Here is a 57671-nt window from a genome sequence, read left to right as displayed (position 1 = left end):
TCAGCAGGTTGTGTCCGACGCTGTGGCCCGTGCCATGGTCGTAGTCGAGCCCGATGTCCCACAGGGCACGCCGGGCGAAGGCATCGAGCTGATGTCCTTGCGTACCGGTCGGGAAGCGCGCCATGGACAGCGACAGGAAGCCCTTGAGCACGGCGGTGTAGGCGTCACGCATCTCCGCACTGGCCTCGCCGAATATCAGCGTACGCGTCGCGTCCGTGGTGCCATTGGCGTATTGCCCTCCTGAATCGATGAGATAGGGGCTATCTGCGCTGAGCGCGGTATTGGTCTCGGGCTGCGCATTGTAGTGGCACATGGCGGCATTGGCGCCGGCCGCGGAAATCGCGCGGAAGCTGGGCTCCAGATAACCCGGCCGCTCGGCACGGAACGCAATCAGCTTCTCTTCCGCTTCCAGTTCAGTCAGAGGCAGGTCTTGCGCACGCCGCGCGCGCCACTCGCTGTCGAGCCACGCCAGGAAGTTGGTAAGCGCAATGCCGTCCTCGACGTGGCAGTCGCGATAGCCGGTGAGCTCGGTGGCATTCTTGGCCGCTTTGGCAAGCGTGATAGGGCTGGTTCGCGCTGCAGGCTTGCCGCCCGACGCCTCGATACGGTCGCGCACCGCAAACGGGGTGAAATCGGGATCGATCTGGACGGTACGGTTCGTCGAAGCCTGAGCCACACGGTCCAGGAAATGCTCCGGCTCGGCCATCATGACATCGGCAAGCTCGAATGGGGCAAGATCGTTCCCCAGCTTGCGTCGGTCCACGAACCATTCAACCTGCCCGTCTTGCCCGACGATCAGGAAGGAGTGGGGTACCGGATTCATTGCGACATCCGAGCCGCGCACATTGAGCAGCCACGCAATATTGTCCGGCAGCGTTTCCACCAGCATGTCCGCGCCGGCGGCCTGCAACCTTTCGGAAATACGAGCCCGCTTGCTTGCCGAGGTCTCGCCGGCCACGGAAACGGGCATGGCGCGGATCCGGCCGACAGGCTTTTCGGGGCGGTCGTTCCAGAGGGCATCGAACGGATCGTCTGTGATGGCAACGAGTTCGCCGCCTGCGGCCGTGCAAGCTAGCGCCAGCGCGTCAAAGGTACCGCCCGCCACCCGCATGGCATCGACGCCGACACGCCAGTCCGGCTTGGCGTTGTCCCTCAGCCAGAGATCCAGCGGATCGTCGTAAAGATGATGCACTGCGAACAGTGCAGGATCGACCTCCTGCCGAACCTGCACCTGATAACGGCCGTCCACAAAGATCAGCGCTCTGTCGGGCAGAACCAGAGCCATGCCGGCCGAGCCGGTAAAGCCGCTGATATATTCCAGGCAATTGTCATGCGGGGCGGTCACTTCGCTCTGATGCGCATCGGTGCGCGGAACGATCAGCCCGTCCAGCCCCTGTTCACCCAGCCAGCTACGCACCCGGGCAAGATTGCCCGCGCAATCATCTCTCGTCACTGCTCGCCTCCGGTGTCTAGCGGGTGGCGGCCAGCGGGCCGCCTTTCTCCATCACCATGGCGGCAAGGCGCTCGAAGACCGCGCCGGACTGGCGAATGCCGTCATGCTCGAATTCGTTGGTGATCCAGAAATCCAGGTTGCCAATCGCGCGCGCCGTCTCAAGCGACAGTTCGGCATCGACATACATGTCGTCATGATAGATCGCCGCCGCGACCGGGATTTCGTTGGCCGCAAGGCGGCCGGGTTCGTAGAGGCGGCTATGGCGCGGACGTTCGGCCAGGGCTTCAGCGGCGGCCTTGAAGGGGCGCAGCGAGGAGATTTCATCGAACATCCACGGATAGATCATCTCGCCGGTGAACAGCAGCGGCCGTGCATCGGATGCGAATTCGGGGAACTGCGCGCGCAGCCGCTCAGCAGACCACGCGGTCGCGCCTTCGCCTTGGCCGTAGATGGCTTCGTGAATGGCCGCGAAGAGCGGATTGCCATGATACGAGGTGAGAGCCATGACGCTTGAAAGGAAGTGATCCGACAGGCGGTCATGAAGCGATCCGGCGAAAGCCTCGTCGAGCAGCCAGTGGATGTTCTCGAAGCCAGGCGCCATGCCGAGATCGAGGCCGACCGTCTGCAGGCGCCGAACCGTCAGGCGGTCGCCATCAGGCAAGCGCACATCGTTCGCTGAGATGAAATCGGCCACAGCACCGACCCGTGCGACATCGTCCGGATAGCGCTTGAAGTAGCCGGCGTTCTTTGCCCGCACGCGAGGATAGGTGCGGCGATAGACTTCGTCCGCCGAGGGGGCGAGGCTCGGAATGCCCCCGGCGATGTAGCAGGCCGAAAGTCCCTCAGGCGCCTGGCTGAGATAAGTCAGGGTCAGGAAGCCGCCATAGCTTTGGCCAAGGGTCTGCCAGCGCGCGCCGCCGAAGGCCGTTTTGCGCAAATGCTCCAGATCCGCGACGATCGAGTCGGCGCGGAAGCAGGCCAGGTAATCCGCGCCCGCCTCGGCATCGGCAAAACCGGCCATGGTCGCGGCATCGACCGGGGTCGAGCGGCCGGTGCCGCGCTGGTCCGGCAGAATGACGCGATGGGTCTTTAGGGCTCCATGCAGCCACGCCGGTCCGCCGCGCGTGGGCCGGGGAGATTTGCCGCCCGGGCCGCCCTGCAGGAAGCACAGCAACGGCAGGTTTTCGTCCTTGCGCGCAGGATCGACCACCTCTCGGGCAAAGACCTCTATGGTTGGCCCTAACGGATTCGACCAGTCGAGGGGCACGGTCACCACGTGGTCGCGCATGTGCATTCCGGGGATCGTGTTTTGCGAGATGATCATGGGGCTTCCTTCAGCGAACGCGCGGATCGAGCAGCACATAGAATAGGTCGACGACGATGTTGGCGGCGACAATGAAGACACCGCCTAACAGCACCACGCCAATGATGATAGGGCGGTCCTGATTGGTCACTGCCTGGACAGCTAGCGCGCCAACACCCTGCAGGCCATAGACCTGCTCGATTACGATCACGCCGCCGAGCATGAGCGCGATATCGGCGCCGAGTTGTGTGACGAGCGGGGTCAGCGCCGCGCGCATTCCGTGCTTCCATACCACGCGCCGCTCGGTCAGGCCTTTGGCGCGCGCTGTGCGGATATAGTCCTCGCCCATCACGTCGAGCATCTGGCCGCGGGTCAGCCGTGCATAGACGGCCGCCATGGTGAGAGCAAGCGTGCTCCAGGGCAGGATGAGATGCCAGGCCCACAGCACTGGGTTGCCGGTCAGCGCCTTGTATCCGCCCGGCGGAAACAGGGTCAGGCCCGCCTGCTTTGGCAGGAAATAGAGAAGATAGAGCGACATCATGCCAAGCACGAAGGTCGGAAAACTGAGGCCTACCAGGATGAATGCCTGCCCTATGCGATCGCGGAGGCTGCCGGGATAACGCGCCGACATGATGCCGATCGGCACGCCGATCGCCAACCATAGAAGGGCTGCTCCCGCAACCAACGAGAGCGTTGCAGGAATGCGGCGCACGATGATCTGCGCCACCGGCTGCTGATTGCGGTAGGAGAAGCCGAGATCACCGGTCAGCGCGCGGCTGAGGAACGTGCCGTACTGGACGACGATGGGGCGGTCCACGCCCAGATTCTTGCGGATCATCTCAAGCTGGGTCTCGGTCGCCTTATCGCCCGCGATCATGCGCGCAGGATCGCCCGGCGCGACGAAGAACAGGAAGAACACGAAGGCCGATAGCACCAGCAGGACGCCGGCCCCGAAGGCGATGCGGCGCGCAAGGAAGCGGATCATGATTTTGCTGCTCCCTTCTGCTTGCGCTTGAGATGACGTGCGGTGCGCGCGCTCTTGGGATCGAGTGCATCGCGCAGCCCGTCGCCAAGGATGTTGAAGGCAAGCGTCGTCAGGAGCAGTGCGGTACCCGGCACAAACACCATCCACCAGGCGACGAGGTAGAGTGAGTTGGAGGACGCATCGGCCAGCATGCCGCCCCAGCTTGGCGTCGGCGGCACGATGCCCATGCCGAGGAAGGACAGGGTTGCCTCGAAGACGATGGAATTCGGTATCTGCATGGTCGTGTAGACGATGATCGGCACGGTCAGGTTGGGCAGGATGTCGACCACCATGATCGACAGCGGCCCTGCGCCCAGTGAGCGGCTGGCATGAACGAAATCCTGCCGGCTCAGCGAGATCACCTGGCCGCGAATGACGCGCGCCATGGGCGCCCAACTGAAGAAGACGATCACCGCCACGCTCAGCATCATGCTCGGGCCGAAGGCCGACACCAGCGCGAGTGCGCAGAGCAGGAAGGGCACGCTCATGACAAGATCCGTCAGTCGGCTGAGGGCAAGGTCGACCATGCCGCCGAAATAACCGGCCGTGACGCCTACGACGACCGCGATCGTCGAGGCCAGGACAGATGCGAATACGCCCACAAGCAGCGACACCCGCGCTCCGTAGGCGAGGCGTACCAGAACGTCGCGGCCGAGCTGGTCCGTGCCAAGCCAGAAATCCGCACCCGGCCCAACGGGTATGCCGGCAGGCGAGAGACCAGTGTCGCGGAACTGCTCGATTGGCGAATGGCCGGTGACGGCGGCTATCCAAGGAGCGACGATGGCAAGCAGGATGACGCCAAGAATGACGCCAAGCGCCGCCATGCTGGCAGGGTCGCGCCGGAGCCGGCGGAGCGTCAGTTCCAGCGAACCGCGCTGGACAATTTCGGTAGCCGACAAGACCTGGTTTTCCGCAATGTCGCTCATGACGCCACCTGCCGCGTTTCCGCCAGGACCCGTTGCTCGCCGCCACCCGGGGCAGGCGGCGACTTGGAAGCTGCCAGCAGCGTGCGCGTATAGGGGTGCTGCGGATCGGCAAACAGGCGCTCGGCGCTGGCCAGTTCGACAATCTTGCCGCCTTGCATCACGGCGATGCGGTCGCAGACATGGCGCACCACGGAAAGGTCATGGGAGATAAAGAGGTAGGTCAGCCCGAGTTCGCGCTGGAGGCGGCGCAGCAGGTTGAGCACCTGCGCCTGGATCGACACGTCGAGCGCCGAAACCGGCTCGTCGCAGATGATCAGCGCCGGATTGAGGGCCAGGGCGCGGGCAATGCCGATGCGCTGCCGCTGGCCGCCGGAAAACTCCGACGGAAAACGATTGTAGTGTTCGGGATTGAGCCCGACGATTTCCATCAGGTGCCGCACTTTCGCCTTGCGTTCTTCTCCTGAGGCTATGCCGTGCAAGCGGAATGGATCGCCAATGATCGAGCCAACGCGGCGGCGTGGATTGAGCGACCCGAACGGGTCCTGAAACACGACCTGGATCTGCCGCCGCATCTCCCGCCATTGCGAAGCGCCGAGCGTTCCCATATCGCGGCCCAGCACCTTGACGGTGCCGGAGGTTGCCGGCGTCAGCCCCGCGATGACGCGCGCCAGCGTGGACTTACCGCAGCCGCTCTCTCCCACCAGCCCAACGGTTTCGCCCTTGCCAATGGTAAGGTCGACGCCCTTGAGCACATCCAGCGTGCGCTTCTGCCCGAAGAAGCTCCCGACATGGTAGGTAAGGTGCACGTCCTGGACCGTCGCGACCGGCTCGATGTCACTGGGGCGCGGCGCAGCTTCGGGAGAGGCAACGGCGGCCGGTGCGTCGCCTGCGCCCTGTTCCAGCCAGCACAGCGATTCAACGCCGTCAGAATAGACGCGGAGCGGGGGGCGCTGGGTAGCGCACTGCGAAAGCGCCTCGCTGCAACGTGGCGCAAACACGCAGCCCTTCGGGGTCGCAAGCAGGCTGGGCGGCCGTCCCTTGATCGGCGCGAGCTCGGAGCCGGGCCTGTAGCTCGCCGGCGTCGAGCGCAGCAGGCCGGCCGTGTAGGGATGGGCTGGCGAGCGAAATACATTCGCCCCTTTTCCGCATTCCAGCCGATGCCCTGCATACATGACCATGACATCGTCGGCGACGCTCGACAGCAGGCCCAGATCGTGCGTGATCAGGATGACGGTGGTTCCGAAATCGCGGCGCATGGTGTCGAGCAAGGCCACGATCTGAGCCTGCACGGTCACATCCAGCGCCGTCGTCGGCTCATCCGCTATGATGAGCGCCGGCTTCAGGATCAGCGCCATGGCGATCATCACGCGCTGGCGCATGCCGCCGGAGAACTGATGCGGATAGTCGTCGTAACGGTCGGCCGGGGAGGGAATGCCGACCCTGCCCAACATATCGACCACCCTTGCACGCGCGTCTTCTCCGGAGATCTTCTCATGCGCGTGAAGAACCTCGGCGATCTGCGAGCCGATGGTATAGTAGGGATGGAGGCTGGACAGCGGATCCTGGAAAATCATGCCGATGCGGCCGCCGCGCAGCTTGCGCATTTCGGACGCGGGCAACCCGATCAGGTTGTGCCGATCGAACCGGACCTCGCCGCTGATGTCGGCATTGGGCAGCAAGCCCATCATCGCCTGGGTCATGACGCTCTTGCCCGATCCGGATTCGCCGGCGATGCCGAACAGCGAACCGGGCCGGATCGAAAACGAGACGTTGCGGACGGCGTGGACGACGCCATCCTCGGTCGGGATATCGACCGTGAGATTCCTGGCTTCCAGCACTACCAAGACAAACCTCGCTGCCCGCAACTCTTTATGGTTCAGGCGTCGCGGATTCCCGCGACGCGCAAATGGTCCGGGCGCCGGACATCACGTCACGGCGCCCGTGTTGTTCGGCGCTTCTCAGCGCTCGAGCCACATGTTGGTCCAGTCGCCCTCGACGCCCAGTGCGTAAGGCAGGAAGTTTTTCACCGCCTCTCCACGATAGCGCGGGTTCTTGTTGGCAATCAGCGGAACCACCGGCGCATCCGCCATCACCATCTCGTCGACCTGCGCCCACAGCTTCCCGGTTTCCTCAGGCGTGGTGGCATTGATCGCCTGCGCGGCAATCTCGTTGGCCTTGGAGTTATTGTAGTCGGTATAGTTGTAGGTCTGGTGGGTGCCGTCGAAGGTGAACTGCGGCTGGAACACCGAGCGCGCAGCACCGCCAACCCAGTCAGGGGTCCAGCCCACGGGCGCGATATCCCAGGTGCCTTCCTTGGTGTTGACCGGGTTCGTCATGAACTTGGAATAGTAGTCGGCGGCGGTCACCGGAGTGAGTTCCAGCGTGATGCCGGCGCGCGCCATGCTTGCCTGGATGGTGGCGGCGGTTGCGACTTCCAGGTCCTTGTTGCGATAAGGCATCTTCAGCGTGATGCCGTTCGGGAACCCGGCCTCAGTGAGCAGCGCCTTGGCCTTTTCGGGATCGCCCTTCGAATCCGGCGACGGATAGAGATCGAACTTGTGGTAGCCCAGCACGCCGATACCGAAGATGCCGTTGGCGGGTTCCGCAACAGTCGAGCCACCCCACTGCTGCACGATCGCGGCCTTGTCGATGGCATACTCCAGCGCCTGCCGAACCCGCAGGTCCTTGAGCGCGCCGTTGTTATTGCCGGACACGGTGTTGATGAACAGGAAATTGGTGTTGCCCGCCGACATGGCGGTCAGCTTGTCGTCGCCGGCCGCGGCAAGCGTCGCCAGGATCGCGGTCGGGACGTTGATGTCATAAGCGAGGTCGGCGTCGCCCGACTGAAGCTGCTGCATGATGGCATCCGCCTGGAGGCCCATGGTGATCTCGATTTCGTCCACATGAGCCTTGCGCAGCGGATCGCTCTCGGCCTTCCAGGCAGGATTGCGCACCAGCTTGAGGCTGGTGTCCGGCGTATAGTCGCCGATCGTGTAGGGACCGCTGCCGATGTAGTGGGTACGGTATTCGGGGCTATCCGGAATATAGTCGAGGACCTCAACCGGCGCCGGCGCGGGCATGGGCAGCGACAGCATGTAGATGAAGTCGCCCGCCCGCTCTTTGAGCTTGATGACCACGGTCTGGTCGTCCGGGGTTTCTATGCCGGTAACATCGTTTTCCTCGATGTACTTCTTCATGGCCTCGGCGGTCGGTTCAACCTTCGCAAAGCCGTCGCAGAATTCGCCCAGGCCCGAAATGAGGGCCGTGAAGTAGGTGAGGGTGGATGCCTGCATGTGCGGGTTGCACAACCGCTTGAAGCCACGCTCGACGTCCGCCGAGGTAATCTGGCGGGGGCCGGACGGCGCGTCCCACATCGCGCCCTGGCGCAGCTTGAACGTATAGGTCAGGCCGTTATCGGTGGGCTGGGGCACCTCGGTTGCCAGATCTCCGACTGGCTTGATTGCGACGTCGGGATCGTTCGAGGCCTCGTAGCTGATCAGTTGCCGGGAAATGGCACGCATCAGATTGTTCGTCGGAACCATGCCTGCGAGTGCCGGATCCATATGATCCGGTTCACCGGTCGCGAGAATGCGCAGCGTGCCGCCCGTCTGCGGCTCCTGCGCTTGTACTTCTCCGATCTGAAGGACACCGATCAGGGCAGCCGTCGTCAGAAGAGACATTAGACCTTTATGAATGCGCATACGCTCCCTCCCATTGAGCACCAGCATCAAGTGCGAGATACATTGCGCAAAAATTGAACCGTTGCAAAAGAAATTGAAGTGAAATAGTGAAATTTTTGCAGGCGTCGAAATGTGGCAACCCGAAGCCCCTTGCGATACAGGGTGTTGCGTCGCCACTCATCGAAGTCTTGGGTTACAGATCCCAAGTTTGGGTCGAAGGGCCGAGCGCAACGGATTTCAAAGTGTCTTCAAGGTCGAAGGCGGTAAATAGGATCATGGCAGACAGCGTCGCAGGAGAGTCTCTCGGCAAGAAGATCCGGCAACGGCGGCGTGCCATCGACATGACATTGCAGCAGCTGTCGGAGCATGTGGGGCTGTCGATCAGCTTCCTGTCCCAGATCGAACGCGGGATATCGACGCCGTCACTGGCGTCTTTGTGCAATATCGCCGAGGCGCTCGACACCAGTGTTGACGTTTTTGTCGAGCCGCCGCTTCAGTCCGGTCCGGTTTCGCGCCAGGGCGAGCGACAGGCATTCAGCCTGGGTGATGCCAGGCGAACCTACGAACTGCTAGGACAGAGCTTCCCTGGAGCCAAGCTGCACCCCACGCTGGTGCGACGCCCTCCCGGTCACGTGTCGGAGCTGATGCACAATGAGGGCGAGGACTTCGTCTATATTCTCGAAGGAAGCATGCTGCTTGAGGTGGATGGCGAGCGTCACATCCTGAACAAGGGCGACTCGATGCATTTCCAATCGCACCTTCCTCATCGCTCCACGACATTGGGCAACGAGCCAACGCTGGAGCTCTGGGTGCGAACCCAGCCACTCTTCCCATGAGGAGATAGCGCTACTCTGGTGGCGCCGTGTTTGCCCAGCACATTTAGCTGGTCGGGATCAAACGTTTATTGCAGGCAATATCGAACCCTTACATTCGCCAAAGCCAATCCGAGCAAAGCCAGGCCGCTCGCAATACCCCCGGATGGTCAGCGTGTCTCCGTCTTCCAGGAAGCTGCGCGTATTGCCGTTGGGGAGCGGAAGTGGTGTCTTTCCGCCTTCGCTCGTTTCCAGCATTGAGCCCTTCTCGCCGTCGCGGTCCCCTGATTGGGTACCTGTATGGCCGTTTGAACAGCGCGCAAGAGGATGGATTTTACGCTCCCCTCCGCACACGTTATCCGTCACACCCGAAGGCGACTTATCTCGTGCACACTGCGAATGGCAGCTTCGCGCGAGATCGCATCGCTACGCCGCCGAGCAAGCCATGAGCCACCCCAACACCACGCCCACCACGTTCTTCTCTGGGTTGAATTCGATGCCAGCTGCTTCGAAGTTTCGTCCAATCGCCGATGAAGCATACGATATTTCGGTGAGCACCACTCGCGGACCTAACCGCGTCACTTCGGCGATTGCTTTGCCGTGCCCAATCCAATTTCGACCAAGCGGCGCATTGCCTCTGAACGGCTAGGTAGATCTGGCTGGTCGCGCCGCCAGTCATCGATGCGGGTCAGCAATTCGCCTGTGAGACGCAGCTCGAACCGTTCTGATTTTAACTCCGGGGAATTGGGCGCGTTTGACAATTGCGATGTCCGTAATGTACGGTAGTTACGTAAGATTGCAGTTTGCGGTCATCCGACGTGCGGCAACACGCCAGACGACCTGACCACAACCCCAGCTTTCGAGGAGCTCGGATCATGGCTGATTCCGACCATAGCACGAGTTTGTTCTGCGTCACGCGGCGGATGGCGCTTGCGGGCTGGGTTGTTAGCGCGGGTGGGTGGGCGTTTGGCGGCGCGGCGTCGGCACGCGCCGGTGCGTCGGATGCGACCCCCGACCCGGCGCTGAGGCTGTGGCACGACTGGGCAGCGGCGCATACGCGGGCGCAGCAGCTTTGTCGGCGGCAGCAACGGCTGGAGAATGAGCTTGCCGAGCGCGTCGACTTTGTCGGCACGATGGTGAAGGTGCCCGGCGGCCCAGAGACGGTGATCTGCTCGGTCGAAGCGCTCGACCGGCTTGTCGGCGCGCGGACGGACATGGCGGCGATTCGCGCGCGGGCGGCGGCCGAGCTTGCGGCGCGGCAGGCGTCTTTCGACGCCGCCGCGACCGAAATCGGTTACTTCGAAGGGCTGCGGGCGGAGCGTGTGGCGTTCACTCGGGTCGAGGCGTTGCTTGAGGCGCTGGCGATGACGCCGGCCGTCTCGCTCGCCGGTGTCGCTGGTAAACTCGATGCCGTCCTGCGCGAGGGCGAGGCGTGGGAAGACTGCGCGGCCTTTCCCTGGCCGCAGATTCGCGCGGCGCGCGACGACCTTTTTCGGATCGGACGCCGAGTGACGCCGGGTGCGGTTTTCCCGGGCGATTAGGCGGCGTGGCCACGCTGCCCTGCGACGACAGACAGTCGGCAGGATCGAGCAGTTTTGTCGGCGGCTTCATTGCAGGGGAGCCGCCCGGCGCGGGCCGATCGAGGTCAAGGCGGGGTGGCGCCGTGACCTTGATCGGCTTGCCAGGGGTCCGGCCTGAACCTCGGACCGGCGAGCCGGCCAGGGCAAGAGCTTGCGTGGATGCGGCCTCGCTAGCGCCGCGCCCTTTGCGAGCGGCCGCTTCACCATGATCGACGACGGGCTCGGCTTTCAGCTTGTGCCCTGGTACCCGGTTCTCGACAAGCGCCTCGGTCAGCCCCTCAACGGCGTCATGCACGACAACGGTGGCATTGAATGGAGCCTAGGCAGACAGCGGGGCTCGGTTTGTGAACCTGTGGATACTGCAGGTAGGAGATGGGCCGGAACCCACCTTGGCGTTGAAGCCAGAAAGCGGACGTTCCGCTTTGCGCCCATCTCGGCCAATCAGGTCACCGCAGCCGTTCACCAAAAGCTGACGTTGCCGGAGGACACCCGGCACGTCGCGTTTGCGCCGCCAGAAGCGATCACGACGAAAAGTTAAAGGTTGGTCGACAAGATGAGGTCGTACGACTGCCGAATTGGATTGACGCACATGGAAGTTGCCGCAATAGCGTTGCAGCCTGCTAGAACATTAGCTGTGATTGCCTTGTTCTCCGCCATGGTCATCGCGCTCCTTGTCGTTCCATCCTCACCGGTCCTGGCAGGTCTCGTTCTACTATGGGGTCTGTCGCACCTTTCGTTTTGCTTCCAGGGAAATCAAAAGATCGAGCGCATTGGTAACAGGACGTCGTTTTCGTCTCGATCCGCAACTGTAGGTATCGTTGATAGTGAGATCGATTGGGTCTACGAGGATAACAACCTAATCATAATCCGATCCAAGGAGCCGATAGATACCAGGGCCTATCTCGGTGCCATGATATTTCGTCAGCACGAAGTAATACTCAGAGTATCTTATATTAAGAGATCCCCAGAGTTAGCGTCGTTATTTCACGCTATCCCCGGCCCGCGGCGACGATTCCTTCTCAGGCAAATATTTTACTATCTATCGCCGTTCTAGGATTGTCTTAGCGAAGCTAATCGTTAACTCATGATTGGCCACTTCGGGCCGGAAGCGAGCGCAGCCCTGTTTGTTTGTTAAGTAGTTTTAGAGATCACGTAGAGCCCGTTTTCAGTTTCTTTAGATCTCCCGAGCGACAAGTCACAGACGTTTCGAGTATGTATGGGGGGGTATCAATGAAGCAGATCGTGGGCGGCATTCTGATTTTATTGGCTCTGATTGGAACCGCATCGATATACCGTACGGCATCATCTTCCAGCCAGCCTGACGTGCACCAGCGTTTCGTGCAACTCGTGAAGAGCGAACCGCCGATGTTTTCCAGCCAAGTGGAAAAGGCCGTTGGGGATTGCGCCCAGTTGCAGGGGTTATCTGATGACACGTCGCGACGCGTGCGCACCATATCAGGCAAGATTGTTTCTAAGATCATGTACCTTCGAGCAGACCGCGACCCGAGCGTGGATCTCAAACCTCAGATAATGCTCTGGCTCCGAGAGCAGTTGGAACCCGAAATCAATAGCCTTTCAAACGAGCAGTTTGATGCACTGACATCCGCCATTGGTAAGATCATAAGGTCATCTGAGACGATCAAGTGCATCGTCTCATCCGCAGTCTCGCGCTACGAATGAACGCCTCAGCAATGGGCCGATCCGATGCCTTAGCCCCATTGATTTGAAAGTCCGCTATTCGCTTCGCGGACGCCCCCAGGCCGCCAGTCAGCAAAGATCCCCGAAGCGAACGTTCCGGTGCGTTACCCGGCATTGACCCAGCCGCGATGTTCAAAGATCATGCGGTAAATATCGCGCACCACGGCCTGCTTGTTTCGATTATAGTCCTGGGCGGTGCTTACGCCATTGTTCGCCAGCGTCTTCGTGTTTGCATAGCGCTCCCTGTCCTCGGGATGGTCGCAAAGCCAGTTGCGGAACAGGATATGGCGAATATGCTTGGGGCACCCCGTTCCGAAGACGTGCAGATTCACCCGCGGCTTGTCATGGCGCAGCATGCGGTGCTGATACCAAAATCTCATATCGGATTGCTCACCCAAATTCATGGCGCGTCGGGAAATTCCCGGCGAACATACTCCTTGAGAAACTTGAGCCAGACACGAATCTTCTGCGTGACGATCTGCATCGGCAGATGCATGGCGTAGATGTGATGCTGAGGGAAACGGTAGGTTGGCAGCGCGTCGACCAACGAGCCATTGCCGAGTTCTGGCGCGACGAACCAGTCTGGCAAAAGCGCGACACCAGCGCCCGCGATAGCCAGCGCCTTTACCACTGATGCGTTGTTCGCAACCAGACGAGTCTGGCGAGGCAGCACAAGCGCGCATTCACGACCGTCGCCATCATACATCGTCCAGCTCTTGACGTGATCCACACTGGCATGGGCGATGTGTGGAAGCGCGCCGAGTGCGTCCGGTGAGCCGGCAAGCGCCCGGTCAAGGCAGGCCACGACTGCGGGTGAAGCGACCGGTCGGACCTGATAGCTGCCGAGATGGACGCCGGCATAACTGGAGTTCTGGAACTGTTCATTGCGACCAAGCCTGATCGCCACATCGAAGCGATCCCGCAGGAGATCGACGTTTGTCGGATAGGCTTCAAAATGGATGTCGAGGTCCGGGTGGCTTGCGGAGAACCCCTGGAGCGCGGGGGCGATGACGGCGACGCCATATTCTACTGTCGATGTGATACGCAAGCTGCCGCGCAAAACGGATTGTTCGTCCCGCGCCTCTGCGATGGCATCGTCCGCTTCTGCGAGAATGCGCACACATCGCGTGTAGAAGCGTTCTCCGGCATCGGTCAGCGCGAGGCTGCGGGTGGTGCGATGGAGAAGCGTGACGCCCAGCTCGCATTCGAGTTGCTTCACGTTGAAGCTCACGGCGGCCCGTGCCTGGTTGAGACGTTTTGCGGCTTCCGTGAATGACCCGGTTTCCACCACGGCGCGGAAAACTGTGAGGCGATCCAGGCTCACCGTCATGCGCACATCTCCAATTGGTAAATAAATTCGACAAATGATGACGAACTGTACCGTCTAGTTGAACATTAGGGAAGCCGGTAACGAATGGGCCGCCCATTTTCAGGAGTCTTCCCTTTGTCTGCCCGCTCACGCATTGCCACCCTGTACCTGCTCGGCTTTGCCCTAGATCTCGCGAATATGTTCATCTTCAACGCTGCATTGCCGACGTTGCGGCGCGAATTGAACGCATCGGTCACAGAACTCGCATGGGTCGGGACGATCTACATGCTTGGTCTGACCGTCGCGATCCCGCTCGGGAGCTGGCTTGCGCGCCGGATGGGTGAGCGGCGCGTGTTCATTGCCTCGTTGCTCATTGTTGGGATCGGCGGGGTCGGTGGGGGGGTGGCATCGGGGATCGGCGCGCTGCTGGCGTGGCGGCTTGTGCAGGGGCTCGGTGGAGGTCTGCTGGTGCCGGTTGGCCAAGGTATGGCCTACCGCGCCTACCCGGCGGAAGACCGCGCCCATCTGACAGCGATCGTGATGATGGTTGCGCTGCTGGTGCCTGCGCTTTCGCCTGGCATCGGCGGGGTCGCGACGGATCATGTGTCCTGGCGCTGGGTGTTCGTTGGCGTTGCGCCGCTCGCTCTCGCTATTGCAGCGCTGGCGCTCGGGTGGCTGCCGTCGGATAAATTGACGGATGACAAGCCGGCGCTCGATGTTCGCGGCTTCCTGTTGAGCGCAGTCGCACTGTTCTGCCTTCCGCTTGGCCTGACGCTGATAAGTCAAACTGGAAGCGGATTGCGTGCCGCGATCGTTCTGGCTTTGGCTGTGGCCGCGAGCACCGGTTATGTTCGTCACGCATTGCGCTCGCGTGCTCCCCTCCTTGATCTGCGATTGCTGTCGGACCCCATGCTCCGTACCGGCAGCATCATCTATCTGTGCGTGCCAGGCGTCTTCACGGGCGTGAACCTGATTGCGTCGCTATACCTGCAAGATTGTTTAGGCCTGACTGCTACCGAGACAGGGATGCTGATGATCCCATGGGCCGGGGCATCCTTCATCGCGATCATGCTGACGCGCCGCCTATTCGCGTCGCGAGGTCCGCGCCCGCTCTTTCTCGGTGGGATGGCTGTGACCTGTGCTGGCGTTCTGCTGCTTGCAACGCCGTTCGCTGGTCTCCTCTCCGTCCGGGTCGCGTCGTTTGTTGCGATGGGCTTTGGAGCCAGTCTTTGCACCAGCACGGCACAGACGGCAGCGTTCACCTCGGTTCGCACAGAGCGCATCGCGGAGGCGAGTGCACTGTGGAACATAAACCGTCAGCTCAGCTTCTCGCTTGGCGCGAGCGTGCTGGGAGGCTTGCTCGGCTTTTTCCTCGCGATGGGCGGCAATTCGGGCGACGCTCCCGCTTACCAATATTGCTTCGTGATCGCGGCAATACTGATCATCGTCCCGCTGCCCATCGTGCTGCGGCTGCAAGCGGCGACGCCCACCCAGCGCGCATAACCCTTCCCTCATACATGACAAGGAGTCCTAGGTGACTGATCCAGAATTGTTGTTCCGTGAAGTCATCGACACGCATGTCGAGATCGAACGCTGGTTTACAGGTGATGCAGAGCCGGATCATCTGGCAGGATTGATCAATCGCTTCTCGCCGGAGTTTCGCATGATCTCGATCCAAGGCATGGAACTCCGCAAAGAGAGTGTCGGCAAATTGTTCGAGCGCCTTCACGGCAAGCGTCCGGGCTTGCGAATTGCTGTCGACGAAATGCAAGTTGCCCACGTATGGCCTGGCGGGGCCTGCGTTACCTATCGGGAAACACATGTCGACGCGTCGGGCGACCATACTGTCCGGCGATCGACCGTGCTGCTGGAGATCTCGCAGGATCGCTCGCTCTTGTGGCGGCACTTGCACGAAACGCCCGTTGTTACTTCCGCATGATATGAAGCATTGATGCGGATGGGGCGCTCGTCGTGGCGATGAGCGAACCCAATGGGTTGTGTCGCGAACTCGAACCAGCGGCGTAGGAAACCTCACAGTCAGGTTGTCATCACGCGGCAAGGATTTCGAACTGTTCAGTGAGTGAAAGTGCCGGACTATAGGCGTACCTCGCCTGTCGATTGCGCATCATGTGGATCATCTCGATACCAGAGAGGATGACCTCGGCCGCGGCTATCGCCTTGAGGCCGAGCATGGATCGGATCCGGCGTTTGACGCGCGGTGATCCTGCTCAATTCGGTAATTGAGATACTGGCTCTTGCGAATGCGGATCGGCGTCAATGGTTTTTGTGACCGATTTCGCGGTCGGCTCTCGGCATCGGAGGCAATTATTGCTTCGTGATTGGTCGGCTGCCGTCGATGACAATGCGGTCCGGCCGGCCATGATGTTTCAATGCCTTACGGATGAAGCGTTTGGCAGCCAACAGATCACGATGCTCGCTGAAGAAAAACTCGATCGTATCGCCGGCACTGTCGACGCCCCGGTACAGATACATCCGCGACCTCGGACCTTGATGTAGGTTTCGTCGACATGCCACCAGCGCCATCGTGCTATGCCTTCACGACTACTGATGCTCGACGGCAGTGTTGCGAGTGTTCTTCAACAACTCAGCGAACATGCTCAAAGCTGCGGTCAGTTCCTCAAAGGACGGACCACCGAGGCAAAGGCGAATGCCGGTCATCCGATCCTCGCGCTCCGCCATCACGGATTCTGGTTGCGTGACCTTGATGCCCACGGCGGCGGCGGCCAAGGCGAGGCGATCAGCAATCCCGCGCGGCGCCTGCAACCAAGCGTGGCAGGCGGCAGGATCGATGACGAGTCCGCTCTTGCCGAGAAGTGAGCTGGCCAGACGCGACCGGCGTCGCGTTTCATGACCAAGATCCTTTTGAACCGATGCGATGACGCCGCTCGCCATCCACTCTTCCACGACTGCGCACGAAAGCGGCGATGGCTCCATCGGCATATCCCGTACAATTCCTTCAGCCGCATCCATCATTCCTGCCGGAAGCGCTAACACCCCGATCCTCAGTCCCGGGCCGAGCGATTTCGACAGCCCGTTGACGTGCACAGTGATGTCAGGCGCCAAGGCCGCCAGCGGCGGCAAGGCTGTCGACGTGAAGGCATAGACGCCGTCTTCGACGATGTGGGCACCAGCTCTACGGCAGATCGCGACGATCCTCTGTCGACGCGCGAGCCCCATCGTCGCCGTGGTTGGATTGTGAAGCGTCGGCGTGAGGTAGACGGCCTTGCTGGCGGCCGTCTCTTGGGCGAGGGCGGCGGCCAGCGCTTCGGGAACCATGCCCTCTGCGTCGATTTCGACACCGCGCATCCGCAACCCTTTGCGCCGAGCCAGCGCGATCGCGCCGGGATAGGTCAACCTCTCGGTCAGGATCACTCCTTGCCGGTTGCAGACAAGATCGAACGCCAGTGCGATGGCTTGGCGGGCGTTGCCGGTCAGGACCAGATGGGAAGGATCGGCCGGCACACCCAGCGTCTCAAGCCAACGCGCCAGCAGGCGGCGGTGCTCGAGATGACCGGCGGGAGGCGCGTAGAGATTGAGCTGAGCCGGATCGATCTTCTTGGCGATCCCAGCGAGAGTCCGCGCTAGAAGGCGTTCGGTCAGCATGGTTGGCGGCGTGTTTGACGACAGGTCGATCTGTCGCCGCTCATGGGCCTGACGGATTGCCACGAAGGTTCCACGCCCTTTGACGCTGCGCGTCAGACCGCGCCGCTCCAACGCGGCGTAGGCTTTGGTGACGGTGCCGAGACCGATACCCAGCTTCCAGGCGAGATCACGATGGGCCGGTAGACGGTCGCCACCCTTCAAGCGCCCTTCGACGATGTCGTCCGCCATCCCCAGCACCAGCCGCTCGGCGGTGCTCGCCTCAATGTCCGCCAGGCGCGGCGTCCACGGGGACTGCAGGCGCATTGTTACGTCTCCAAAAGTGTATCGTGACACTATTTCATATTAACAGAAGTGTATCATAGTTTATCGTCTTCCCAAGTTTCAATAATTTCGGAGTGCCGGTCCGGGGTGGCTGGCGTGTGAGGCCCGATGCTCAGCCACGTCACGGTGGGAACGCACGATCTTGAGCGAGCCGCTCGCTTCTATAACGCGGTGCTCGCTCCGCTGGGATTGGGGCAGCGCGTCGTCACGCCAGACGGTGGGCCTCCGGCGCTCTGCTGGGTTTCAAGCCACGCGCCGCTGCCACGCTTCTATGTCTATATTCCGCGCAATGGTCAGCCGGCGACGGCCGGCAACGGCAGCATGATCGCGTTTCTCGCCGCCTCCGATGAGACAGTCCAAGCGGCCTGGTCAGCAGGGCTGGCGAGCGGTGGTACGGATGAAGGAGCGCCCGGCGAGCGCCCACACTACGGCGACGGCTACTTCGGCGCCTATTTGCGCGACCCCGACGGAAACAAGATCCACATCGTCCATCGTGGCGATCTTCATCCCTATGCGGAACCAAAGCCGCTTCAGGAGAATGCCCCGTGATCGCCAGCCAGATCGCACTCGTCTACGGCACTTATCTCGTCGCAACGGCCAGTCCGGGACCGAGTAACATGGCGATCATGGCGACCGCGATGCGCGATGGCCGCGTTCCGGCGCTTGTTCTTGCGTCCGGCGTTATCACCGGCTCGCTCTTCTGGGCGATTCTCGCGGCGACGGGCATTTCCGCGGTGCTGGCGGCCTATGCGGAAGCTCTCTCCGTCGTCAAGATTCTGGGGGGCGTCTATCTGCTCTATCTGGCGTTTCGCGCCGGGCGGTCCGCTAGGAGGCCAGTGTCCGACATGACGGGCGCGATGGCCGGCCTGCCGACGCCGCCCTATCGCCAGGGCGTTCTCATGCACATCGGCAATCCAAAGGCAGTCCTTGCATGGATCGCGATCATGTCGCTGGGCCTTCGGCAGGATGCTCCGTCCGGCGTCCTGCCGGCAATCATTGGCGGCTGCGCGCTGCTCGGCATTCTCGTCTTCGGCGGCTACGCGGTGATTTTCTCTACCGCGCCGATGGTTGCGCTCTACGGGCGGCTGCGGCGATGGATCGAGGGCGGTCTGTGTGCCTTGTTCGCCGTCGCCGGCCTGAAACTGATCGCTGCGGGGAGGTGACAACTCATGAGTGCTTCGGTTTACATGGTCGATGTGTTCGGCTCGGAGGCCATATCCGGCAATCCTCTGGCCGTGGTCGTCGACGCCGGCGATCTGGCGACCGACGACATGCTGCGCCTCACGCGTTGGTTCAATCTCTCGGAAACGACCTTCCTGTTGCCGCCGACGCAGCCCGCAGCAGACTATCGCGTCAGGATCTTCACGTTGGAACGAGAGATGCCGTTCGCCGGGCATCCGACGCTCGGCACCTGTCACGTCTGGCTCGAAGTCGGCGGTGCTCCGAAATGCGGAGCGGAGATCGTCCAGGAATGCGGAGCGGGTCTGGTCAGCATCAGGCGCAATCAGGGCCGGTGCGCCTTCGCGGCTCCGCCTCTTCTACGTTCCGGCCCGCCGTCGTCCGACGAACTGGCCGAGGCGCAGCAGTTCCTGGGCATCGACGGGCATGAAATCGTCGATGCAGCCTGGATCGACAATGGACCGGGATGGCTCGGTGTCAGGTTGGCATCGGCGGAGAGGGTTTTGGCACTCAGGCCTTCACGAAGCTGGCCCCGGCGGATCGACATCGGCGTCATCGGTCCGCATGCTCCCGGCGGTGATGCCGCGTTCGAGGTCCGCGCTTTCTTCAGCGACCATCTGGGAACGATCGTGGAAGATCCCGTCACCGGCAGCCTCAATGCCTCGCTGGCCCAATGGCTGTTCGCGGCCGGCGTGACAACTGCGGATTACGTTGCAGCCCAAGGCACCCGCCTCGGCCGCGCGGGCCGTGTCCGTGCGAGCCGTGATGAAGCCGGTCAGGTCTGGATCGGTGGCGAGGCCCGCACGCATGTTGTGGGACGATTGCAAGGCATCTACAGCGTCGAATAGCAGCATGGACGCCAGCCCCTGCATGAGCGCCCGTCGGCGAAGCCCCGATTTGCGCCCATTTTCGGCATCTCGTCAAAGCAGATCGTCGTAGATAGCTAAACCAGTTGCCTCTTCCGAGACCCCAGCCGTTGCATCAAACGGCTGGAAGGAGAGCTCAGCAGCGTGGGGCCGATGACGGTCTGGTTTTAAGACACGCTCAGCAGAAACCGGACGGTCCATACACGGCCCCAGGGCTGCCGGGCGGAAATGCGCGGCGCATGGGCCATAGCTGCAAATTTTCCTTCCGCCCGGAACCAGACATCGCGGGTGACCAGCCGGAGGTCGTGGTCGCGCCATCGTTCATGCACCAATTGTGGCGTCACGACGATCTGGGCTGCGATAGCAGGCATAAAAAACCGCTCCGAGGAGCGGTCAAAGCGCCTGCGACAGCGGGCTGATCATGCCAGGGCCTGCTTGGCCTTCGCAATGACGGTTTGCAGCAGGCCCCGCTCAGCCACCAAATCGAGATAGCGCTGCTGGCCGGCGTCGTCTGCCGCTTCAACCCCGGGCCTGGCACACTCGATCAGGCTGGATACCTCGGCAAGCCGGGCCTCGGCCCGCTGCAGGATCGCGCGTTCGGCCTTCTCGGTCTTGTCGGCGAGCGCCCCCAGGTCTCCCAGGTTGGCTCGGATGCGTTCGATGTGCGCCTTCACTTGCGAACCTCGGCAGGGCACTCACTAAGTTGAATTTTAGGGCCTTTCTGTACATCCGGAGATGGACCTGCACCAATAATTTCCGCGACCTTGTGGTCGCTCCACATGTTCAAGTATTCGTACAGATGGCCTTTCGGCACGAGGTGGACCGCCTGGCTTTCCCAGCCCATTGCCGTTGGTGTGCCGCCAACACGGCGGCCACGATAGAGCCTGGCAACTGAGGTCGTGCGGGCGAAGTCACCGACGAAACCGGTGATCTCGACTTGCAGGCCCGCCTCTTCGAAGCATTCCTTGATGGCGTTGGCCTGCAGCGACAGCGCGGGCTCGGCCGTACCCTTGGGGAAACTGGCCTTATATCCGCCGAACTGGTTCGTCGGCGCAATCAGCCAAACGCGGCCGTCCGGTTCTTCCACGACCACGCCGCTGGCGGCCTTCTTACCCCGGGGAGGGTGAAAGGGTGGTTCGTGCAAGTCCTCGTTCACGCCGTCGACGTGTCCCCAACCCTCGTTAGTGCGTGGATGGTCTCGCCACGCCAGGAAAGGCACGCCATGCAGCGACAGCGGCGCGTCTCCGTCAGGCACGAACGTGGCGACGGCATCAGGGTTGTGCCAGGTACTGGGTGCCGATGCTTGGCTTGGATTTTTGACATGGACCTGCTCGCCCTTTTCGCCCAGGCGCGGGTGGTGATAGATCGGGGCCGAGGCTGGACCCGGGCCGCCGTCACGTTCATGAGGCTTGGCTGTTGTCAACATTTTGCCGCTAACAACCGTTCTCGGCGCGGATTCGATCGATCAAGTTGAGATCGCCTTCCTCTCTGGTGGTCACCACCGATGAGCCGTCGCAAACCTTTCCGTTATGGCTCTCAAAGGTGTGACGCGCCCGAAACTGGTTTGGGGCGAGTTGGGCGACGTTTAATAGCGCAAGCGGCCGTTTCAGCGTGCCGTAGAAAGCGGATAGAGCCTTGGCAGACAGTGGGCCCTTGCCGCGCTTCTCGGGAACGATGTTCATGGCAGCCGATGCGCCATCGCCGATCTCGAGAGCGTAGTAAAAGGCCTCGACCGTGGTCATGGCGACGGATGGGTCGACGGGGTTTGAGGGGGCTGCGGCCGTGACTACAGTCATGAGGAGGGGAGCATGGTGATGTCCAGTGTGACCGCCAAACATGTTCTTTCCGACAATGCTTACGGACTTGCCGAGCCATTGGCGCAGGACCTTGCCGTCATCGATGAGATGAATGCGATCGACGTTGGCATTGTCTCCGAGAAATTCGTCCCCCGTAACGCAGATCGGTGTGTGCAGCTTCAGAATGTAGGCTGGCTCGGGCGCATCTCCTTGGCGGACATCCGTGTAGTTCGGCGGACCAGCAAAGGTTGGGCGGGAGAGATCGCCCGTTACCTCGAGCTGCTGATCTTCCGAGATTTCGAGGCAGGCGGCCGATGCACTCGACATGCCGCAACCGACAAAGGCCAAAAGTAGCGGCAGCAGAAGCTTCATTGATGGGTCCCCCGACGATGGCCAGCTAATCAATATCCAGACCAAATCTGACCGCGCTGAGCCAGCAGGATATCCAAATCAACAGGTTTGTTACGCGAATCGAGGGCATGCTAGCATTTCGGGCGTCGCCAATCTGCCATCTGCCGCATCTGGAGCGGGTGGCAGGCCTGCTTCTGGCTCACGCCCGCATGGACGTCGGTGAGCCAATCATGAGCGGTATCGGCGGAAAGCGGGGGCCATGCAGGGCTGTGATTCCGCCAGTTGCGGTCGTCGTACACATACGCCCCGACCTCTTACCCAGCGATCACCTTGCGAAGAGGTTCGCGGCCATATAGTCGACGAACGCTCTGACCTTTGGGGACAGGTATCTGTTGGTCGGCCAGAGGACTCGGAAGGTCCCTGTGCCTGCCAGATAGTCGTCCAGCAGTGAAACCAGTTTCCCCTGTGCGACCTCCCGCGCCACCGCGAATGGAGGCAGGCATGTGATCCCGAACGATCGTTCAGCAAGGTAGATCAGCGGTTCGAGGGTGCTTGCAACCGTTGTCGTCGGCAGGTCGAGCTTGATCTCGCGTCCTTCGCGAACCAACGGCCACGGTTCAAGCTTCCCGGAGTTTGCGAAGCGGTGGTGAAGGCAACGATGGTGGAGGAGGTCTTCCGGCACCGTCGGGTGGCCATGGGCCGCCAGATAAGCTGGCGCAGCCACGATCACATGCCTGAAGGTGCCGAGCTTGCGGCTCATCAGCCGAGTGTCCCTCACGTCGCCTGTGCGGATGACGGCGTCGAAGCTTTCCTCGATGACATCGACGAGGCGATCGGTGAAGTCGAGGTCGAGGTTGATCTCGGGATACGCTTCCATGAAGGCCGATAGTGTCGGCATCAGAAGCATGCCTGCCAGCGGAAGGCTTACTCGGAGCTGCCCGCGCGGGATCGCCTGCGATTTCGATAATTTTGACCGGGCTGACTCGTACTCCGACTGCATGCGCCGGCAAGTCTCGAGAAAGAAGCTGCCCTCTTCCGTCAGGGCCATGCTTCGCGTCGAGCGATTGAACAAGCGCACACCGAGCTCGTCTTCGAGGCGGGCGATGGCCTTGCCGACGGCCGAACCGGATATGCCGAGGCGATGTCCGGCGGCCACGAAGCTCCCGACCTCTGCAACCTGGATGAAAATGCCGAGGGTTCCAAGCTTGTCCATGATTGAAGAATTTTGTTCCGATGTGTTGAGAATACTGGCCCGTTTATCCGCAATTTTCCCGCCGATATCCAGATGGTGTCGCGGCCGCCATGGCCCGAACTCAGATGGAGATACTCATGGAACCGAAACATCTCGCCGCCTTTGCGGCCTCTCCCGCTCCCACGACCTTTATCGTCAACGTCATTCACGTTCATCCCGGAAAGCAGGAGGAAGCCTTCGCCATCATCCAGGACGTCGTTCATTACGTCGCCGAACGGAAAGAAGGTTTCCTGTGGAGCAGCCTGGCGAAAAGCACGGATGGGCAGACGGTCGTCAATATCGAGGCGATCCAGGGAGCCGGCAATGTCGACGAGTTTTTCTCCGATCCGGCATTCGTCGAGAAGTTCCGCAAGCTGGACGACGTCTCGAAGAGCGAGTTTCATACCTATACGGTCGGCGATCTCGTTTTGCCCAAGCGTGCAGCGGCGGCGTGACCAATATGACCGGGTCAAGTTCTGACAGGAACGTGCCCGGCCGACAGCAGTCCGACGGGGGAACCTTCCCCCTGTCGGCGCTGATTGCCCTCGCACTCGCCGGCTTCATCACGATCCTGACGGAAGCCATCCCTGCTGGGCTTCTGCCGCAGATCGCCGAAAGCCTCTCGGTCTCCCATTCCGATGTGGGCCAGATGGTAACGGTCTATGCGATCGGTTCGTTGGTCGCCGCCGTACCGCTGACGAGCGCCACGCAAGGCGTTCGCCGTCGACGCCTTCTGGCAAGTGCCATCGCCGGTTTCGCTCTCGCCAATTCCGTCACCGCATTCTCCCCCGCCTACGCCCTGACCATCGTCGCCCGGTTTGTGGCGGGAATCTCGGCCGGCCTGCTCTGGGCGCTGCTTGCGGGATATGCGGCACGCATGGTGCCTGACGACCAGAAGGGACGAGCCATCGCGGTTGCGATGGTAGGAACGCCGGTGGCCCTGTCGATCGGGGTTCCCGCTGCCACCTTCCTTGGAAGTGTTGTCGGCTGGAGAACTTGCTTCGCAATGCTGAGCGCAGTCGCGGGACTGCTGGTGATCTGGGTCGCGACGAAGCTTCCGGATTTTCCAGGGCAGAGAGCGGACAAATCGGCCTCCCTCAGCACCGTGATGAGAATTGCCGGCGTCCCTCCGATCCTGTTCACAACGCTGGCATTCGTGCTCGCTCACAACATGCTTTACACCTACATCGCGCCGTTCCTGCTACAGACTGGGTTGCAGGACGAGATCGATATTGTCCTGTTCGTATTTGGCGGCTTTTCGCTGATTGGAATCTGGGGCGTCGGTGTCTTCATAGATCGGAAGCTCAGACTGTTCGCACTGCTCAGCAGTTCCCTTTTCATCATTGCCGCCGCAGCGCTTGGCCTCGGGTCAACCTCTCCGTCGATTGTGCTTATGGCTGTCGCCATATGGGGGATCGCATTTGGAGGAGCCGCCACCCTTTTCCAGACGGCGCTTGCGCGAACTGCCGGCGAAGCTACCGATGTTGCCCAGTCGATGCTGGTCACCGCATGGAACCTGGCGATTGCAGGAGGCGGGCTGCTCGGCGGCTTGCTGCTTGACCACGTAGGTGTCGACGCCTTTGCTCCAACCCTGCTCGGGCTGCTGATTCCTTGTTTATTGGCAATTTGGGCCGCTCGGCGACATGGCTTCCCGCCCTCGTCGTAGGTTGCGCTGGATGGGCAGGAAACGCGCAGTTCATCGTGCAATCGCGACAACTTGCCCTTGCTCGACGTTTCTTCACTAAATCAGCAGAGCGGCGGGACAAGCCCGCCGCTTTGAAGGTTCGGCACTGGACCGATCAGCGGCCGAACAGGTTGCGGTTGCTGCCGCGGGCCTCAAGCGTCTGCACAGCCACGTCCGACTTTTTGATCGAGGCGGTAACGGTGCTGTCGTCGACCCTGGCGGCAACCGACTGGCTTGCGTTGGCCGGGGCGGGGTCGTGATCGGCGGCTGGGTCGGGACACGGTAGCCCTCCCGGACTGCACCCAATAGCGGCTGAGTACGCGTCCCGACCCGCTCGATTGAGCGGCCGAAATGGGCTACGCTGCTGTCTCCCATGCCTATCTCTGCGCCCGATTGGTTTGAACGTCCCAACAGGGGCGGTATGACGTTGCCCCGAGCACTGGAATGGTCAGCTAGATGAAAAACGGGTATTTGCCAGTGTTAGCTTATTTGGATCGCGCATGTATGTTCATGCCGGAGGTAATGCCGCTTGGACCGATCATCGCCTGAGACATCCGATCTTGAGGCACGCCTCCGCGAAATTGAGAGAGTCGCTGGGGCGCTGTCGCAACTTCCTCACACTTGCTTTGCCCCACAGGGCACGGCCATTCCCGACATCGAGTGGTACGCGCTCGCGGCGATCAAAAAGACAGCATCGCTAAGCCATGCATTTTGCACCCTAATACGAGCGAAGAACACGCTGTCGGCTGCCGCACTCATTAGGCTGCAACTCGATACTGCCATGCGCATGTTTGGCCTGACGTTAGTCGACGATGTGGAGGCAGCCGGCACGCGGTTGATGAAGGACGAGAGTTACCGCAAGCTCAAATCAAGCAACAACGAACCTCTCACTGACGCGTTTCTCCATCGGAAGTTGAACGAGGAGTATCCCGGATTAACCGAAGCATACGAGGATGCTTCCGCTTACGTGCACCTTTCTGGGCTGCACATCAAAACCGGACTGTGGTCTCGACCGGGAACTCCGACTCTTTTCTTTCACTTGAAGGGCACGGACGATGCGCGCCCCGACGAGTGGTTCACCGACCTGGTTGACTCGTTTGACCAAGCTACCAGGTTAACAGCCGACCTAATAACGGCGTTCATGGCTACGCGTCGCGATGCCGATACCCTAAAGCGTAGGGCACACAGGAGAGCGACCCAAAGCAAGTAAGGCAGTTTGGCGTTCCGCCGAGATCACTAAGTTCGTCTTGCCCGTCGGCAACGCGCCCCATTCCGGCCATAGGTCGCCTGGGCCTTGTGAGGCAAACGAGACCGGAAGACGTTCGCTTAATTCTCGGAATAGGCACCGGACACAGACGCTTTCGCCTAGATGGTGCGGGTCAATATGCCGATGGCTTCCAGCACGCCCGTGCAAACGCGCCTACTGCCCGCTCCGGAAGGTCACTGCCTCCCGCAGCAGCCGCATGAATAGTCTCGTATCGGCCTGCAGGTTGGAGCCGTCCCCCTGCGCATGTTTGATCCCATCCATCGCTGCCACAATGATATTGGCGAGTTGTGCTGGCGGGGCCTGCAATGGCTTCAGATTGATTTCTTCGTTCTCCGCAGCAGTAGTCAAGCTCTGCGCCAGCATCTCCACCAATCGCGCGCGCGCGTCGAGCGTGATGTCGGCGGCCAAGGCCATGTTAGCGGCAAACAGTTCTTCCGCATCGGCACTGCTGCCAAAGGGCGCGATCAATTCGCCCTGAAAGGCGGCAATGGCCCTTTCCATGCGGTCAAAAGCGCTGCCTTTATCCTGCAGCGCCGCCGCTACCTTTTTCAAAGTTCGGGTGTGCGCTCGTATTGAGCCGGCTCGAAACAGCTCTTCCTTGCTGCTGAAGCTCAGATAGAGCGAGGCTCGGGAAATCCCTGCTGCACGCGCGATATCCGCCATCGAGGTTTTGCGAAAACCAAAGCGCACGAACACCGGCAACGCGGCATCCAAAATCAGGTCAACTTTTTGGTCGGTTTGCATCATGCGCGCAGCAGGCGCCATTCACCGAAGTGAACTGGACGGACCCGGAAAGTCCACGGGCGACGCCCTACTACAAGTCGAAGACGCTCACGGAACGCGCGGCCTGGGCTTTTGCCTATGAGGCCAGTTTGGATCTGACCGTTGTCAATCCGAGCGTCATCCTTGGGCCGTTGCTCGGCCCCAATTTTGGAACCTCTGTTGGTTTGATCCATCATCTGATGACAGGGGCATTCAAGGGTATTCCACGATTTGGCTTCTCTGTGGTGGATGTGCGCGATGCCGCCGATGCTCATATTCGCGCGATGAACAACCCCGCAGCCAGCGGCCAACGTTTCATCGTCGGCGGGCAGTTTTTCTGGCTCAAGGAGGTGGTGGCTATCCTTGCGCGGCGCTTCCCCGATCATGCTTCCCGACTGCCGTCTGGCGAAGTGCCCGACGAGATTGTCAGGGCCATGGCGCAATCCGACCAACATGCGCGAACGATCGTTCACGAACTCAATCGCGACCTCAGTGTCAATGCAGAGAAGGCCGAACAGGTCTTGAACTGGCGCTCCCGCCGCGGCGAGGAGTGCATCTGCGCCAGTGCCCAAAGCCTTATCGATTTGGGACTTGTGCCCGCCGTCTGAGGCGCGAGCCCTCAACCCACACCAGCGACGGCAAAACACTCTCGCTCATATCAAGCGAGATTGGGTGATCTCCCGCTTTCAAATGGACAACACATGACACTTCTAGCCACCGAAAAACCCTCACCAGCCAATGCGGCAGACCTTCTCCGTGATACTGAGAGGGCCAGACTGCGCGCCCTGGTCAGCGCCGATATTGCCAGCGCCCGAGAGCTTCATGCCGCAGACTTCCAATTGATAACGCCGATTGGCGCCGCGCTTTCAAAGGAGGAATATTTGGGTGCTATTGCATCCGGGCAGATCAGATATCTGACCTGGGAGCCTGGCGACATTGCCGTGCGTCTCTATGAAGGCGTTGCAATTCTGCGCTATCGCGCTCAACTTGAGGTCGTCTTTGGTGGCCACAAGGTGCCTCTCAGTGACTATTGGCACACTGACGCCTATGAGCGTCGCGACAGTCAATGGATGGTCGTCTGGTCACAGGCCACGAGCATCAGATAGCACCTAACCTCGCGGGCCACGGCACTTCCGGGGATTGATACGCTACGCTCAGATTGTTTGGGAGCGGACATGGTCCGCGACGAAACCGACAATCGCGCCAATCATCTCAGGCATTGGTTTCACCAGCCGGGGAAGCAATCCTCGGGTACGATACTGTACCGATCATATTTGATGCTGTTTCAGTCAAACGCTGGGCGACCGATTATCCCAAATGGAGCGTATTCAATGGCAGCTATCCAGTCCGTCGGTCCATAAGCGGACCGTCTACTTTCGGCCCGGCTCTGCCGTTCGGCTAAACCAAACGTATAGCAAGTTTCGGGGGGCGACGGCTGCAGTCCGAAGGACGACAATGCGGTCGAAAGCAGCCACCCATGCCGATCGGTGAAATCATGTGGAGCGCATGAGCGTAGCTGATTATCCAGTTACCATCACCCGGGTGAGCTTCGACCTCTCGGACGAAGACAGGGCCGCCGCGCAGCAGCGCCTAACACGTCTCAGCGAACACTACCCGACAATCGAACGCACTCGTATGCTGTTGGATAACGATTGGGACGGCGCTTTCAGGAAGGGCCTAGACTTCCTGCTTGATGGCCTCACTCCGAAACAATGAACATTCGTCAATTCCTGGACGAAACGGTGCCGGTTTCCCAGCTCGCGGTCGGCGGCTTAGGCTGTTCCTCGCTTTTGCCCGGATTGGGGCTATCCCTTCGTTTCCCGGCCGCAATGGCCTTGCCTATTCGCTGAGACAGGAATGACCCGCAATCTTCGATATCTTCGTTCCATGGCATTCGTCGGCCTTGTCTGGGCCGCTCCCGCCTTGACCGAACCGCAATTGCACGAGACGCCGCGCGCCGATGGCAGCACCATTCACTGGACACTTGATCGACCGGAGGGGGACGGGGAAACCGCCCTTGTGGTGATCGCGCAGGGGTCTGGTTGTGCTCCGGCCATGGCGAGCCTCAGCATGCGGGCGGCGCGCGCCGCCTTTGCAGGCCTCGCAGCACTCACGGTGGAGAAATACGGCGTCGATCCGAAAGACAGTCCGGCAAACGACCATCTCGATTGCTCGCAGATTTTTCGCGAGCGTCACACGGTGTCCCAGCGCATCGCGGACTATCGCCAGATCGTCGAGAGTCTGCGCGGCGCTCCCTGGTGGAACGGAAAGCTGATCCTGTTCGGTGGTTCCGAAGGCGGCATGACCATGGCGGCGCTGGCCGCCGATATTAGGGCTGACATTGGCATTCTGGTTTCCACCGGCGGTGGCGTGACCTTCGGCGAGGAGGTTCGCCAGGCCGTCCCTGAGGACGGGCGGCTGACAGCCGATGCGGCGTTCGCAAAGGCCCGGCAGAACCCGGACAGCGCGGAATTGTGGGCCGGGCAAAGCCTGAAATACTGGGCTGATGGGATCGACCGCCGTCCCGTCGACGACATGCTGCGCGCCGACACCGAGTTCCTGCTGATACAGGGGGCAAGGGATGCCTCCACCTCGGTCAATACGGCCCGCATGGTCAGCGATCTTTTCGCCAAGGACGGGCGCTGCAACCTGACCTATTGGGAGTTTCCGGCCTTCGATCACGGCATGGTCGACGCTGCGGGCAAATCGCATATGGCCGAGGTGCTGTCGCAGGCTGCCCTGTGGCGGAATGCCCGCATGGATATGCCAGTGACATGCCCGGCGAAGTAGCGGAGGCATGATGGGCCCGGACATCTCCCTGGGTTCGGCAGAAGCCCGCGACCTCGTCAGGCTGGGCGCGCTCAAGTTGGAAGTAATGAATCCTGGCGCTTCAAAAACCGATCTCAAAGCTAGAGCCAAAGACTGCAGTCACCCGCACTTGGCCCACCCTCTGCAACCCCTGCCAGCGCCGGGCAGGCCAAGTGCTGGTCGCCGACAAGGGGGTCAACATTGGACGCCGATAGGGGGTCAGATTTGTGCGTCGGTTGACACTCTGATCGCCGGCAAGGAGCTGCGCCGAATGTACGACAAACTCGATCAGCGATCTTGCGGAGGTGTTTTCAATCTCTCGGCCGAGCGTGTATCGTGCACTCGGTTGCCACCCTGGAGACGGCATTAGAGCATGAGCTTCGGCATCGGCTTAGGGGATTGATGAGCGAACTTCAGCCAAACCCACCGCTGGCACCGACGCGCCGAGCAGAGATAGCGACTGCAATCTATGAAGCCATTCGCACCTGCTTCGCGCATTGGGAGGCGATCCCGGATTTCGATCTGGACAGAAACTTCCGAATTTATCTTGAAGAAGCATTTGGCGCGGGCGACCGGTACGGCTTCGACTTGGCAACGTTGTGTTTCGTGGCAAGCCTCAGCAATGGTCATACCGCCTTCGGTGACGAATGGTTATGGCGCGAGCACGGAGCGCCGCTGGGCTTCGATGCCAAATTGGATCAAGACGGCTGGCAGGTGACGAGATCGGCAATCGATGCTCTCGTACCCGGGGAACGTATCGCGGGAATTAACGGGGAACCGATCGCGCTATTAGCCGCGGAGCAGATGAAGTTCGTTTCTGGGTCCAGTCTACCAGAGAAAGCTCATCGCTTGTTCTCACGACCCTATCTTTTCCCCACCGCCTTCGTGATCGAGACCACTGACGGTAGAACTTCCTGGATTGAGCGCGGGAGCACTTTGCCTGAATTGCCTGCCGAACCCAGTGGACGCTGGATCGACTACGACCGCTGCTTCCTTCTCTCAATACCAAGTTTTGCTGAGCCCCGGTTCGAATTGCAGGCCATCGAACTCTTGCGGCCTCTCCATGACAATGTCCATCTTATTGTGGACGTTCGCGGCAACTCTGGGGGCTCCACCCCCTGCGAGCTTGTCGCAGCGCTCATGCCCACTTGCTACCGCTACTGGACATATACGACGCCAGTCTCAAATGGACTGGACAGAGCACTGGGCATGTTGTCCAGCATGACTGTTACCGAAGCATCATGGATAGAGCCAAGGTCAAGCGCGTTCGGCGGGCCGCTAACGATTGTGGTCGATGGAGGTACGTTCTCGGCGGCGGAGGACTTTGTGATGCCTTTTAAAGACAACGCGCGTGCCCGAATTGTCGGAAAACCTACCGGCGGCAGCAGTGGACAGCCCTATTTTCGTGACTTAGGTGACGGCATGCGCCTATGGGTCAGTGCCAAACGTCAATATCTTCCAGACGAGACACCATTTGAAGGGATCGGCATCCAACCTGATATGATATGGTCCTATCAAGAGTGCCAAAAATTGCTGATAAACGGTGCCAAATAGCGGTCAAGATCACAAAGTTCGACGCTCGCGATTTTGTCGCAAAAATTAGGCAGACTGTCTGAAAAGTCATCAGCCATTATTTTTGAAGGCTCGACTGGAAACTGAGATGGAGTTCTGACACGGGTCCTTTGCATTGGCGAACAGATAGCCGTCCGCTTTATGAATAGCCCCAAATTCGAGACCGTTTTCGGCACATTGCCTGCAAAAGGCCTCGACATCCTCCACGTCGAATACGAGTTTGACAATCGCCTGGCCACTCCTCTGCCCTTTCGCGGCCTGATGCAGCATTAAATTCGCTCCGCCGTCCTCTGCGACCAGTTCAACAGTCCTGTCACCGGGCATATTAATAGCTTTGAAGCCGAAGTGCTTCTCGTAGAACTTCGCCGTTACCTCTACGTTCTTGGCGTAAATCACCAGTCTGTTAAGTGGCAAAGCTTCCTCCAGACGCGCTCTATATGATTCACTGGCTTCAAAGCTCATGGTAGACTTTGCCATGGCACATCTTTCTGGAACAGACCGCTCGCAACTGCTGCTCCTGCCGGAAGCGGTCGATGACTATGTCGGTCCAGACAATCCGGTTCGCTTCATTGAGGCCTCTATCGATGGCCTTGATTTATGTGCTGCTGGCTTCGTCCCGGTGAGGGCGAAAGAGACCGGCCGTCCGGGTTACGATCCGGCTGATCTGTTGAAGCTCTACATCTATGGCTATGTGAACCGGGTGCGATCGAGAGCGATGCGGACGAGGAGAAGGCCTGCAGCAACGGCGGTTCCGGAAGCAGAGGCGGCGACCTGGCGCAGAAGATCGCCGCAATCAAAGGCAAACGTGACCGGCACAAGGCGTTGCTGCCGTTCGAATTGCCATTGTAGCCGGTTTTTATTTACACGAGGTCGCCGGGTACCCATGCCCCTGGTGCAGGCAGGGATTGCCAGGAGGGTTAGTTGCTCCCTCTTTCAGGCACAGCTTCGTTGGACCGACTGCGCGACCTGCTGCGTAGAGCGCCGAAGCGTTCGGCAAAAGATCCAGCGTTTCCATCGCGGCATCGGCAAGCAGGCCAGTCAGTTGCGCGTTCCGCGCCTCAAACGCATTCATCTAGGCCTTCATGTGTCGGGGAATATGCCTAGATAGCCTTGATAGATTTGCTGCCTGCGGTCGGGCCGCTCGACGGTATGGAGGATGCAGGCACTTTCGCCGGAGGGATCATGTGTATGAAGTTGCGAGAGATCACACTTGTCGCGTTGTTGTTGATCGGCGGTATCGGGGCAGGCCACGCCGAGGAGGCCGAGCGACCGGCGCCTTCGGGCGGGATCCTGTCGTTGCTCCCGAAAGCGCGAACCTCCGATCATTCCATTGAGGTTGCCGGGCACAGCCTCGACTATCAGGCAAAAGCCGGCACCGTGTCGCTGCTTTCCGCCAAGGGGGAGGTCACGGCCGAGGTCTTTTATGTCGCCTACGCGCTTCGCTCCGGCGCAAGTCATGAACCGGACCCTCGCCGCTCGATAACTTTCGTGTTCAACGGCGGACCGGGAGCGGCTTCCGCCTATCTCCATCTTGGCGCGCTTGGCCCGCGTGTCATCGCAACGGCCGGCGATGGAAGCTTCCTGCCTTCGCCGCAGAAGCTCTTGGACAATCCGGACACCTGGCTCGACATGACCGATCTGGTCTTCGTGGATCCGGTCGGCACGGGCTACAGCCGCGAGGCGCCGGGGCAGGAGGCACGGAGTTTTTGGGGCGTAAAACAGGATGCGTCATCCATGGGCGCCTTCATCCGGCTGTTTCTCTTGCAGGAAGGCCGCACCGCATCGCCGGTCTATCTGGCGGGCGAAAGCTATGGCGGATTTCGGGCGGCACTGCTTGCCAAGACCCTCCAGGAAGATGTCGGCATCAGCCCGAGCGGTATAGTGCTGATCTCGCCGGCGCTCGAATTTGCCCTCGTTCGCCCCGACGCGTTCCAGCCGCTGCATTGGGCGCTTGAGCTACCCTCGCTGGCGGCCGTGCGCTTGAACAGCCAAGGCGTCGCCGGCCCGGCACTGCGCGAGCGGCTTTCCGAGATCGAACGCTATGCGCTGGGCGACTATCTCACGGCGCTCACGGGCGGACTGGAGCAGGGCGGGCGTCTGGCAAGCGAACGCGTTGCCGACATCACCGGCCTGCCTCTCAATTTGGTCCAGCGCAATTTTGCGCGTATCCCCTCGACGCTTTTCGCCAAGGAGTTTGCGCGGGCAAAGAACAATGTTCTTAGCCCCTATGACGGCACGATCGAAACGGGGGATGTTGCGCCCGAGAGCCTGGGGCTCGACGGCCCGGACCCCGTTCTGGACCGAAGCGTGCCCGTTCTCACCTCGGCCTTTGTCAATTATGCGCGTGAGGAGCTGAACTTTCGCACTGAGCTGAGTTACCGGCTACTGAACCGCGAGATCAGCGGCAATTGGGATTTCGGCATCGGCCCGACCCACCAGGGCTACGCGGGCGTGATGGATGATCTCCAGCAGGCGCGGGGGCTGAACCCGAGTATGGGCGTTCTGATCGTCAATGGCTACACCGACCTCGTGACGCCTTACATGACATCGGCCTATCTCGTTAACCAACTCCCGACTTTGCCAGGTGCGAAGCCCATTCGCACCGAGCTCTTGGAAGGCGGGCACATGATGTATCTCAGGCCCGATAGCCGCAGCGCGCTGAAAAGGGCGGCTTCGGAGCTATACCAGACCACACAATGAGGCCGGCCCGCAGCTGACCTGCTGAGGGGCTCCCTTGCCCGAAAGCAGCCATTAGCTCTGAACGCGAAACATTCATGCGATGTCAATGTGCATACCCAACAACTCAGCGATCCCTAAGACCGTCAAATGTCCAGCCTCTATTTCGACCGCACAATGAGGTTCAGATCGACCAATCTAAGCAACACGATCCACCTTTGCTCGATCTAGTGTTTCGAGCGGCAGTGGACGCCCCACCAGGAAGCCCTGCATCGCATGAACGCCCAGGCGCCGCAGCAACGCTTGCTGGCCGGCTGTCTCGACACCTTCCACGAGCACCATATGGCCAAGATTGCGCAATAGTTTCACCATATCATGCAGCATCATTCGGCCCTCAGCTGTCTGGCAGTCGTGCAGGAAACTGCGGTCGATCTTGACAACGTCGAATTCGAAATGCCGGATGGATGCGAGCCCGGCAAACCCGGTTCCGAAATCATCCAGCCATATTTGGACGCCTAAACTACGAAGCTGCTGGATGTTCCACTCTGCTTGCGCCTCCGGAACGATATCGATGCCTTCGGTGATTTCGAGTGCAAGCTTGTGCGGCGCAAGGCCGTGGCGTTGCAGGATTTCGGCAATTCGTAACGGAAAGCTAGGGGCCTTGAGTTGGATGGGCGACACATTGGCCGAGACGACCGCCCCCAAACCGTACTCGACCATGTCACGGCAGGCCCGGTCAATGACCCAGATGCCGAGTTCGACGATCGCCCCTGTGTGTTCCGCGACAGGGATGAACGCGGCCGGACTGATCAGCTCGCCGTGGAGATTTCGAAGGCGCATCAGGGTCTCGTAACCAAGAACGGACCCGTTTTCGACGTCGTATATGGGCTGATAGACAACCGACACGAGTTGCTTCTCAAGAGCTGTGCGCAAGAGCTCCGGAATGTCCTGATGGGGCTGGTCTTCGTTCATCGTTTCGCGGTCGTATATGTGGAATGTCGCGCGACCAGCGAATTTCGATATGTAAAGAGCACGGTCTGCTTCCTGCAGCAGGGAATAGAAATCAGCACTCTTGTCAGCGCGGCTCAGTGATGCGCCTGCGCTGATCGTTACGATGCCTGATGCGATGTCCGTGCTGGGATGCGGAATACGTAAATCTTCGATAGCTCGGCAGAGCTTTCCCATCACATTGTGGAGGTGGTCGCAATCGGCGACCTTGCACAGCACGACAAATTCCTCGCCACCGTAGCGTCCGGCGATGGCGTTATTCGCTGTCGCCGTTGCAGACAGGGCGTTCGCTAGGCTAACGAGGCAATCGTCACCTGCCTGATGCCCAAGCCGGTCATTGAACCTCTTGAAATAGTCGACATCAATAAGAATGACTCCGATTTTGCTGTCGTCAGTAGCCCATTGTTCGCAGAGGTCCGTGAAATCTCGTGTGATCGCTCGGCGATTTCGAAGTCCCGTGAGCGCATCGGTATTGGCGATCTCGCTCAACATTTGGCCTCTCTCGACAGCCGCCTGTTCCTGAATTCGCGCTTGAAGAGAGTGAAGAAAGGTTCTGTATCGCTCCGAACCGAGCCGCCACGACAGATAGAGAGAAAATACCAGGCTATTGATGAAATAGGCCGCTAATACTAGGCGATTGGCGAGCTCGGTTTGCAGAGATAAGAGAGCGGTCAAGGCAAACGTAATCGTCACTGTTGCGGACGAAATCGCGGAAATCATGAAGCGAAAATTGAAGAACAAGTTTGCTCCCAGGACGAACACGGTCCCGAACATCATGAAATTCGATAGCGCGGTTTGGTGAGTTGTTTCCAGGGCAAATAGCAGCCATCCGGTTGCACCTGTTACGATAGCGAGCGCAGCTAGAATGTTTAGCGCGGTCAGAGAAAAATTCTTCCTGAAGCCGAACTCAATCAGGCCGATAAAGATCACGCCGACGAGGATGCGTACCATCACAAGTCGATAGGCTACGTCTGGTAAGAGCAACCAGTCGAAAGCGCCATATAGAACGTAACACAGGACGGCGGCCCACATGCCCCAGCGCACCGACATGCGCTTCTCATTCGCATTCGCTTCTTGCATCATCCTGAGAAGAACCGGATCAACCGATCTCCAGGTTGAGCGTGCAATCGCTTCCTTCACCCTGTGAGCGATAGTTTCGGTCAGCTGCATTACAGCTCTCCTTTGCCAGAACTACGCTTTTAGGGAGAAGAAGAGGATATTTTGTTAATTCTTGGCGCTGAGAGGCCGCCATGTAAGCAGAACGCGGTTATCACGCGATTAAAATGGCTGGTGCTGTAGGAACTGCCCTCCACAAATCGACATGAATAAATCTCTATTTAATTGTTTCGGGTAAATCTCGCTAACCATATAGATCGATGATCTGGAAGCTGGGAGACTCGGAAATTGCAGAACGCAAAGTTGGTACTAGACGGGCATAGCCTCATAACGTCGCAACTGGTTAATCAGCATAATGGGGAAGTCGGCAGCGCGGTCGGCACCGAGGAACTGGCAGAACACGCGGCAAAACTTGCGCTTATTCTCAACCTTGCGTACCAAGCATTCGAGAAGCGCCAGCCCGCGGCTACGGTAGTCGATCGCTTAGCACTGCGACTTCACGAGCTTCGAAAGCAGGCCCCCCGAGAGGTTTGGCAACAGCTCATTCCCCTCGCGCAGCAGCACCGTGTTTCGGAATACTTGATGCAAGACCCGTTCACGCGGTGGTCCGTCGAAAAGCCGCGCGGCTATTCAGGCGACGCAAGCTTGCTGGATATCTATTACAAGCATCCGAGTGCCGACGAAATCGTGCGTTCGTCGACGCCGCTCGGGCAGGAGATTTTCGATTATACAAGCGATGCCGCAAGTTCCGAGGCAGGGCGTGAGCGGCGAACCATCCTTGCCAAGACAGTAGACGAGACAGCGCTCCGGACCCCAGAGGCAGAAGTGCTTGCGGTTGCCTGCGGCCATCTTCGCGAAGCCGAGCTGTCGAACGCCTTGGCCACAGGCGCGTTGAAGCGCTGGATCGGCCTGGACCAGGACCCTATCAGCGTCGCCACCGTAAACCGCGACTTGAGCGGCAGTCGCGTAGAGGCAGTGGAGGGTTCAGTTCGCGGACTACTTCGGCGCGCATACAACCTTGGCACGTTCGATCTCGTCTATGCGTCGGGACTTTACGATTATCTGCCACATGCGGTTGGTGTCCGCCTGCTGCAACGGCTGCTGGAACTGGTTAAGCCGGGCGGCGAATTTCTCTTCGCCAATTTCAGCGACGAGATCACAACGGACGGCTATATGGAGACCTTCATGGATTGGCCGCTCATCCTGCGTTCGGCTGACGATATGTGGGACATCATCAAATCCGCCGTCGACATGAACCACGTCGATGCTGAGGTGTATTATGGGTCCAACCGCAACATCGTTTACGGCAAGATTCGGAAGCGCAGTCCCCAGCCTTAATATGCGAGGCCGATTGGCCGTTGCAAACGGGTTTTGTTGGTCAACGCATGTCGGGTCTTGATTGCCCAGATCAACGCTCGCTTCTGGCGCGCCGTGGGGGCTCCTATTCTCTTCAGCCTCCACCCGCGTTTTCAATCGCCTAGCGGCCGACATGGGTGAAAAGCTGTCGATAGGGGCATCAGGGCTTCCCAAATAGGGACTCTTGCCGTCCATATCCCAGTCGTCACACACGCTCGCAGCAGGCATGCGTGCGAGCGTCTGGGCGACTGGATATCGGTCGGGACCTACGCCGGCGGCACTGCCGGGGTGAGACCGTGGCGGCGCATGATGTCAGCCATCTTGGCCCGGTCCGGTGGGCCACCGGCCGCAGCGTTGAGAACCGCGAAAGTCTCGCGGAAATACTCTGGACCGATTGCGGCGGGGGTAATCACGCAGAGCGCCTTCACGTCCCGGCTGCCATTGTTATCGAACCGGTGAACGGCGCCTCGCGGAATACATAGCGCCTGTCCCGGTCCGACATCGACTTGTTTTCCGTCGACGGTCCAGGTCAACACACCCTCGATGCCGTAGATCGTCTCTTCATAATGGTCGTGGCTGTGGGCTGGAGCTGGCAGCCGCTGCCCGCTTGGGACACCAAGCTCAAAGGCTGCGATGCTGCCGTTCGAGTTGTCTCCGGTCAGCAAGAAGCGGACCGCGAGGCCCTTGGTGGCAATCGTTTCGTCGGAAGGGTTGATGCGAGGGTCTATTGCGGCCTGTGGCATTGCGCTGTCTCCTCCGGTAAATTACATTTACCGCAAGCAAGTAAACTCCATTTACCGAGAATGTCAATGCCGGCCCCTTCAGGAAGCTTGCCGATCAAAACCGAGGACATGCTGATCGGTGCCCTGCTGCGTGTTCCCGCTCAGGCGATCCATCGCAGGATTATCAGGGAACTCAACGCAGCCGGCTTCGACGACCTGCGCCTGCCGCATATTGCGGTGCTGCAGTTTCCCGGGCCGGACGAGGTTCGCCCCGCCACGCTTGCCGAGCGCGCAGGCATGAGCAAACAGGCCATGAACCAGCTGCTCGGGAGCCTTGAGGGTTTCGGCTATATTGTCCGCACCGACGCACCGGGTGAGAGCGGCGCGCGCATTGTCCGCTTCACCCAACGCGGACACGCTGCATACGCAAAAATCATCGATACACTGGGCGACATTGAGCGCGAGTGGAGCAGTGAACTCGGACCCGAACGTTTCTCCCAGCTCAAAGCGCTGCTGATGCTTGTCTGGGAGGGCCCGCTGGTTCGCTAGCCGAGGGGCACTCGCTAACCCCATCCGGTCATCCAGCCGGTGAATGGCGCTTTGGAAATCGACCATGAAGGTCTGTCTGGTCGCCCTTTGCGACATCCAAGGACGAACGGATCGATTTCGTACCTTGCCACAGTCCGGGCGAGGTGGCCGGGCGGATTTCCTGATCCTAGCAACGAATACGATGCACTGGCTTGCGGACCAGATGGTGCGCGGGGTCTCTACCGCACTGCTGCATATCGCTGTCGCGAAAGCATGGAGCATTCGGCACAACGGTAGCCGCCGGATAGCCATGGCCTGCGATCAAGCCTCTCCTGCATTGGTGGACAAGAGCAACGACGGCATTCCACCCTTTCCGGAGCCTTCCGAACGCATTAATCTTACTAGCCGAATGACCTGGAAAAATGGAGAATCCCGCTGCAATGACCAGACATGTAGCTGTCGCGCTTTACGTGATCGCGATGGTAGCGGTCATAATCAGTGTGGACTTTTTGTTCTTGAGAGATAGATTCTGGGAGCGGCTGGCCGCAAATATTGGAATAGTGTTTTTGTTTGCGGCTTTTTACCTGCTATTCCTTCGGCGTAACTGAACTAGCCGCTGCTCTGCAGCTCTCGCCATCCAATGCGGCGAGCTACATTAGCGGATGGAATTGGTCGTGGACGGTGACTTAATTCTGCGGCTGTGATCGATACTGCGTTAACCGCAGGAGCTGAAATCCTCGGGCTCTTCTACCCTGCATTTGCGGAATGTTCGTTGCCGCGTCCAAACGAAAGCAGTTCGCGCGTATAGTCTTGGGTGGGCGCTCGAACGACCTGTTCGGTTCTGCCGTATTCGATGATCTCGCCTCGCCGCATAACCAGAAGGCTGTCGGAGATATGCGCGACGACCTTCAGGTTGTGGGTGACGAAGAGCATGGAGACGCCTCGGCTTTCCTTCAGGTCTGCCAGCAGGTTCAGGATCTGCGCCTGTACGGAAACATCAAGCGCCGAGGTAGGCTCGTCGAGGATCATCAGCCCCGGCTCCAGCGCCAGCGCCCGTGCGATCGCCACCCTCTGCGCCTGTCCGCCGGAAAGCTCGCGTGCGCGGCGTTGTAGGAAATCGGCAGGCAGGCCGCAGTCCGACAACAGGCCTGCGATCTTGTTCTGCATTTCGGGACCGGACCGCTGCCCTTGTGCGAGCAGGGGTTCGGCGAGGATCTCCGCGATCGTCAGCCGGGGGCTGAGCGAAAGAAAAGGGTTTTGCGACACGACCCCGATCTTTTGGCGTGCGCGCCGCAGCGCCTCGCCTTTCAGAGCAAGCCAGTCCTGTCCCTCAAGCCGCACCGAGCCGCTTTCAGCTGGCAAGAGCCGCAGGATCGCGCGCAAAAGGCTTGTTTTGCCCGAGCCGCTTTCACCGACGATGCCGAGTGTTTCGCCTCTGGCTAGTTGGAAGCTCGCGCCATTGACCGCTGGTTTTGCGCGCGCGCCGAAGAGACCGCGTGCGCGGTAGCGGATGACGAGATCCTGGACCTCAAGGATCGGAGCCGAGCTCATGCCGAGCCCTCCGGCAAGTGGCACAGCCAGCGATGTGCTGCGAGAGCCCGTTCGGGCACCACCTGCATCGCGCAGACCGGCATGGCCTGCGGGCAACGCGGGGCGAAGGCGCAGCCGTTTATCTCCGAGCGCGGCGGCGGGATGGAACCTTCGATTGCCGCCAGCTTTGCCCCATGCGGCGCGGCATCGGGCAAGGCCGCAAGCAGGGCTCGGGCGTAGGGATGGCCAGTCTGCTGCAGCACATTGCCAACCGGGCCTGTCTCGACCGATAGCCCGGCGTAAAGCACGGTCGCCCGGTCGCAGGCTTCGGCGATCACGTCCATATCGTGCGTGATCATCAGCACGGTCAGTCCACGCTCGACTACCAGTTTCCGTAATAGCGCCAGAACCTGTGCACCGACCGAAACATCGAGCGCCGTGGTCGGTTCGTCGGCGATCAGGAAATCGGCCCCGGTTGCCAAAGCCTGCGCGATGACGACGCGCTGCTGCATGCCGCCGGATAGCTGGTGCGGATAGCTTTTGAGCACCCTTTCGGGATCGGGAAGGCCGGTCGCGGCGAGAAGCGCGACCGCCTCGGCGCGGCGCGCCTGGCGCGGCATGTCGCGATGCGCGCGCAGCACATCGTCCATCTGCCGCGCAATGCTGAGCACGGGGTTCAGTGCCGCCGCCGGATCCTGCGAGATCATGCCGATCCGCCGGCCGCGTAGGCGTCCCGCATTCTCGCGCAGATCCTCGCCGTCGAAATGGAAGCGATCGGCTGCGATACGGGCGCCTTTGGGCACCAGCCCAAGTGCCGCCATCCCGGTCATGGTCTTGCCGCAGCCGGATTCCCCGATGACACCGTGGATCTCGCCGCGCTCGATTTCCAGGCTGACCGAGCGGACGGCATGCACATCGCCTTCCGGGGTGGGAATGGCGACCGAGAGGTTGCGGATTTCAAGCAGCGCCACGGCTTGCGCCTCCCTTGCGGTCGCGCAGGGCATCGCCAAGAACGCTGAAGGCCAGAGCGACAATGAAGATCGCCAGGCCGGGCATGGCCGAATACCACCAGCGCGCCGGGAAGAACTTGCGTCCAGCATCGACCATCTGGCCCCAGTCGGCGGTCGGCGGCAGCACGCCGAGCCCAAGGAAGGAAAGCGCCGCCGCTGTCAGCAATGCAGGTCCCACATCCAGCGCCGCCTGAACGGTAAGCGGTCGCGCGGTTGCAGGCAGGATATGGCGGGCAATGATGCGCGCGTGCGAGACACCGGCAAGCCGCGCCGCCTCGACATAGGGCTGGCCGCGCAGCACCAGCACCTCGGAGCGGGCGAGCCTGGCATACCAGGGCCACCAGGTGACAGAGACCGCGATGATGCTGTTGAGAAAGCCCGGCCCAAGAGCGGCAGCCATCAGAACCGCCAACAGCAGTGCTGGAAAGGCGAGGAAGATATCGGTGCCGCGCATCAGCGCTTCGTCGATCCAGCCGCCGAAATAGCCTGCGGCCAAGCCGACCGGCAGGCCGATGAGCAGGGAAAAGGTGACGATCAGCACGCCGTTGGTCAGCGAAACCCGGGTGCCGTAGATGATGCGGCTGAGCATGTCGCGCCCAAGATGATCAGTGCCGAGCCAGTATTGCGCCGAAGGGGAAGACAGCTTGGCCGCCACGTTCGGCGCGCCAACACCCTGCTGGGGATAGGGGGCGACCCAAGGAGCAAATACGGCAACAAGCACGATCACGAGAACGACCCCGAGGGCGATCGTGCCTGGCCAGCCGAGACGTTGGACAAGCCTGTTCATGACAGCGCCACTCGCGGATCGACCAAGGCCTGGGCAATGTCGATAAAAAGGTTCATCACCACATAGCAGATCGTCACCACCATGGTGACCGCCGCGATGACAGGGAAATCCTTGGCGAGGATCGCCTCAGAGACGTAGCGGCCGAGGCCCGGCCAGGCGAAGATGATCTCGACCAGAACCGCGCCGGTCAGCGCATAGGCAAAGGAAAGGCCGATCACAGTCAATGCCGGTCCCATGGCATTCGGGAGCGCATGGCTGAACAGGATACGCGGCTCGGAAAGGCCAAGCGCTCGCGCGGCGGTGACATGGCGGCGCTCGAGGATCTCGATCATGGCCGATCGCGTCAGCCTCATGGCGACGCCGGCAGGATAGGACGCCAGAGTAAGTGCAGGTAGGATCAGGTGCCTGAAGGCATCACCAAAGGCGTCGAGCCGGCCGGCGAGCAGTGCGTCAAACAGGTTGAAGCCGGTCACCATCTGCAGCGGCGCGGTGATCGAGATCTCCCGCGAAAGACGCCCGGAGAGCGGCAGGAAGCCGAGCCATTGCGCGAAAATAAGCTGCAAAATCATGGCCAGGAAAAAGGTCGGCATCGCAACCGCCGCAATTGAACTGAGGCTGCCGAGCCTGTCGGGCCATTTCCCCTGCCGCGCCGCGGCAAGGACGCCGAGCGGAATGCCGATCAGCAGGGCGAGGCCGGTGGAAAAGACCGCCAGTTCCAACGTTGCGGGAAGATAAGCCCGCAGATCCTCGGCGATCAGACGGCGCGATTTGTAGGACACGCCGAAGTCGCCGGTCGCCATGGCTTTGGCAAACCCAGCGAACCGCTCGATCAAGGGAGCGTCAAGGTGCAACTCCTGACGCGCCTTCTCGATCTGCTCAGCCGTTGGTCGCGGCCCGGCATAGAGCGAGGCGGGGTCTGACGGAACCACCTGCGCCACGATGAAGACCAGAAAGGTCACCCCCAGCACCACGAAGGCGGAAAGGACCATCCGGCGCAGGATGTAGCGTGCGAGTTCCATCAGACCGCCGGGAGCCTTACCGGCTCAGTTCGTTGACAAAGGTGACATGGCCATAGGCCGGATTGTCCGTATAGCCCTTGATGTCCGAGCGAATGATATGAACATTCGGGCGGTCAAGCATGAACACTGCCGCCGCGTCCTCGATCACCTTGCGCTGTGCCTCGATGAACAGTTTCTCGGCGCGCGGGCGATCGGTGCCCGAGAGCTTGGCAGCCTCGTCGATCTTGGCGTCGACCTCGGGGTCGGAATAGTAGCCGAGGTTGAAGTTCGGCTTCTCTTCGCTGTGGAACAGGCTGACGAGATAGTCGTAGGGCGTGACGAAGGTCGGCCACCAGAACATGACGAAGATGTCCTGCGCCGCTTCTGGGTTCGACTTGCCCAGCTGCCATTGCGCTTCCCATGCCATAGGCTGCAGGGTCAGCTTGATGCCGAGGGTTTCCAGATTGGCTTTCCACAGTTCGCCGGCAACCGCCGAGAGGGCCTGGGTGGTGGAATAGGTCATCACCAGTTCCAGCCCCGGCTCAACACCCTCTTCGGCGAGAAGGGCCGCTGCAGCCTTCAGGTCCGTCTGCGGGATCGGCGCCTCGGCGTCGTGACCCCAGATGCCTGCCGGCACAACGCCCTTGGCGCGCGTACCAAGGCCCATGGTGCCTGCCGAAATCACATCGTCGTAGGGGAAGGCAAGCGACAGGGCCTGGCGCACCTTGACCTTGTCGAGAGGCGCGCGCTTCACGTTGTAGAGGCCGAACAGCGTCTCGAAGGACGGGTTCACCACCACGCGCAGATCGGGATTGGACTTCATCGCTTCGAGGTTTTCGAAGGGAATGCTTTCGGTCCAGTCGGCCTGGCCGCTCTCGATCATGTTCTGTGCGAGCGTCGTGTCCTCGATGATCTCGAAGGAAATCGTCTGGAAGCCGCCTTCCGGCACCTTCCCCCAATAGGCTTCGGCCCGGTCCAGCACCGCGCGCTGGCCCGGCTCGTAGCGCGAGATGCGGAACGGCCCGGTGCCCGCGTCGTTGCCGGTATTGAACCAGGCATTGTCCTTATCATGCGACGACGGGGCATAGATCCACGCGGCGAAGCCCGCCGAGGCGATCAGGTCGACCGGCTGCGGGTCGGAAAGCTTGAAAACAACCGTCAGCGGATCGGGGGTTTCGATCGAGCTGACCGAGCCCCAGATGAAGGCCGCGCCGCCGCCGATCTTCTTGGTGCGCTCGATCGAGCCCTTCACGGCTTCCGAGGTGAGCGGGCTGCCGTCATGGAACTTCACGCCATCGCGCAGATGGAAGGTCCAGGTCTTGCCGTCCTCGCTGACATCCCAGGAGGTGGCGAGCAGCGGCTCGATCTTGGCCTCGGTGGTTTCGGTTGCCGGGATGTAGCGCGTCAGCCCCTCATAGACATTGGCGAGCACTGCGCCATCATTCGAAAACGAGGTAGCCGGATCCAGATCCGGGAAGCTGGTGGGATAGGCAAGCGTGAAGATGCTGCCATTGCCTTCGGCCATGGCGAGATTCCAGCGCGAGGTAGTCGCGCTGGCGAGAGCTGCAAGGGCTGCGGTTTGCAGGAAGTGACGGCGATTCATTTCAGTCTCCCAATGGATTGTCGGCTGGAGGGCGGACGCTCAGGCGTCTTCTTTGTAGTGCGGCACCGCGGGCGCATCGGCAGAGACGCCCATCGGTACAAAGTCGAAATCATAGCCAAAGGCGCGCGGTCCGACGGAGGCCAGCGCGATCTCGCTGCGCAGCAGCACAGGCGCGGGCATCGACAGTACGTCGATGCGCAGGCCATAGCGCAGCTCTTCCGTGCCGATCGCGCGGCCAGTTTCTGAATCCACGATGCAGATCAGGTCCGGCACCATGGTGATGATCTTCTCGCCTTCACGCGCGATCAGATATTCGTTCTGGATGTCGACAGTGAGGCTGCGCCCGGCATCCGTGTCGAGCCCTGCCACTGTGAGCTTGCCCCGGGTGAAGCCTGCCATGACACGGCGGCCAATGTCGGTGACCTTGCCGCGCATCAGACGCACGCCGCCCGATTGCTTCAGGATGGCCTCGACCGGATCGGCCTTTGCCGCTCGCGCAGTCAGCACCGCGTCACCAAGGCTCCAGGCCTGGCTCGTGGTGTGGGGCACACCAAAGCGGCGCACGAAGTCGCCGGACATCGGCGCAGTGGTCATCAAAGCCGTGCAGCCCATGGCAATGGTGCCGGCGCGCAAGAGCTTTTCCAGCATCTTCGGCGTGGTGGCTTCGGTGACGATCAGCACGTTGCCGTCCGCGTCGGCAAGGGCCGCCGGCTGCACCGCCTGGCCATGAATGAAGAAGGTCGTCATCTGCACTTCGGGGAAGGCGCGGCCCATGCCGTCTGCATCGACCACAGGCAGGTCGGCCATGGCCGCCGTCAGCATTGGCGCAATGCCGTTGCCGCCGCCAACCTCGTCGCCGAGCAGCGCATCCACCTTGCGTCCGAGATGCCGCTCGACCGCATTCAAAAGCCGCACGCCTTCGCTGCCTTCGGCGATCTTCTCGATGCCCACTGTTGGGGCGCCAATGCCGCCGATGCCGAGGATCTGCGCGTCCGGTGCCATGTCTGCCGGCCGCACCATGCGAATTCTCTTGCCGGCGCGAAGCAATGCCTTGGCGCGCAGCGAGCCGTGATAGGTGCTGCCGCCGCCGCCGGTCCCCAAGATGCCGCAGCCGATGGCGATACGGTCGATGTCGGCTTCGGTCAGGGTCCAGTATTTCATGCCCGCAATTCTCCAATCACTTTCGCCGCGACGCGAATGGCATTGCCGGGCAGATAGGCCAGCGGCGTTTCCTCGATTTCGGCCAGGATCACCGTATCGGCATCTGCCCCGGCCTCGACCGCGCGCGCCCGTGCTTCGCCAACTACGATCTCCAGGGCTTTCTCGCGGCTGGAGCCTTCCAGCGAAACCACGCTGTCCACCTCGCCGGAGACCTGTGCGATCGCCGCGCCGATGGCATTGGCCGAGCCGAAATGATCCGGCTTCAGCGAGACCGAGGTTCCCTCAAGCAGGCCCTCGACCAGAACCGAGCCGCCGCCGACCAGAATGGCGGGGATCGGGTCGGCGCTTGGCTTCATCCGGTCCAGAACCGTCTCGATGCTGGCCTTCATCTGCGCCAGCGCCTGCCGAGCGAAGTCGGGAGAGATGTGGCTAAGCCGGCTACGATCTCCTAGATCGACGAGACCCGCAGCCACCGCGATATCGGTCGCAGTCAGCGTGTCGCCGCCAAAGCAAAGCGCCTTTTGCGGCAGCCGGAACCCGACAGAATCCGGGCCGACAGTCAGCCTTGGTTCAGGCCGCACTATGCTGCCGCCGCCGAGGCCGAAGGAATAGACGTCGGGCACACGGAAATTCGTCGGCACGCCGCCGATCATCGCGCCTTCGCTGCGGGTGCGCGGGAAGCCGGCGACCAGCATGCCGATATCGGTCGTGGTGCCGCCGATGTCGATGACTGCGGCATCGCTGAGCCCGGTGAGGAAGGCTGCCCCACGCATCGAGTTGGTGGGGCCGGAGGCGATGGTGAAGACTGGATAGCGTTCGGCGAAATCCGCCGACATCAGGGTGCCGTCGTTCTGCGTCAGATAGAGCGGGCAATTCAGGCCGAGTGCGGCAAAGGCCGAACGGAATGCGCCGACCGTCTCGCGTCCGAGCGTGTTCAGGCTTGCGTTCAGGACCGTCGCATTCTCGCGCGGCAACAGTCCAGTGCGGCCGATCCTGTGCGAAAGGCTGACCGCAGCCTCGGGCATTTCCTTGGCGATGATCTCGGCGGCTTCATTCTCCATGCGCGGATCAACCAGCGCAAAGACCGAACAGACCGCAATGGCCGAAATGCCCTTGGCGCGCCAATTGCGACAGGCCGCGCGGATCGCGTCGACGTCGAGCGGGGCGATTTCGGAGCCGTCATAGTTCAGGCCACCGCCCACCATGGCCGCACCACCTTCGACGATGGCGCGCAAGTTTTCCGGCCAGTCGATCATCGGCGGCAGCGAGCGCGTGGCGGCCCCGCAGAGCCGCAGGACGCCGACCTTTTCGAGATGACGGCCTTCGACCACGGCATTGAGGAAATGCGTCGTGCCGACCATGACCGCATTGACCGCAGCCGCGGCGACGCCTGCTTCGGCCAGGACCGTGCGGATCGCCGCGCCGACACCCGAGGTCACATCCGCCGTGGTCGAGGTTTTCACCGTCGCCAGAACTTCGGTGCCGCGCAGCAGCGCCGCATCCGTATTGGTTCCGCCTACATCCACCCCAATGCGCAGCATGGTTATCCCTTCTTCTTGCCGCCAAGGTCCGTTCCGCGGTTGAGCGCGGTCGTCCTTGTGCCGAAAACCTTGTAAAGCCGCAGGACGACAGAACTCGTCACGCGCTTGACGCCGGGCAGCTTGCCCAGTTCCTGATCGATGAAATCCAGAAGCGCCGCATGGTCGGTGACGAAAAGCGAGGCGCTCAGGTTCGACGTGCCGCTAGTCGCGGCGAGGTAGCCGATTTCCTCATATTCGGCGAGCAAGATGGCAACTTCGTCCAGCCGCCCGGGCTCAACCTCGATGATCAGCTCGACCTGAACGTCGCGTCCCAGCGCCACCGGATCGGGAATGGCTCCGATCACGATCATGTTGGCCTGCAACAGCGCAGCGATGCGATTGCGGACCGTGCGCTCCGAAACACTGCCGATCCGGCCGGCAATCTCTGCCGCCGAAAGGCGCCCATCTTCAGTGAGATGGCCGATGATCTCGCGATCCAGATCGTCAACTTGGTAGCGCTGTGACATGCGGAAATTCCGTACCGGCTTAATAATCCGAGTTTCATTTCCGAAACGGAAACATGTCAAGGTTTTTCTTCCGGGCCTGTCACATAAGTAGGTCGGGGCGGTGCGTTTCGGTCACCGCCCGCATGACAGCACGGTCATTCACCCGATTTGAGATTGTGGGCTGAAACGCTCCGCAACCGGTCCGCCGGCATTCAAACCACTGGACGATGAGCTAGGCGCCGATGCCATGACGCAGTCAGGCATTGAGCGTGCCCGACAGCATACACCTCGGCTTTTCAGGAGCGTTGGATAGAAACAGGCATGTCAGCATGGCCGGCGGGCGGCTGCGTCAAATGCCTACGCCTGACGATTGTAAATCTTGCCAAGCGCTGACGCATGCTGGGGACACGACAACCGATAAGCGCTCTCTTTCGACGCAATTGCGTCCGCAGAAGCGTTGCCGCTCTGCTGCCAAATCTTTCAAATGGCGTCGGCGATGGCCTGTGCAGCCGCATCGAGCGCACCGGTGCCGTGCGGAATGCCTAACGAGCGCATTCCCGCCTCCATGGCGGAAAGTACGCCGAGCGTCATATGCGCGTTGACGTAGCCCATGTGGGCGATGCGCAGATAGTCGCCATAGGCCGGTTCGGTCGGGGCGGCCATGCCGAGCCCGATGCCCAGCGTAACGCCGGCATTCTTCTCCAGCCACTCCCGCAGACGGACCGCACCGCCATTTCCGATGCGCGCGCCCGTTACCGAATGCGAACGCATTGCCTTGTCCGCAACATTGAGTGCGATGTCGCCGCCCTTGGACCATGCGTCAAAGGCAGCCCACACGCTGGAAGCCAGTGCTGCATGGCGCTTCCATGCGGCCTCCAGTCCTTCCTCGTCGAGAAGCATCGTCAGCGCCTCGCGCAGTCCATAGAGGTGGTGGGTGGGGGCGGTTCCGGCGAAATAGCGATAGAACTCCGTGCTCAGGCTGCGCAGCCTCCAGTCCCAATAGGGTGTCACCTGTTCGGACCCTTCGGAGGCGGCCAGCGCCTTGTCTGAGAACCAGATGAAGCTCAGGCCCGGGGGCGTCATCAGGCCCTTTTGGCTTGCGCTGATCAGCACGTCGATGCCCCAGTCGTCGAAATGGAGCGGGTCGCATCCGAGAGATGCGATGGCGTCCACCGCGAGCAGGGCAGGGTGCCCGGCGGCGTCGATCGCCTTGCGCACCGCCGCTACGTCGTTGCGGATGGTGGTTGCTGTGTCGGTGTGCGTGACGAAAACGGCTTTGATGCGGTGCGCGCTGTCGGCCCGCAGGGCTTCCTCTATTTGTGCCGGATCAATCGGTTTCTTGTCAAAGTCGATGCTCTCGACATCGACGCCCACGTTCCTGGCGCTCAGCGCCCAGGTGTTGCCGAAATGCCCGGTGATGGCCGACAGGATCTTGTCGCCGCGCGAGAACAGGTTGGCGTTGGCCGCCTCCCAGGCGCCATGGCCATTGGCAATGTAGATGGCGACATTCGCCTTCTCGGTTCGTGCCACGCGCCGCAGATCGCGCAGCAGGCCCGGCATCATCTCCACCAACTCGCCCTGATAGATGTTGGGCGCCGCGCGATGCATCGCGCCCAGCACCCGGTCAGGAATGACCGAAGGGCCCGGTATGGCCAGGTAGTGACGACCGAATGCGAGACTCATGGGAATTTCCGGAAGCTGGAATGTTAGAACGGGGCGGCGAGGGCAAACCCGACCACCGACCGATGCAGCTAATTGCCTAACGTGGCAAAAATATCCTTGGAATACGCCAGCCGGGCATCCGTCTCATGCCAGGGGCAGCTCATATTCTTTCGGAATTCGCCGTTTTCGGTCGCGCTAGCGATGAGTTTTCGGCTAAAATAATGGCCGTCCTGAAGGGGCGCCGCCTGCGAAGTTGGGCTTCTGACCGCTTCGGAAGGCAATTTGGTTCAAGCGAGGCTCGGCAAAGTGGGCGATCAATTCGACATTGGCGCGCGGTTGAATGCGATGCGTAGTGCTGCAGGCCTATCGCAGCGCCAGTTGGCGGATCGTGCGGGCGTCCCGCATGCGCAGATATCGAACGTCGAGAAGAACAAGGTCAGCCCTTCGATCTCGACGCTGCGCAAGATTCTGAGCGGGCTTGGCGTCAGCATGGCTGATTTCTTCGAGCCCGAACGCAGGCCTCTCGCGGGGCCGTTCTTCAATGCGGATCAACTTGTTGATCTGACGTCAAAAGTCGCCGTCAATGCGATCGGCGACGGCCTGGGGCGCATGACGCTTCGGCAGATCGGTGACGCACGCGGCCACAATCTACAGATGCTTCACGAGGTTTACGAGCCGCAGGCAGACACCGGCGAGACGCTGCTGCAACATGCGTCCTCCGAAGGCGGTTTTGTGGTCGAGGGCGAGTTGGAAGTGACGGTCGGCAATGAGGTGCGCGTGTTGAAGGCAGGGGAAGCCTATTTGTTTGACAGTCGCATTCCGCATCGTTTCCGGAATGTCTCCGACAGGCGCACAGTTGTGATCTCGGGCTGCACGCCGCCCTATCTCTAAAGCTGTGGTCGCATATTGCTCAAGATAATGAGCGATGATATTGGCGATCCATCATTCCCCTGGGTGACTATCGCAGGATGTTGCAAGGCGCGCGGGTCCCTGTGGGAAGGCCAATATTGCCGAAGCTCAACCACGGCAGCATTTACGTATGTGGAGGAACGACCGATGAGCGATAAAGCCAGTTTCGTCTGGGATGATCCCTTCCTGCTCGACGGTCAGCTGACAGAGGACGAGCGCATGATCCGCGACGCGGCCGCCGCGTTTGCCGCCGACAAGCTGGCGCCGCGCATCGAGGAAGCCTATCTCGACGAGAAGACCGATCCGGCGATTTTCCGCGAGATGGGCGAGGCGGGGCTGCTCGGCGTCACCGTGCCGGAGGCCTATGGCGGGCTTGGCGCCAACTACGTCACCTACGGCCTGATCGCGCGCGAGGTCGAGCGCGTCGATTCCGGCTACCGCTCGATGATGAGCGTGCAGTCGTCGCTGGTCATGTACCCGATCTACGCCTATGGCTCGGAAGCGCAGCGGAAAAAATACCTGCCCAAGCTGGCCTCGGGCGAGTGGATCGGCTGCTTCGGCCTGACCGAGCCGGATGCCGGCTCCGACCCGGCCGGCATGAAGACGCGCGCCGAAAAGACGGCGAACGGCTACCGGATCTCCGGGTCCAAAATGTGGATCTCGAACGCGCCGATCGCCGACGTGTTCGTCGTCTGGGCCAAGCTCAAGGGCGAGGACGGCAAGGACGCCATCCGCGGCTTCGTGCTCGACAAGGGCATGCAGGGGCTGTCGGCGCCGAAGATCGCCGGCAAACTGTCGCTCAGGGCCTCGATCACCGGCGAGATCGTCATGGACGGCGTCGAGGTCGGCGAGGACGCGCTGCTGCCCAACGTGTCGGGCCTCAAGGGGCCGTTCGGCTGCCTCAACCGCGCCCGCTACGGCATTTCCTGGGGCGTGCTCGGTGCGGCGGAAGACTGCTGGCACCGCGCTCGCCAGTACGGCCTTGACCGCAAGCAGTTCGGCAAGCCGCTGGCGGCAACGCAGCTCTACCAGAAGAAGCTCGCCGACATGCAGACCGAGATCGCGCTCGGCCTGCAGGCCTCGTTGCGCGTCGGCCGGCTGATGGACGAGCACCAGTTCGCGCCGGAGATGATCAGCCTCGTCAAGCGCAACAACTGCGGCAAGGCGCTCGACATCGCCCGCCAGGCGCGCGACATGCATGGCGGCAACGGCATCCAGATCGGCTACCACGTCATGCGCCACGCGCAGAACCTGGAGACGGTCAACACCTATGAGGGCACGCACGACGTGCACGCGCTGATCCTCGGCCGCGCCCAGACCGGCATCCAGGCGTTCTTCTAAGTATCGGACCGAAAAGTGGAATCCGGTTTTCGGAAAATCCGATTCTCGAGCAAAGAGCTAGATCGCCGCGCGGCGATCTAGCTGGAACTTTCCGGCGATGCTCCGCGTCGCCGGCTCCTCCTCCGAATTCGATCATGACAGGAAAGAGCGCGACATGAACGGCGCCGATATGCTTTGCGACGTATTGCTGGTGAACGGCGTCGATGTCTGCTTCGCCAACCCCGGCACCTCGGAAATGCACTTCGTGGCAGCGCTGGACCGCAAGCCGGAAATGCGTTGCGTGCTGGGTCTTTCGGAGGGCGTGGTGACCGGTGCGGCCGACGGCTATGCGCGCATGGCCGACAAGCCGGCTGCAACGCTGCTGCACACCGGACCCGGCCTCGCCAACGGCCTTGCCAATCTGCACAACGCGCGGCGCGCACGCACACCTATGGTCAATGTCGTCGGCGACCATGCCAGCTATCACCTGGAATTTGATGCGCCGCTGACCAGCGATATCGAAAGCCTCGCGCGGCCTATGTCGCATTGGGTTGGCCGCATTGGTGGTTCGGCCGATGTCCGCGCAAGGACGGAGGAAGCTTACATTGAATCTTTGATGCGGCGCGGCGTCTCCACCATGATCTTGCCGGCCGACGCGGCTTGGGGCGAGGTTGCGCCCGAAGTGCTTTCGCCGATCACGCTCCCCGCGCGGCCTGCTATTTCCGCCAATGCGCTGTCTGCTGCCGCCGCCGCGCTACGCAGCGGCAAACGCACCGTCATCATCCTTGCTGGCCGGGCGCTGCGCGCCAATGCGCTGGAAACGGCGGGACGCATCTCGGCGGCCACCGGCGCGGCGCTGTTTTCACAGACTTCCGACCGTACCGAACGCGGGGCAGGGCGGGTTGCCGCGCGTCCCGTTCCCTACGTTGTCGACCAGGCGGTCGAGGCTCTGCGCGAGTTCGAGGTGGCGATCTGCGTTGGCGGCAAGCAGCCGGTCGGCTTTTTCGCCTATCCAGGCAAGCCGAGCACCATGCTCCAGCCTGGCTGCGAAATCATCGAGTTGGCCGGCCATGAAAACGATCTGGCCGAGGCGCTTGGCGCTCTCGCCGAGGGTATCGGCCTGCGCAAGGATTCGCCTTTTGCGCCCAACCGTTTCGCCCAGCGCGATATCACGGCACCAACCGGCGACCTCAACGCCGACAGCATCTCCATCGCGGTCGCCCGCGCCCTGCCCGAAAACGCTATTATCTGCGATGAATCCATCACGTCGGGCGGCCGGTTGGCAGCTCTTGCGCCAGGCCTTAACCCGCACGACCACATCCCACTCACCGGCGGCGCCATCGGCGAGGGCATTCCGCTGGCGGTCGGTGCCGGCGTCGCCTGCCCGGATCGCAAGATCATCGCGATGCAGGCCGATGGCAGCGGCATGTATACGGTGCAGGGCCTGTGGACGCAGGCACGCGAAAACCTGGATGTGGTGACCGTCATCCTCTCCAACCGCGCCTATGCGATCCTTCAGGGCGAGATGCGCAACGTCGGCGTCAACAATTTCGGCCGCAACGCGCGCCGCATGCTCGATCTCGATTCACCCGAACTCGATTGGTGCTCGCTGGCGCGCGGCATGGGCGTAGAAGCGGCGCGTGCCGAGACGATCGAACAGTTCACCGACCTGTTCAACGCGGCCCTGTCGCGCAAGGGGCCGTTCCTGATCGAAGCTCGGATTTGAGAAATTTCATCGCCAGCTTTTGAGCAGCTAGTGGCGAGCCGCCGGAGATCGCATCGCCTTTCGCTGAAATGTCCCGATGACCCCGCCTCGTTGCGTGGAGGCGTCAGGCGGCTTCGCGTTTGAGGGCTTGCTTTTCTTCCGCGCTGGGCTGGTGGCCGCGCAGATAGAGCGCGCAGGTCGTGCGCAGCATGGACGCGAAGTTCGGGATCACGCCGTTGATCTCGAGTGCCTCATCGTAAAGCTTGGAGATGAATTTTGGCGTCGTCAGCCCCTGGCTGTCGGCAATCTCGTCCAGCAACTCCCAGAACGTCGCCTCGAGCTGGATGCTCGTAGAATGCCCGGCGATGCGGATCGAACGGTTGATCTGACGGTAGCCATCCGGATTCTGCCCGGCGAAAACCTTGCACATATTGCGACCTCCCGTTGTTGTTGGGCAGGCAGACGGAGGGTGCCGGTGCCTCCTCCGCCTGCCCCCTTTTGCATCTTCGGATCAAAACGTTGCGGCGGCAATCGAACTTTGGTCCTCCCTGCCCGCAAAAGCCCCGCCGTCTGCCTCTTTAGCGCGGGCAAGGATTTGCACGTGGTAACCGGCTGCCACCATCTTTCTTTTGCACCGCTCATAATCGCGCCAATACGACTGTTTGACGGAGTACGATTTGGCGAAGGCTATTCACTCCATGATCCGGGTTCTCGACGAGGCTCGATCGATCGATTTCTATAACAAGGCCTTTGGCCTCGAAGTTGCGGACCGGCTCGATTTCGAGACTTTTACGCTTGTCTATCTCAGCAATCTCGAGAGCGAGTTCGAGCTCGAACTGACCATCAACAAGGGGCGGGACGAGCCCTACGCGCTCGGCGACGGCTACGGGCACCTGGCGGTGTCGGTCGCCGATCTCGACAGTGAGCACGACCGCCTCAGTGCGCTGGGCCTCAATCCGAAAAAGATCGTTGGGATGGAGCACGACGGCACGCCGCTTGCGCGCTTCTTCTTCATTGAGGATCCGGACGGCTACAAGATCGAGGTTCTCCAGCGACGAGGCCGGTACAAATAGGAGGTTGTGCGGTCGCGCAGCATGCGCGGCGCCAGCAACTGCGCTCGGGAGGGCGCATAGCCAGCAGGGAGGAAAAGATGGTCACGATTTACGACGGAAAGCCGGGGCTTTCGCGGCGAGAATTGCTGAAGCGCGGCGGCATCGGCATGCTGCTGGTGATATCGGGCAGCGCAGTCATCAGCCCCGAGCACGCCTGGGGCCTGGAAACTTCGGCGCTGAAGCCCGAGACCATGGCGACGCTCATCCAGATGGCGCGCGACACCTACCCGCACGATCAACTGGCCGACAAATATTATGCGATCGCCGTCAAGACCCATGATGAGAAGGCCGGCAAGGAACCCTCATACAAGCAAATGATCGAGGCCGGCGTCGCCGATCTCGACCAGCGCGCCGGCGTTGGTGGCTATCGCGGTCTTGGCTGGGAGGATCAGCGCGTCGCCGTGCTGAAGCAGATCGAGGCGACTCCCTTTTTCCAGGCGATCCGCAGTGGGCTCGTGGTCGATCTTTATAACCAGAAGGAGATCTGGCCGGTCTTCGGCTACGAAGGCGAGTCCTACTCCAAGGGGGGCTACATCCATCGCGGCTTCGACGACATCGAGTGGCTCTGAGCGGCTACGCCGCCAGCCCTCGAACGGAATTCATGGGAGGAAACCATGGCAGCACCATTTGACCTGAATAACGGAAATGTCGTCGTCATCGTCGGCTCGGGAGCGGGCGGCGGCACTTTGGGCAACGAGCTTGCCCAGAAGGGCATAGACGTCGTCATCCTCGAGGCGGGCGGCCGTTACGAATATGAGGACTTCGTCAACGACGAGTGGGCGTCATTCGCCCAGCTTGCCTGGAAGGACAAGCGCATCGCTTCCGGCGACTGGCGCGTGGCGAAAGATTTTCCCAATCTGCCGGCCTGGATCGTCAAGGCGGTTGGTGGCTCGACGACGCATTGGGCGGGAGCGTCACTGCGCTTCCAGGAGCACGAATTCAAGACGCTTTCGACCTATGGCAAGATCGACGGCGCCAGCCTGCTCGACTGGCCGATCACGCTTGCCGAAATGGAGCCCTACTACGCCAAGGCCGAGGACAAGTTGGGGGTGACCCGCACCAACGGCATTCCCGGCTTGCCCGGCAACAACAACTTCAAGGTGTTGAAGGCCGGCGCCGACAAACTTGGCTACAAGGAGTGCTCGACCGGCCGCATGGCGATCAACTCCGAGCCGCGCGACGACCGCAATTTCTGCCAGCAGACAGGTTTCTGCTTCCAGGGCTGCAAATGGGGCGCCAAATGGTCGACGCTCTATACCGAAATCCCCAAGGGCGAGGCCACCGGGCATCTGGAGGTGCGGCCGAACTCCATGGCGATCAAGATCAACCACGATAAAAGCGGCAAGGTCACTGGCGTTGTCTATGTAGACAAGGACGGCAAGATGCAGGAGCAGAAAGCCCGCATCGTGGCCGTGGCCGGCAATTCGATCGAGAGCCCGCGCCTGCTGCTCAATTCCGAATCGAGCAAGTTCCCGAACGGACTGGCGAATTCCTCGGGGCAGGTCGGCAAAAACTACATGCGCCACACGACGGGCTCGGTCTACGCCATTTTCGACAAGCCGGTGCACATGTATCGCGGCACGACGATGGCCGGCGTCATACAAGATGAGGCCCGCAATGATCCCTCGCGCGGCTTCTTCGGCGGTTACGAGTTCGAGACCCTCTCGCTTGGCCTGCCCTTCATGGCCGCCTTCCTCGACCCAGGTGCCTGGGGCCGGTCGTTTACCACCGCGCTAGACCATTACGATCATATGGCCGGGCTTTGGATCGTCGGTGAAGACATGCCGCGCGAGGACAACCGCGTCACCTTGCACAAAGAGGAAAAGGACGAGCATGGTATGCCGATCGCCGACGTCCATTTCGACGATCATGAGAACGACACGGCCATGCGCAACCATGCCTACAAGCAAGGGCAAGCCCTCTATGATGCGGTCGGCGCGACCCGCACCTTCCCGACACCGCCCTATCCGTCCACGCACAATCTCGGCACCAACCGGATGAGCGAGAAGCCGCAAGACGGTGTGGTCAACAAGCACGGCCAAACGCACGACATCAAGAATCTGTTCGTGTCCGATGGCAGCCAGTTCACGACCGGCGGCGCGGAGAACCCGACGCTGACCATCGTCTCGCTGGCGATCAGGCAGGCGGACTTCATCGAAAAGGAGATGTCGGCCAGGCACATTTGAGTGGATCGCCGGGCAATATCGCGCCCGGCGCCAGCAATCGGAGCAGTGCTCGGTCGGGGAGGGGGGCCGCGCCTAGACGGCTTATTCGGACCGCCCACGATGTTTCAGCGGACGAAAGCGGCCTTTGCTGAGAGAAGAAGAAGTCGACAGTGCTTCTTGTCCAGCTGTCGGATCGAGGAGAACCTCACCGGTTCCGATTCGAGCGGCCTGAATCGCTCACGGCCGGCTTTCCAGCCCTGAACGGCGAGCTTTTCGGAATCGGTTCCGCCAGGGCCGGGGCGGCTTGGGGGGCTTTCTATAAAGAAGGCCCGGGTTGCCGCGGTGACTCGCGAGAAATGGCTGCGGAGAGGGGCTCCGAGTCGGCTTTCGCTCGCCTGATTCCGGCCCTGTTTGCCTTTGTTCGGCTCGTCGAGCCCGGGTGCGCCCATCATCGGACAGGTGCCCGCTTTGACCTTCCGCAGGGATTTGCTGGGGTTTGTGGTTTGTGTCGTAAAAAGTTCAAACGGGGAGCAGATTGGCGTTGACAGTTTGGGAGGTTGGAGCCATATACGCCTCAACAACGAGGGCGGTGCGCCGCTGGCGGCGAGGAAGTTCGCTTCTGAGAAGCCCTGGTTGACGAAATCAAGCGAGCCGCGTGAGCGACCTCGAATGGCCCCTGGAGCCGAAAAGCGAAATGGGGCCGCGACATCGTGTCTGGCGATGTCTGTTCTTTGAAAACTGAAGATTGAAGAAAGAGAAACGTGGGCGGCAGAGATCTGCTGGACCCGGAGCGGGATGAAAGTTCCGCAGTGATGGGTCAAAGCGAGACTTTGGCGGACACGTTTCGAGAGAAAGTTACACCGCGTCTTTGACCTTGGTTGAAGATGCGAGGTGTGAATGTTCTCGTCGATTCAAGCGTGACCTAGTATCCGCGAGGCCTTTGGCTGACGCGGAGACGAACAAGCCAAATCAAAGTCTTACAAACTTGAGAGTTTGATCCTGGCTCAGAACGAACGCTGGCGGCAGGCTTA

53 protein-coding genes and 3 pseudogenes (1 of these 56 running past the window's edge) are annotated in these 57671 nt (G+C 61.0%); 27 read left to right on the top strand and 29 right to left on the bottom strand.

Translation table 11 applies throughout. The features are described 5' to 3' along the window. From M2281_RS17965 to M2281_RS17940, 6 genes are all read right to left on the bottom strand, one after another. A protein-coding gene (locus tag M2281_RS17965) for an aminopeptidase P family protein (RefSeq protein WP_280822556.1) crosses the window boundary here: on the bottom strand, window positions 1-1453 show its 5' portion. The gene continues 350 nt to the left of window position 1, outside the view; the window shows 1453 of its 1803 coding nt (coding positions 1-1453); the start codon lies at window positions 1451-1453; the stop codon falls past the left edge of the window. Between the two features lie 16 nt (window positions 1454-1469). Then, complete coding sequence (locus tag M2281_RS17960; protein ID WP_280822555.1) at window positions 1470-2777, bottom strand: alpha/beta fold hydrolase; 1308 nt, start codon at window positions 2775-2777, stop codon at window positions 1470-1472. 10 nt (window positions 2778-2787) lie between these two features. Next, window positions 2788-3741: an ABC transporter permease gene (locus M2281_RS17955; RefSeq protein WP_280822554.1), complete on the bottom strand. Its 954-nt coding sequence runs from the start codon at window positions 3739-3741 to the stop codon at window positions 2788-2790. Next, on the bottom strand, window positions 3738-4706 hold the full coding sequence (locus M2281_RS17950) for an ABC transporter permease (RefSeq protein WP_280822553.1): 969 nt from the start codon (window positions 4704-4706) through the stop codon (window positions 3738-3740). The genes M2281_RS17955 and M2281_RS17950 overlap by 4 nt, the downstream gene beginning before the upstream one ends. Next, window positions 4703-6544 carry an ABC transporter ATP-binding protein gene (locus M2281_RS17945; RefSeq protein ID WP_280822842.1) on the bottom strand — a complete coding sequence of 614 codons (1842 nt, stop codon included), beginning with the start codon at window positions 6542-6544 and terminating at the stop codon, window positions 4703-4705. The genes M2281_RS17950 and M2281_RS17945 overlap by 4 nt, the downstream gene beginning before the upstream one ends. Window positions 6545-6664: 120 nt before the next feature. Then, a complete protein-coding gene (locus tag M2281_RS17940) occupies window positions 6665-8407 on the bottom strand; it encodes an ABC transporter substrate-binding protein (protein WP_280822552.1) in 1743 nt (580 codons plus the stop codon). Between the two features lie 254 nt (window positions 8408-8661). Between M2281_RS17940 and M2281_RS17935 the strand changes: the two genes are divergently transcribed. From M2281_RS17935 to M2281_RS17920, 4 genes and pseudogenes are all read left to right on the top strand, one after another. After that, complete coding sequence (locus M2281_RS17935; protein ID WP_280822551.1) at window positions 8662-9222, top strand: helix-turn-helix domain-containing protein; 561 nt, start codon at window positions 8662-8664, stop codon at window positions 9220-9222. An 851-nt stretch (window positions 9223-10073) separates the two neighbouring features. Next, window positions 10074-10739, top strand: a complete 666-nt coding sequence (locus tag M2281_RS17930; protein WP_280822550.1) for a hypothetical protein — start codon at window positions 10074-10076, stop codon at window positions 10737-10739. Window positions 10740-10923: 184 nt separating this feature from the next. Continuing rightward, window positions 10924-11316: pseudogene (locus M2281_RS29235) on the top strand (DUF3363 domain-containing protein); the annotation flags it as partial. 692 nt (window positions 11317-12008) lie between these two features. Beyond that, window positions 12009-12458, top strand: coding sequence for a hypothetical protein (locus M2281_RS17920; protein WP_280822549.1), 450 nt, complete (start codon window positions 12009-12011; stop codon window positions 12456-12458). Window positions 12459-12580: 122 nt separating this feature from the next. On the opposite strand, the gene M2281_RS17915 is transcribed toward M2281_RS17920, so the two are convergent. Beyond that, window positions 12581-12880, bottom strand: coding sequence for a GrpB family protein (locus M2281_RS17915; RefSeq protein ID WP_280822548.1), 300 nt, complete (start codon window positions 12878-12880; stop codon window positions 12581-12583). Then, window positions 12877-13806 (bottom strand): LysR family transcriptional regulator, encoded by a 930-nt coding sequence (locus M2281_RS17910; protein ID WP_280822547.1) that lies wholly within the window; start codon window positions 13804-13806, stop codon window positions 12877-12879. The genes M2281_RS17915 and M2281_RS17910 overlap by 4 nt, the downstream gene beginning before the upstream one ends. Window positions 13807-13920: 114 nt before the next feature. Between M2281_RS17910 and M2281_RS17905 the strand changes: the two genes are divergently transcribed. Together M2281_RS17905 and M2281_RS17900 are read left to right on the top strand one after the other, a co-directional pair. Then, window positions 13921-15288 (top strand): MFS transporter, encoded by a 1368-nt coding sequence (locus M2281_RS17905; RefSeq protein WP_280822546.1) that lies wholly within the window; start codon window positions 13921-13923, stop codon window positions 15286-15288. A 31-nt stretch (window positions 15289-15319) separates the two neighbouring features. After that, complete coding sequence (locus tag M2281_RS17900) at window positions 15320-15724, top strand: DUF4440 domain-containing protein (protein WP_280822545.1); 405 nt, start codon at window positions 15320-15322, stop codon at window positions 15722-15724. Between the two features lie 109 nt (window positions 15725-15833). On the opposite strand, the pseudogene M2281_RS17895 reads toward M2281_RS17900, so the two are convergent. Together M2281_RS17895 and M2281_RS17890 are read right to left on the bottom strand one after the other, a co-directional pair. After that, window positions 15834-16319: pseudogene (locus tag M2281_RS17895) on the bottom strand (IS6 family transposase); the annotation flags it as partial. 28 nt (window positions 16320-16347) lie between these two features. After that, window positions 16348-17712, bottom strand: a complete 1365-nt coding sequence (locus M2281_RS17890; RefSeq protein WP_280822544.1) for a PLP-dependent aminotransferase family protein — start codon at window positions 17710-17712, stop codon at window positions 16348-16350. Between the two features lie 126 nt (window positions 17713-17838). Between M2281_RS17890 and M2281_RS17885 the strand changes: the two genes are divergently transcribed. From M2281_RS17885 to M2281_RS17875, 3 genes are read left to right on the top strand one after another with little or no spacing between them, the layout of a single operon-like run. After that, window positions 17839-18279, top strand: a complete 441-nt coding sequence (locus M2281_RS17885) for a VOC family protein (RefSeq protein WP_280822543.1) — start codon at window positions 17839-17841, stop codon at window positions 18277-18279. Beyond that, window positions 18276-18893: a LysE family translocator gene (locus M2281_RS17880; RefSeq protein ID WP_280822542.1), complete on the top strand. Its 618-nt coding sequence runs from the start codon at window positions 18276-18278 to the stop codon at window positions 18891-18893. Before M2281_RS17885 ends, M2281_RS17880 begins: the two co-directional genes overlap by 4 nt. Window positions 18894-18899: 6 nt before the next feature. Continuing rightward, complete coding sequence (locus M2281_RS17875) at window positions 18900-19757, top strand: PhzF family phenazine biosynthesis protein (protein ID WP_280822541.1); 858 nt, start codon at window positions 18900-18902, stop codon at window positions 19755-19757. 185 nt (window positions 19758-19942) lie between these two features. On the opposite strand, the gene M2281_RS17870 is transcribed toward M2281_RS17875, so the two are convergent. The 5 genes from M2281_RS17870 to M2281_RS17850 form a co-directional block, all read right to left on the bottom strand. Continuing rightward, window positions 19943-20146, bottom strand: a complete 204-nt coding sequence (locus tag M2281_RS17870; protein ID WP_280822540.1) for a hypothetical protein — start codon at window positions 20144-20146, stop codon at window positions 19943-19945. 48 nt (window positions 20147-20194) lie between these two features. After that, on the bottom strand, window positions 20195-20449 hold the full coding sequence (locus M2281_RS17865; RefSeq protein WP_280822539.1) for a hypothetical protein: 255 nt from the start codon (window positions 20447-20449) through the stop codon (window positions 20195-20197). Then, window positions 20446-21201 (bottom strand): NUDIX hydrolase, encoded by a 756-nt coding sequence (locus M2281_RS17860; RefSeq protein WP_280822538.1) that lies wholly within the window; start codon window positions 21199-21201, stop codon window positions 20446-20448. Before M2281_RS17860 ends, M2281_RS17865 begins: the two co-directional genes overlap by 4 nt. Window positions 21202-21208: 7 nt before the next feature. After that, window positions 21209-21943, bottom strand: a complete 735-nt coding sequence (locus tag M2281_RS17855; RefSeq protein WP_280822537.1) for a DUF4431 domain-containing protein — start codon at window positions 21941-21943, stop codon at window positions 21209-21211. 304 nt (window positions 21944-22247) lie between these two features. Then, window positions 22248-23135 carry a LysR family transcriptional regulator gene (locus tag M2281_RS17850; RefSeq protein WP_280822536.1) on the bottom strand — a complete coding sequence of 296 codons (888 nt, stop codon included), beginning with the start codon at window positions 23133-23135 and terminating at the stop codon, window positions 22248-22250. Window positions 23136-23251: 116 nt separating this feature from the next. On the opposite strand from M2281_RS17850, the gene M2281_RS17845 reads away from it, so the two are divergent. The 3 genes from M2281_RS17845 (at window position 23252) to M2281_RS17830 (ending at window position 26047) form a co-directional block, all read left to right on the top strand. Further along, a complete protein-coding gene (locus M2281_RS17845; protein WP_280822535.1) occupies window positions 23252-23608 on the top strand; it encodes an antibiotic biosynthesis monooxygenase in 357 nt (118 codons plus the stop codon). A 5-nt stretch (window positions 23609-23613) separates the two neighbouring features. Further along, window positions 23614-24819 carry an MFS transporter gene (locus M2281_RS17840; protein WP_280822534.1) on the top strand — a complete coding sequence of 402 codons (1206 nt, stop codon included), beginning with the start codon at window positions 23614-23616 and terminating at the stop codon, window positions 24817-24819. 547 nt (window positions 24820-25366) lie between these two features. After that, window positions 25367-26047 (top strand): hypothetical protein, encoded by a 681-nt coding sequence (locus M2281_RS17830; RefSeq protein WP_280822533.1) that lies wholly within the window; start codon window positions 25367-25369, stop codon window positions 26045-26047. 210 nt (window positions 26048-26257) lie between these two features. On the opposite strand, the gene M2281_RS17825 is transcribed toward M2281_RS17830, so the two are convergent. After that, the gene (locus tag M2281_RS17825) at window positions 26258-26851 is read right to left on the bottom strand and encodes a TetR/AcrR family transcriptional regulator (RefSeq protein WP_280822532.1); all 594 of its coding nucleotides are present in this window, start codon (window positions 26849-26851) and stop codon (window positions 26258-26260) included. A 26-nt stretch (window positions 26852-26877) separates the two neighbouring features. Here M2281_RS17825 and M2281_RS17820 point away from each other — a divergent pair, with 26 nt between their 5' ends. From M2281_RS17820 to M2281_RS17800, 5 genes and pseudogenes are all read left to right on the top strand, one after another. After that, window positions 26878-27474 carry an NAD-dependent epimerase/dehydratase family protein gene (locus M2281_RS17820; protein WP_280822531.1) on the top strand — a complete coding sequence of 199 codons (597 nt, stop codon included), beginning with the start codon at window positions 26878-26880 and terminating at the stop codon, window positions 27472-27474. 93 nt (window positions 27475-27567) lie between these two features. Beyond that, window positions 27568-27972, top strand: coding sequence for a nuclear transport factor 2 family protein (locus tag M2281_RS17815; RefSeq protein WP_280822530.1), 405 nt, complete (start codon window positions 27568-27570; stop codon window positions 27970-27972). Window positions 27973-28396: 424 nt separating this feature from the next. Continuing rightward, window positions 28397-28582 (top strand): annotated as a pseudogene (locus M2281_RS17810) (TetR family transcriptional regulator); the annotation flags it as partial. Between the two features lie 141 nt (window positions 28583-28723). Next, entirely contained in the window at window positions 28724-29656 is a 933-nt protein-coding gene (locus tag M2281_RS17805) for an alpha/beta hydrolase family protein (RefSeq protein ID WP_280822529.1), read from the top strand. Between the two features lie 420 nt (window positions 29657-30076). Then, the gene (locus tag M2281_RS17800) at window positions 30077-31228 is read left to right on the top strand and encodes a S41 family peptidase (RefSeq protein WP_280822528.1); all 1152 of its coding nucleotides are present in this window, start codon (window positions 30077-30079) and stop codon (window positions 31226-31228) included. Window positions 31229-31297: 69 nt separating this feature from the next. On the opposite strand, the gene M2281_RS17795 is transcribed toward M2281_RS17800, so the two are convergent. Next, window positions 31298-31660 (bottom strand): VOC family protein, encoded by a 363-nt coding sequence (locus M2281_RS17795; protein ID WP_280822840.1) that lies wholly within the window; start codon window positions 31658-31660, stop codon window positions 31298-31300. Between the two features lie 61 nt (window positions 31661-31721). Between M2281_RS17795 and M2281_RS29230 the strand changes: the two genes are divergently transcribed. Then, the gene (locus tag M2281_RS29230; RefSeq protein WP_425537748.1) at window positions 31722-32354 is read left to right on the top strand and encodes a transposase; all 633 of its coding nucleotides are present in this window, start codon (window positions 31722-31724) and stop codon (window positions 32352-32354) included. Window positions 32355-32428: 74 nt separating this feature from the next. Beyond that, window positions 32429-33946 (top strand): S10 family peptidase, encoded by a 1518-nt coding sequence (locus M2281_RS17785; protein ID WP_280822527.1) that lies wholly within the window; start codon window positions 32429-32431, stop codon window positions 33944-33946. Between the two features lie 174 nt (window positions 33947-34120). Here M2281_RS17785 and M2281_RS17780 read toward each other — a convergent pair whose 3' ends face one another. Continuing rightward, window positions 34121-36100: a putative bifunctional diguanylate cyclase/phosphodiesterase gene (locus tag M2281_RS17780; RefSeq protein WP_280822526.1), complete on the bottom strand. Its 1980-nt coding sequence runs from the start codon at window positions 36098-36100 to the stop codon at window positions 34121-34123. 234 nt (window positions 36101-36334) lie between these two features. Here M2281_RS17780 and M2281_RS17775 point away from each other — a divergent pair, with 234 nt between their 5' ends. Beyond that, window positions 36335-37384, top strand: a complete 1050-nt coding sequence (locus tag M2281_RS17775; protein WP_280822525.1) for a class I SAM-dependent methyltransferase — start codon at window positions 36335-36337, stop codon at window positions 37382-37384. Between the two features lie 284 nt (window positions 37385-37668). Here the strand turns inward: M2281_RS17775 and M2281_RS17770 are convergent, their stop codons facing one another. After that, window positions 37669-38145 carry a cupin domain-containing protein gene (locus tag M2281_RS17770; RefSeq protein ID WP_280822524.1) on the bottom strand — a complete coding sequence of 159 codons (477 nt, stop codon included), beginning with the start codon at window positions 38143-38145 and terminating at the stop codon, window positions 37669-37671. Between the two features lie 87 nt (window positions 38146-38232). Here M2281_RS17770 and M2281_RS17765 point away from each other — a divergent pair, with 87 nt between their 5' ends. After that, complete coding sequence (locus tag M2281_RS17765; RefSeq protein WP_280822523.1) at window positions 38233-38673, top strand: MarR family winged helix-turn-helix transcriptional regulator; 441 nt, start codon at window positions 38233-38235, stop codon at window positions 38671-38673. A 726-nt stretch (window positions 38674-39399) separates the two neighbouring features. On the opposite strand, the gene M2281_RS17760 is transcribed toward M2281_RS17765, so the two are convergent. The 9 genes from M2281_RS17760 to M2281_RS17720 all read right to left on the bottom strand — a co-directional run bounded on the left by M2281_RS17760 (window position 39400) and on the right by M2281_RS17720 (window position 49450). Further along, complete coding sequence (locus M2281_RS17760) at window positions 39400-40203, bottom strand: ABC transporter ATP-binding protein (protein WP_280822522.1); 804 nt, start codon at window positions 40201-40203, stop codon at window positions 39400-39402. Next, the gene (locus M2281_RS17755) at window positions 40200-41153 is read right to left on the bottom strand and encodes an ABC transporter ATP-binding protein (RefSeq protein WP_280822521.1); all 954 of its coding nucleotides are present in this window, start codon (window positions 41151-41153) and stop codon (window positions 40200-40202) included. Before M2281_RS17755 ends, M2281_RS17760 begins: the two co-directional genes overlap by 4 nt. Beyond that, the gene (locus tag M2281_RS17750; RefSeq protein ID WP_280822520.1) at window positions 41140-41979 is read right to left on the bottom strand and encodes an ABC transporter permease; all 840 of its coding nucleotides are present in this window, start codon (window positions 41977-41979) and stop codon (window positions 41140-41142) included. The genes M2281_RS17755 and M2281_RS17750 overlap by 14 nt, the downstream gene beginning before the upstream one ends. After that, window positions 41976-42998, bottom strand: coding sequence for an ABC transporter permease (locus M2281_RS17745; protein ID WP_280822519.1), 1023 nt, complete (start codon window positions 42996-42998; stop codon window positions 41976-41978). The genes M2281_RS17750 and M2281_RS17745 overlap by 4 nt, the downstream gene beginning before the upstream one ends. Before the next feature lie 16 nt (window positions 42999-43014). Then, entirely contained in the window at window positions 43015-44580 is a 1566-nt protein-coding gene (locus tag M2281_RS17740; RefSeq protein ID WP_280822518.1) for an ABC transporter substrate-binding protein, read from the bottom strand. 39 nt (window positions 44581-44619) lie between these two features. Next, window positions 44620-45741 (bottom strand): DUF917 domain-containing protein, encoded by a 1122-nt coding sequence (locus M2281_RS17735; RefSeq protein WP_280822517.1) that lies wholly within the window; start codon window positions 45739-45741, stop codon window positions 44620-44622. Beyond that, window positions 45738-47282, bottom strand: coding sequence for a hydantoinase/oxoprolinase family protein (locus M2281_RS17730; RefSeq protein ID WP_280822516.1), 1545 nt, complete (start codon window positions 47280-47282; stop codon window positions 45738-45740). Before M2281_RS17730 ends, M2281_RS17735 begins: the two co-directional genes overlap by 4 nt. Window positions 47283-47284: 2 nt before the next feature. Beyond that, window positions 47285-47788 carry an Lrp/AsnC family transcriptional regulator gene (locus tag M2281_RS17725; RefSeq protein WP_280822515.1) on the bottom strand — a complete coding sequence of 168 codons (504 nt, stop codon included), beginning with the start codon at window positions 47786-47788 and terminating at the stop codon, window positions 47285-47287. A 459-nt stretch (window positions 47789-48247) separates the two neighbouring features. After that, the gene (locus M2281_RS17720; protein ID WP_280822514.1) at window positions 48248-49450 is read right to left on the bottom strand and encodes a pyridoxal-phosphate-dependent aminotransferase family protein; all 1203 of its coding nucleotides are present in this window, start codon (window positions 49448-49450) and stop codon (window positions 48248-48250) included. Window positions 49451-49735: 285 nt separating this feature from the next. Between M2281_RS17720 and M2281_RS17715 the strand changes: the two genes are divergently transcribed. The 3 genes from M2281_RS17715 to M2281_RS17705 all read left to right on the top strand — a co-directional run bounded on the left by M2281_RS17715 (window position 49736) and on the right by M2281_RS17705 (window position 53384). Continuing rightward, on the top strand, window positions 49736-50320 hold the full coding sequence (locus M2281_RS17715; RefSeq protein ID WP_280822513.1) for a cupin domain-containing protein: 585 nt from the start codon (window positions 49736-49738) through the stop codon (window positions 50318-50320). Between the two features lie 165 nt (window positions 50321-50485). Further along, window positions 50486-51679, top strand: coding sequence for an acyl-CoA dehydrogenase (locus tag M2281_RS17710; protein ID WP_280822512.1), 1194 nt, complete (start codon window positions 50486-50488; stop codon window positions 51677-51679). Window positions 51680-51833: 154 nt separating this feature from the next. Next, window positions 51834-53384 (top strand): acetolactate synthase large subunit, encoded by a 1551-nt coding sequence (locus M2281_RS17705; RefSeq protein WP_280822839.1) that lies wholly within the window; start codon window positions 51834-51836, stop codon window positions 53382-53384. 103 nt (window positions 53385-53487) lie between these two features. Here M2281_RS17705 and M2281_RS17700 read toward each other — a convergent pair whose 3' ends face one another. Beyond that, entirely contained in the window at window positions 53488-53793 is a 306-nt protein-coding gene (locus M2281_RS17700; protein ID WP_280822511.1) for a ribbon-helix-helix domain-containing protein, read from the bottom strand. A 247-nt stretch (window positions 53794-54040) separates the two neighbouring features. Between M2281_RS17700 and M2281_RS17695 the strand changes: the two genes are divergently transcribed. From M2281_RS17695 to M2281_RS17685, 3 genes are all read left to right on the top strand, one after another. Continuing rightward, window positions 54041-54436 carry a VOC family protein gene (locus M2281_RS17695; protein ID WP_280822510.1) on the top strand — a complete coding sequence of 132 codons (396 nt, stop codon included), beginning with the start codon at window positions 54041-54043 and terminating at the stop codon, window positions 54434-54436. Between the two features lie 77 nt (window positions 54437-54513). Continuing rightward, complete coding sequence (locus M2281_RS17690) at window positions 54514-55044, top strand: gluconate 2-dehydrogenase subunit 3 family protein (RefSeq protein WP_280822509.1); 531 nt, start codon at window positions 54514-54516, stop codon at window positions 55042-55044. Between the two features lie 45 nt (window positions 55045-55089). After that, window positions 55090-56661, top strand: a complete 1572-nt coding sequence (locus tag M2281_RS17685) for a GMC family oxidoreductase (RefSeq protein WP_280822508.1) — start codon at window positions 55090-55092, stop codon at window positions 56659-56661. The last annotated feature ends 1010 nt before the right edge of the window (window positions 56662-57671 follow it).

It is taken from the genome of Pseudaminobacter soli (ex Li et al. 2025) (assembly GCF_029892515.1).
Taxonomy (GTDB): Bacteria; Pseudomonadota; Alphaproteobacteria; order Rhizobiales; family Rhizobiaceae; genus Pseudaminobacter; species Pseudaminobacter soli_A.
This window is presented reverse-complemented; position numbering and strand designations above follow the sequence as displayed.

Bases quoted from the DNA above. Each gene is read 5' to 3' on its own strand.
- M2281_RS17960 (WP_280822555.1), bottom strand. From the start codon at position 2,777: ATGATCATCTCGCAAAACACGATCCCCGGAATGCACATGCGCGACCAC.
- M2281_RS17955 (WP_280822554.1), bottom strand. From the start codon at position 3,741: ATGATCCGCTTCCTTGCGCGCCGCATCGCCTTCGGGGCCGGCGTCCTG.
- M2281_RS17950 (WP_280822553.1), bottom strand. From the start codon at position 4,706: ATGAGCGACATTGCGGAAAACCAGGTCTTGTCGGCTACCGAAATTGTC.
- M2281_RS17940 (WP_280822552.1), bottom strand. From the start codon at position 8,407: ATGCGCATTCATAAAGGTCTAATGTCTCTTCTGACGACGGCTGCCCTG.
- M2281_RS17935 (WP_280822551.1), top strand. From the start codon at position 8,662: ATGGCAGACAGCGTCGCAGGAGAGTCTCTCGGCAAGAAGATCCGGCAA.
- M2281_RS17930 (WP_280822550.1), top strand. From the start codon at position 10,074: ATGGCTGATTCCGACCATAGCACGAGTTTGTTCTGCGTCACGCGGCGG.
- M2281_RS17920 (WP_280822549.1), top strand. From the start codon at position 12,009: ATGAAGCAGATCGTGGGCGGCATTCTGATTTTATTGGCTCTGATTGGA.
- M2281_RS17915 (WP_280822548.1), bottom strand. From the start codon at position 12,880: ATGAATTTGGGTGAGCAATCCGATATGAGATTTTGGTATCAGCACCGC.
- M2281_RS17910 (WP_280822547.1), bottom strand. From the start codon at position 13,806: ATGACGGTGAGCCTGGATCGCCTCACAGTTTTCCGCGCCGTGGTGGAA.
- M2281_RS17890 (WP_280822544.1), bottom strand. From the start codon at position 17,712: ATGCGCCTGCAGTCCCCGTGGACGCCGCGCCTGGCGGACATTGAGGCG.
- M2281_RS17885 (WP_280822543.1), top strand. From the start codon at position 17,839: ATGCTCAGCCACGTCACGGTGGGAACGCACGATCTTGAGCGAGCCGCT.
- M2281_RS17875 (WP_280822541.1), top strand. From the start codon at position 18,900: ATGAGTGCTTCGGTTTACATGGTCGATGTGTTCGGCTCGGAGGCCATA.
- M2281_RS17870 (WP_280822540.1), bottom strand. From the start codon at position 20,146: ATGCCTGCTATCGCAGCCCAGATCGTCGTGACGCCACAATTGGTGCAT.
- M2281_RS17860 (WP_280822538.1), bottom strand. From the start codon at position 21,201: ATGTTGACAACAGCCAAGCCTCATGAACGTGACGGCGGCCCGGGTCCA.
- M2281_RS17855 (WP_280822537.1), bottom strand. From the start codon at position 21,943: ATGAAGCTTCTGCTGCCGCTACTTTTGGCCTTTGTCGGTTGCGGCATG.
- M2281_RS17850 (WP_280822536.1), bottom strand. From the start codon at position 23,135: ATGGACAAGCTTGGAACCCTCGGCATTTTCATCCAGGTTGCAGAGGTC.
- M2281_RS17845 (WP_280822535.1), top strand. From the start codon at position 23,252: ATGGAACCGAAACATCTCGCCGCCTTTGCGGCCTCTCCCGCTCCCACG.
- M2281_RS17840 (WP_280822534.1), top strand. From the start codon at position 23,614: ATGACCGGGTCAAGTTCTGACAGGAACGTGCCCGGCCGACAGCAGTCC.
- M2281_RS17825 (WP_280822532.1), bottom strand. From the start codon at position 26,851: ATGATGCAAACCGACCAAAAAGTTGACCTGATTTTGGATGCCGCGTTG.
- M2281_RS17815 (WP_280822530.1), top strand. From the start codon at position 27,568: ATGACACTTCTAGCCACCGAAAAACCCTCACCAGCCAATGCGGCAGAC.
- M2281_RS17805 (WP_280822529.1), top strand. From the start codon at position 28,724: ATGACCCGCAATCTTCGATATCTTCGTTCCATGGCATTCGTCGGCCTT.
- M2281_RS17800 (WP_280822528.1), top strand. From the start codon at position 30,077: ATGAGCGAACTTCAGCCAAACCCACCGCTGGCACCGACGCGCCGAGCA.
- M2281_RS29230 (WP_425537748.1), top strand. From the start codon at position 31,722: ATGGCACATCTTTCTGGAACAGACCGCTCGCAACTGCTGCTCCTGCCG.
- M2281_RS17785 (WP_280822527.1), top strand. From the start codon at position 32,429: ATGTGTATGAAGTTGCGAGAGATCACACTTGTCGCGTTGTTGTTGATC.
- M2281_RS17780 (WP_280822526.1), bottom strand. From the start codon at position 36,100: ATGCAGCTGACCGAAACTATCGCTCACAGGGTGAAGGAAGCGATTGCA.
- M2281_RS17770 (WP_280822524.1), bottom strand. From the start codon at position 38,145: ATGCCACAGGCCGCAATAGACCCTCGCATCAACCCTTCCGACGAAACG.
- M2281_RS17760 (WP_280822522.1), bottom strand. From the start codon at position 40,203: ATGAGCTCGGCTCCGATCCTTGAGGTCCAGGATCTCGTCATCCGCTAC.
- M2281_RS17750 (WP_280822520.1), bottom strand. From the start codon at position 41,979: ATGAACAGGCTTGTCCAACGTCTCGGCTGGCCAGGCACGATCGCCCTC.
- M2281_RS17745 (WP_280822519.1), bottom strand. From the start codon at position 42,998: ATGGAACTCGCACGCTACATCCTGCGCCGGATGGTCCTTTCCGCCTTC.
- M2281_RS17740 (WP_280822518.1), bottom strand. From the start codon at position 44,580: ATGAATCGCCGTCACTTCCTGCAAACCGCAGCCCTTGCAGCTCTCGCC.
- M2281_RS17735 (WP_280822517.1), bottom strand. From the start codon at position 45,741: ATGAAATACTGGACCCTGACCGAAGCCGACATCGACCGTATCGCCATC.
- M2281_RS17730 (WP_280822516.1), bottom strand. From the start codon at position 47,282: ATGCTGCGCATTGGGGTGGATGTAGGCGGAACCAATACGGATGCGGCG.
- M2281_RS17725 (WP_280822515.1), bottom strand. From the start codon at position 47,788: ATGTCACAGCGCTACCAAGTTGACGATCTGGATCGCGAGATCATCGGC.
- M2281_RS17720 (WP_280822514.1), bottom strand. From the start codon at position 49,450: ATGAGTCTCGCATTCGGTCGTCACTACCTGGCCATACCGGGCCCTTCG.
- M2281_RS17710 (WP_280822512.1), top strand. From the start codon at position 50,486: ATGAGCGATAAAGCCAGTTTCGTCTGGGATGATCCCTTCCTGCTCGAC.
- M2281_RS17705 (WP_280822839.1), top strand. From the start codon at position 51,834: ATGAACGGCGCCGATATGCTTTGCGACGTATTGCTGGTGAACGGCGTC.
- M2281_RS17700 (WP_280822511.1), bottom strand. From the start codon at position 53,793: ATGTGCAAGGTTTTCGCCGGGCAGAATCCGGATGGCTACCGTCAGATC.
- M2281_RS17690 (WP_280822509.1), top strand. From the start codon at position 54,514: ATGGTCACGATTTACGACGGAAAGCCGGGGCTTTCGCGGCGAGAATTG.
- M2281_RS17685 (WP_280822508.1), top strand. From the start codon at position 55,090: ATGGCAGCACCATTTGACCTGAATAACGGAAATGTCGTCGTCATCGTC.